Annotated in this window: 50 protein-coding genes and 2 tRNA genes (1 of these 52 running past the window's edge); 17 read left to right on the top strand and 35 right to left on the bottom strand. The window is 61.1% G+C overall.

The genetic code is table 11. The annotated features are described in order from the left end of the window. Positions 1-117, top strand: the 3' end of a protein-coding gene (gene recR / locus B5E60_RS10280; RefSeq protein ID WP_087311410.1) for a recombination mediator RecR. Its footprint begins 480 nt before the window's first position; only the last 117 of its 597 coding nucleotides appear in the window; its start codon lies off the left edge, out of view; its stop codon occupies positions 115-117. 202 nt (positions 118-319) lie between these two features. After that, the gene (locus B5E60_RS10275) at positions 320-1,318 is read left to right on the top strand and encodes a malate dehydrogenase (protein WP_087311409.1); all 999 of its coding nucleotides are present in this window, start codon (positions 320-322) and stop codon (positions 1,316-1,318) included. 312 nt (positions 1,319-1,630) lie between these two features. On the opposite strand, the gene B5E60_RS10270 is transcribed toward B5E60_RS10275, so the two are convergent. Both B5E60_RS10270 and B5E60_RS13955 read right to left on the bottom strand, forming a co-directional pair. Beyond that, complete coding sequence (locus B5E60_RS10270; RefSeq protein WP_087311408.1) at positions 1,631-1,993, bottom strand: energy transducer TonB; 363 nt, start codon at positions 1,991-1,993, stop codon at positions 1,631-1,633. A gap of 95 nt (positions 1,994-2,088) precedes the next feature. Next, positions 2,089-2,238 (bottom strand): hypothetical protein, encoded by a 150-nt coding sequence (locus B5E60_RS13955; RefSeq protein ID WP_162611629.1) that lies wholly within the window; start codon positions 2,236-2,238, stop codon positions 2,089-2,091. A 115-nt stretch (positions 2,239-2,353) separates the two neighbouring features. Between B5E60_RS13955 and B5E60_RS10265 the strand changes: the two genes are divergently transcribed. After that, the gene (locus tag B5E60_RS10265) at positions 2,354-3,175 is read left to right on the top strand and encodes a DUF5039 domain-containing protein (protein WP_087311407.1); all 822 of its coding nucleotides are present in this window, start codon (positions 2,354-2,356) and stop codon (positions 3,173-3,175) included. Between the two features lie 122 nt (positions 3,176-3,297). On the opposite strand, the gene B5E60_RS10260 is transcribed toward B5E60_RS10265, so the two are convergent. Further along, positions 3,298-3,756 carry an META domain-containing protein gene (locus B5E60_RS10260; RefSeq protein ID WP_087311425.1) on the bottom strand — a complete coding sequence of 153 codons (459 nt, stop codon included), beginning with the start codon at positions 3,754-3,756 and terminating at the stop codon, positions 3,298-3,300. Between the two features lie 227 nt (positions 3,757-3,983). Here B5E60_RS10260 and B5E60_RS10255 point away from each other — a divergent pair, with 227 nt between their 5' ends. From B5E60_RS10255 to B5E60_RS10245, 3 genes are all read left to right on the top strand, one after another. Continuing rightward, a complete protein-coding gene (locus tag B5E60_RS10255; RefSeq protein ID WP_087311406.1) occupies positions 3,984-4,358 on the top strand; it encodes a RidA family protein in 375 nt (124 codons plus the stop codon). A 237-nt stretch (positions 4,359-4,595) separates the two neighbouring features. Continuing rightward, positions 4,596-7,151: an adenosylcobalamin-dependent ribonucleoside-diphosphate reductase gene (locus tag B5E60_RS10250; protein WP_087311405.1), complete on the top strand. Its 2,556-nt coding sequence runs from the start codon at positions 4,596-4,598 to the stop codon at positions 7,149-7,151. Positions 7,152-7,319: 168 nt separating this feature from the next. Continuing rightward, positions 7,320-8,513, top strand: a complete 1,194-nt coding sequence (locus tag B5E60_RS10245; protein WP_087311424.1) for an OmpA family protein — start codon at positions 7,320-7,322, stop codon at positions 8,511-8,513. A gap of 394 nt (positions 8,514-8,907) precedes the next feature. Here the strand turns inward: B5E60_RS10245 and B5E60_RS10240 are convergent, their stop codons facing one another. Beyond that, positions 8,908-9,180, bottom strand: a complete 273-nt coding sequence (locus tag B5E60_RS10240; RefSeq protein WP_087311423.1) for a DUF721 domain-containing protein — start codon at positions 9,178-9,180, stop codon at positions 8,908-8,910. A gap of 14 nt (positions 9,181-9,194) precedes the next feature. Then, positions 9,195-10,535, bottom strand: coding sequence for a DNA replication/repair protein RecF (recF, locus tag B5E60_RS10235; protein WP_087311404.1), 1,341 nt, complete (start codon positions 10,533-10,535; stop codon positions 9,195-9,197). Positions 10,536-10,640: 105 nt separating this feature from the next. On the opposite strand from recF, the gene B5E60_RS10230 reads away from it, so the two are divergent. Then, positions 10,641-11,324: a tetratricopeptide repeat protein gene (locus B5E60_RS10230; RefSeq protein ID WP_087311403.1), complete on the top strand. Its 684-nt coding sequence runs from the start codon at positions 10,641-10,643 to the stop codon at positions 11,322-11,324. 9 nt (positions 11,325-11,333) lie between these two features. Further along, positions 11,334-11,864 (top strand): 6,7-dimethyl-8-ribityllumazine synthase, encoded by a 531-nt coding sequence (gene ribH / locus B5E60_RS10225; protein ID WP_087311402.1) that lies wholly within the window; start codon positions 11,334-11,336, stop codon positions 11,862-11,864. A gap of 303 nt (positions 11,865-12,167) precedes the next feature. Here ribH and B5E60_RS10220 read toward each other — a convergent pair whose 3' ends face one another. The 4 genes from B5E60_RS10220 to B5E60_RS10205 form a co-directional block, all read right to left on the bottom strand. Then, positions 12,168-13,520 (bottom strand): sodium-dependent transporter, encoded by a 1,353-nt coding sequence (locus B5E60_RS10220; RefSeq protein ID WP_087311401.1) that lies wholly within the window; start codon positions 13,518-13,520, stop codon positions 12,168-12,170. Between the two features lie 68 nt (positions 13,521-13,588). Beyond that, positions 13,589-13,942, bottom strand: a complete 354-nt coding sequence (gene folB, locus B5E60_RS10215) for a dihydroneopterin aldolase (protein ID WP_087311400.1) — start codon at positions 13,940-13,942, stop codon at positions 13,589-13,591. Position 13,943: 1 nt separating this feature from the next. After that, positions 13,944-15,248 carry a tyrosine--tRNA ligase gene (tyrS, locus tag B5E60_RS10210; RefSeq protein ID WP_087311399.1) on the bottom strand — a complete coding sequence of 435 codons (1,305 nt, stop codon included), beginning with the start codon at positions 15,246-15,248 and terminating at the stop codon, positions 13,944-13,946. 55 nt (positions 15,249-15,303) lie between these two features. Next, positions 15,304-17,115 carry a DNA polymerase III subunit gamma/tau gene (locus B5E60_RS10205; RefSeq protein WP_087311398.1) on the bottom strand — a complete coding sequence of 604 codons (1,812 nt, stop codon included), beginning with the start codon at positions 17,113-17,115 and terminating at the stop codon, positions 15,304-15,306. A gap of 269 nt (positions 17,116-17,384) precedes the next feature. Between B5E60_RS10205 and clpB the strand changes: the two genes are divergently transcribed. Continuing rightward, a complete protein-coding gene (clpB, locus tag B5E60_RS10200) occupies positions 17,385-19,982 on the top strand; it encodes an ATP-dependent chaperone ClpB (protein WP_087311397.1) in 2,598 nt (865 codons plus the stop codon). Between the two features lie 186 nt (positions 19,983-20,168). On the opposite strand, the gene B5E60_RS10195 is transcribed toward clpB, so the two are convergent. Continuing rightward, a complete protein-coding gene (locus B5E60_RS10195) occupies positions 20,169-21,098 on the bottom strand; it encodes a glycosyltransferase family 2 protein (RefSeq protein WP_087311396.1) in 930 nt (309 codons plus the stop codon). A 65-nt stretch (positions 21,099-21,163) separates the two neighbouring features. On the opposite strand from B5E60_RS10195, the gene B5E60_RS10190 reads away from it, so the two are divergent. Further along, on the top strand, positions 21,164-22,048 hold the full coding sequence (locus B5E60_RS10190) for a hypothetical protein (RefSeq protein WP_087311395.1): 885 nt from the start codon (positions 21,164-21,166) through the stop codon (positions 22,046-22,048). Positions 22,049-22,242: 194 nt separating this feature from the next. Here B5E60_RS10190 and B5E60_RS10185 read toward each other — a convergent pair whose 3' ends face one another. The 15 genes from B5E60_RS10185 to B5E60_RS10115 form a co-directional block, all read right to left on the bottom strand. After that, a complete protein-coding gene (locus B5E60_RS10185; RefSeq protein ID WP_087311394.1) occupies positions 22,243-22,896 on the bottom strand; it encodes an acylneuraminate cytidylyltransferase family protein in 654 nt (217 codons plus the stop codon). 57 nt (positions 22,897-22,953) lie between these two features. Continuing rightward, complete coding sequence (locus tag B5E60_RS10180) at positions 22,954-23,925, bottom strand: LuxE/PaaK family acyltransferase (RefSeq protein WP_087311393.1); 972 nt, start codon at positions 23,923-23,925, stop codon at positions 22,954-22,956. Positions 23,926-24,069: 144 nt separating this feature from the next. After that, entirely contained in the window at positions 24,070-24,606 is a 537-nt protein-coding gene (gene infC, locus B5E60_RS10175) for a translation initiation factor IF-3 (RefSeq protein ID WP_087311392.1), read from the bottom strand. 132 nt (positions 24,607-24,738) lie between these two features. Beyond that, positions 24,739-26,691, bottom strand: coding sequence for a threonine--tRNA ligase (thrS, locus tag B5E60_RS10170; RefSeq protein ID WP_087311391.1), 1,953 nt, complete (start codon positions 26,689-26,691; stop codon positions 24,739-24,741). Between the two features lie 92 nt (positions 26,692-26,783). Continuing rightward, a complete protein-coding gene (pdxA, locus tag B5E60_RS10165) occupies positions 26,784-27,881 on the bottom strand; it encodes a 4-hydroxythreonine-4-phosphate dehydrogenase PdxA (RefSeq protein ID WP_087311390.1) in 1,098 nt (365 codons plus the stop codon). Positions 27,882-28,042: 161 nt separating this feature from the next. Beyond that, positions 28,043-28,798 (bottom strand): RNA methyltransferase, encoded by a 756-nt coding sequence (locus B5E60_RS10160; RefSeq protein WP_087311389.1) that lies wholly within the window; start codon positions 28,796-28,798, stop codon positions 28,043-28,045. Beyond that, positions 28,795-29,721 carry a ribonuclease Z gene (locus B5E60_RS10155; RefSeq protein ID WP_087311388.1) on the bottom strand — a complete coding sequence of 309 codons (927 nt, stop codon included), beginning with the start codon at positions 29,719-29,721 and terminating at the stop codon, positions 28,795-28,797. The genes B5E60_RS10160 and B5E60_RS10155 overlap by 4 nt, the downstream gene beginning before the upstream one ends. Continuing rightward, the gene (gene trxB / locus B5E60_RS10150; RefSeq protein ID WP_087311387.1) at positions 29,718-30,653 is read right to left on the bottom strand and encodes a thioredoxin-disulfide reductase; all 936 of its coding nucleotides are present in this window, start codon (positions 30,651-30,653) and stop codon (positions 29,718-29,720) included. Before trxB ends, B5E60_RS10155 begins: the two co-directional genes overlap by 4 nt. A 105-nt stretch (positions 30,654-30,758) precedes the next feature. Then, positions 30,759-31,733, bottom strand: a complete 975-nt coding sequence (locus B5E60_RS10145) for a WG repeat-containing protein (RefSeq protein ID WP_087311386.1) — start codon at positions 31,731-31,733, stop codon at positions 30,759-30,761. Positions 31,734-31,737: 4 nt separating this feature from the next. Beyond that, positions 31,738-32,595, bottom strand: coding sequence for a vWA domain-containing protein (locus B5E60_RS10140; RefSeq protein WP_087311385.1), 858 nt, complete (start codon positions 32,593-32,595; stop codon positions 31,738-31,740). An 18-nt stretch (positions 32,596-32,613) separates the two neighbouring features. Continuing rightward, positions 32,614-34,344: a DUF4954 family protein gene (locus B5E60_RS10135; RefSeq protein WP_087311384.1), complete on the bottom strand. Its 1,731-nt coding sequence runs from the start codon at positions 34,342-34,344 to the stop codon at positions 32,614-32,616. A 102-nt stretch (positions 34,345-34,446) separates the two neighbouring features. After that, the gene (locus B5E60_RS10130) at positions 34,447-35,691 is read right to left on the bottom strand and encodes a WG repeat-containing protein (RefSeq protein ID WP_087311383.1); all 1,245 of its coding nucleotides are present in this window, start codon (positions 35,689-35,691) and stop codon (positions 34,447-34,449) included. A gap of 377 nt (positions 35,692-36,068) precedes the next feature. Further along, a complete protein-coding gene (locus tag B5E60_RS10125) occupies positions 36,069-36,617 on the bottom strand; it encodes an FKBP-type peptidyl-prolyl cis-trans isomerase (RefSeq protein WP_087311382.1) in 549 nt (182 codons plus the stop codon). A 288-nt stretch (positions 36,618-36,905) separates the two neighbouring features. Then, positions 36,906-39,737 (bottom strand): aminomethyl-transferring glycine dehydrogenase, encoded by a 2,832-nt coding sequence (gcvP, locus tag B5E60_RS10120; protein WP_087311381.1) that lies wholly within the window; start codon positions 39,735-39,737, stop codon positions 36,906-36,908. A gap of 226 nt (positions 39,738-39,963) precedes the next feature. After that, the gene (locus B5E60_RS10115; RefSeq protein ID WP_087311380.1) at positions 39,964-41,634 is read right to left on the bottom strand and encodes a nucleoside kinase; all 1,671 of its coding nucleotides are present in this window, start codon (positions 41,632-41,634) and stop codon (positions 39,964-39,966) included. A gap of 90 nt (positions 41,635-41,724) precedes the next feature. On the opposite strand from B5E60_RS10115, the gene B5E60_RS10110 reads away from it, so the two are divergent. The 3 genes from B5E60_RS10110 to B5E60_RS10100 all read left to right on the top strand — a co-directional run bounded on the left by B5E60_RS10110 (position 41,725) and on the right by B5E60_RS10100 (position 46,167). Next, positions 41,725-43,146 carry a bifunctional metallophosphatase/5'-nucleotidase gene (locus B5E60_RS10110; protein WP_087311422.1) on the top strand — a complete coding sequence of 474 codons (1,422 nt, stop codon included), beginning with the start codon at positions 41,725-41,727 and terminating at the stop codon, positions 43,144-43,146. A 182-nt stretch (positions 43,147-43,328) separates the two neighbouring features. Continuing rightward, on the top strand, positions 43,329-45,155 hold the full coding sequence (rpsA, locus tag B5E60_RS10105; protein WP_087311379.1) for a 30S ribosomal protein S1: 1,827 nt from the start codon (positions 43,329-43,331) through the stop codon (positions 45,153-45,155). A 400-nt stretch (positions 45,156-45,555) separates the two neighbouring features. Then, positions 45,556-46,167 (top strand): DKNYY domain-containing protein, encoded by a 612-nt coding sequence (locus B5E60_RS10100; protein WP_162611628.1) that lies wholly within the window; start codon positions 45,556-45,558, stop codon positions 46,165-46,167. 517 nt (positions 46,168-46,684) lie between these two features. Here B5E60_RS10100 and rplI read toward each other — a convergent pair. Genes rplI through rpsF form a run of 3 tightly spaced genes read right to left on the bottom strand, consistent with a single transcriptional unit; the run spans position 46,685 to position 47,769 of the window. Next, entirely contained in the window at positions 46,685-47,125 is a 441-nt protein-coding gene (rplI, locus tag B5E60_RS10095; protein WP_087311377.1) for a 50S ribosomal protein L9, read from the bottom strand. Positions 47,126-47,142: 17 nt separating this feature from the next. Continuing rightward, the gene (gene rpsR, locus B5E60_RS10090; RefSeq protein ID WP_018694586.1) at positions 47,143-47,421 is read right to left on the bottom strand and encodes a 30S ribosomal protein S18; all 279 of its coding nucleotides are present in this window, start codon (positions 47,419-47,421) and stop codon (positions 47,143-47,145) included. A 3-nt stretch (positions 47,422-47,424) separates the two neighbouring features. After that, positions 47,425-47,769, bottom strand: a complete 345-nt coding sequence (gene rpsF, locus B5E60_RS10085) for a 30S ribosomal protein S6 (protein WP_087311376.1) — start codon at positions 47,767-47,769, stop codon at positions 47,425-47,427. Positions 47,770-48,165: 396 nt separating this feature from the next. On the opposite strand from rpsF, the gene B5E60_RS13795 reads away from it, so the two are divergent. Then, positions 48,166-48,558, top strand: a complete 393-nt coding sequence (locus tag B5E60_RS13795) for a hypothetical protein (RefSeq protein ID WP_143260737.1) — start codon at positions 48,166-48,168, stop codon at positions 48,556-48,558. A 131-nt stretch (positions 48,559-48,689) separates the two neighbouring features. Here B5E60_RS13795 and thiL read toward each other — a convergent pair whose 3' ends face one another. Then, the gene (gene thiL / locus B5E60_RS10080; RefSeq protein ID WP_087311375.1) at positions 48,690-49,727 is read right to left on the bottom strand and encodes a thiamine-phosphate kinase; all 1,038 of its coding nucleotides are present in this window, start codon (positions 49,725-49,727) and stop codon (positions 48,690-48,692) included. Between the two features lie 95 nt (positions 49,728-49,822). Between thiL and B5E60_RS10075 the strand changes: the two genes are divergently transcribed. Beyond that, positions 49,823-50,401, top strand: a complete 579-nt coding sequence (locus tag B5E60_RS10075) for an adenylate kinase (RefSeq protein WP_087311374.1) — start codon at positions 49,823-49,825, stop codon at positions 50,399-50,401. Positions 50,402-50,612: 211 nt separating this feature from the next. On the opposite strand, the gene rpsT is transcribed toward B5E60_RS10075, so the two are convergent. From rpsT to B5E60_RS10050, 5 genes are all read right to left on the bottom strand, one after another. Next, positions 50,613-50,864, bottom strand: coding sequence for a 30S ribosomal protein S20 (rpsT, locus tag B5E60_RS10070; RefSeq protein WP_087311373.1), 252 nt, complete (start codon positions 50,862-50,864; stop codon positions 50,613-50,615). A gap of 199 nt (positions 50,865-51,063) precedes the next feature. After that, a tRNA-Glu gene (locus B5E60_RS10065) sits at positions 51,064-51,138 on the bottom strand. Between the two features lie 207 nt (positions 51,139-51,345). Further along, complete coding sequence (locus B5E60_RS10060) at positions 51,346-52,104, bottom strand: ABC transporter ATP-binding protein (RefSeq protein ID WP_087311372.1); 759 nt, start codon at positions 52,102-52,104, stop codon at positions 51,346-51,348. Between the two features lie 4 nt (positions 52,105-52,108). Further along, entirely contained in the window at positions 52,109-53,110 is a 1,002-nt protein-coding gene (locus B5E60_RS10055; RefSeq protein ID WP_087311371.1) for a FecCD family ABC transporter permease, read from the bottom strand. Positions 53,111-53,116: 6 nt separating this feature from the next. Continuing rightward, positions 53,117-54,256, bottom strand: a complete 1,140-nt coding sequence (locus B5E60_RS10050) for an ABC transporter substrate-binding protein (RefSeq protein ID WP_087311370.1) — start codon at positions 54,254-54,256, stop codon at positions 53,117-53,119. Positions 54,257-54,363: 107 nt separating this feature from the next. Between B5E60_RS10050 and B5E60_RS10045 the strand changes: the two genes are divergently transcribed. Beyond that, positions 54,364-54,438: transfer RNA gene (locus B5E60_RS10045), tRNA-Pro, on the top strand. A gap of 139 nt (positions 54,439-54,577) precedes the next feature. Then, positions 54,578-55,801: a site-specific integrase gene (locus B5E60_RS10040; RefSeq protein WP_087311369.1), complete on the top strand. Its 1,224-nt coding sequence runs from the start codon at positions 54,578-54,580 to the stop codon at positions 55,799-55,801. Positions 55,802-55,868: 67 nt separating this feature from the next. Here the strand turns inward: B5E60_RS10040 and B5E60_RS10035 are convergent. Then, the coding region (locus B5E60_RS10035) for a hypothetical protein (protein WP_087311368.1) at positions 55,869-56,675 on the bottom strand (807 nt) is incomplete at its 5' end.

Raw genomic sequence — 56,675 nt, 5'->3', positions numbered from 1 at the left:
TTCGCGGGGCTGAAGATCACCTCCATAGCGCGGGGAATCGGATTCGGCGACGAACTGGAGTATGTCGACGAACTGACCATCACCCACGCTCTGCGCAACCGCCGCGAAATCGAATAGCGGGCGAGCGGGGGGCCTAACTGGGGGCGAGCGAAGGGCCGGAAGAGGGACTGAGTGAAGTCGGGAGAGGACCGAGTGAGTCTGGGAGCGGGACCGGGCAGAGCCGGGCGAGGATAAAAAAGAAGGAAGAAAGAGACTGGAGACTGAAGTTAAGAGATATTAAGAACTATTTTTCTAATAAACGTTTATAAACAAACGAATTATGGAATTTCTGACAAACGAGAAACTCACCATCGTGGGTGCAGCCGGCATGATCGGCTCGAACATGGCGCAGACGGCATTGATGATGCATCTTACGCCGAACATTTGCCTCTATGATCCTTTTGGCCCGGCGCTGGAGGGTGTTGCCGAGGAACTTTATCACTGCGCTTTCGAGGGGGTGAACATCACCTGGACGACCGACGTGAAGGAGGCCCTGACGGGTGCCGCCTATGTGGTATCGTCGGGAGGTGCCGCCCGCAAGGCCGGCATGACGCGTGAGGACCTGCTTAAGGGCAACGCCCAGATCGCCGAGGACTTCGGCAAGAACCTCAAGGCCTACTGCTCCGATGTAAAGCACGTGGTCGTGATCTTCAACCCGGCCGACATTACGGGTCTGATCACGCTGATCTACAGCGGTCTGAAGCCTTCGCAGCTGACGACGCTGGCAGCGCTGGATTCGACGCGTCTGCGTTCGGAGCTGGCCAAGTACTTCAAGATTTCGCCCGACGAAGTGCGCAACTGCCGTACGTATGGTGGTCACGGCGAGCAGATGGCCGTCTTCGCTTCGACGACGATGGTGGCCGGCAAGCCCCTGTCGGAGCTCATCGGCAAGGAGATGCCCGAGGCTGACTGGGAGGCCCTGCAGCAGCGTGTGATCCAGGGTGGAAAGCACATCATCGACCTGCGCGGACGTTCGTCGTTCCAGAGCCCGGCCTATGTTTCGATCTGCATGATCGCCGCCGCCATGGGTGGCAAACCCTTCGAGTACCCGGCCGGAACCTACGTGCACAACGGCGAGTTCAACCACATCATGATGGCCATGGAGACCGAGATCACGAAGGAGGGTGTTCACTACAAGGATGTGAAGGGTACGCCCGAGGAGCACAAGAAGCTCCGCGAGAGCTACGAGCACCTTGTCAAGTTGCGCGACGAGGTGATCGAGATGGGTGTGCTGCCCGCCATCGACAAGTGGGGCGAGCTGAACCCGAATCTCAAGTAATCGGGACGCGCGTCCGACAACGAACGAGCCCTCTTCCCGTGCACGGGAAGAGGGCTTTTTCGTGAGCGGTCGGCAAGGAACGGTCGGCAAGGAACAGGGGCGGCCTCGAACCGGGACGCTTCAAACAAGAACAGCTTCGAGCGGAGAAGGGATTTCGGGGGACTGATCGCTCCGAAGGGCGCATTGGCCGGTTGGCTGTCCGGACCCGTTGTGATCGGGCGTTGTTCGCAGCAGGCGGTCGGTTGTCTGTTCCGGCTGCGATCGGGTGCCGGCCGTGGCCGGCGATTGGTGGCCGGTCACGGCGGTTTGTTGTCAGTCCCGGTTGCGGTCTTGCTTTGTCGGTTGCTGCCGCTGGCGGAAATCGACCGGAATGCAAAATTTGACCGGCACCTTCCGGTCGAACTGTCGTCCCGGCTCCCAGCGGGGCGACTGCTTCAGCACGCGGACGACCTCGTCGGAGAGCGAGCGGTCGGGGCTCTGAAGAATCCGGATCTGCGTGAGCCTTCCGGTCGTGTCGATCACGAACGAGACGACCACGCGCCCCGGAATTCCGCTCCCCGGGACGATCTTCGACGGAGCAATCCGCTCCTGCACCCACTTCCGGAAGCCGTTGAGGTCTTGCCCCTGGAAGCGGGGCAGCGTCTCTGCACTGACGAACGGGAGATCCTCCTTCATCTTCTCTTCCGGCCGTGGGGTCTGTTCCGCAAGGGTCGGGGCTTCGAACCGCTCCGCCCGGTGCAGGGCTATCAGCCCGGTTGTCAGCGCGGCAATCAGCAGAACGGCCGCTGCCGCGACGTATGAGACGCCGGTGTCGACGCCGTGTCTCGAGTGCCGCCCGTGCGGAGCTGCTGCCGGCGCTCCTCGTCGGCCAGCAGTTCGTCATCGTCCGGACGGAGCGGATTTTTCTCGGGGAGTTGCATGGTTGGCGGGTTCTGACGGGTAAAGTTACTTGTTTTTTCGTGCGGATTTATGTATTTTTAAGGGTTTCCGCATCCAATAGATGCAACCGTTGCACAAAATGCATAAATTGGAACGATGAAAATGAAAGCAATGACTCTTTTTTCGAAGCAGGTTCTGTTGGCCCTGCTGCTGATGACGGCCGCCGGTGCCGTGGCTCAACCGGCACAACCGGCACAACCGGCACAACCAACCGAATCCCGATCCAAAACCGGGGACCTGACGGGGGACGGCTTGAGGTCCCGGATCGTCAAACTCGATGAGGTGATCCGCCGCCTCGATCTGCAACTCAACCAACTGACCTGGAAGGTTTACCTCGACTATGCCGAACAGGCGCGGATCACCCCCAAGGTCTTCTCCCTGCCCGGGCTGAACTATGCGCGGCTGCGTGATACGGTGCCGGCCATCGATCGGCTTGGCGAGCGGTTGCGCGCCGCCTCGGAGGCCTACACGGCCATTCTGCGCACCGATCCGCAGTACGATACCATCCATCAGGAGTATGTGGCGCTCCGCGGGGTGAAGGATTCCGAGCGCGAGTCGGCCAACAAGATGCACTACAACCAGATGTATGCGCGTCTGCGGGCCGGGAATCCCGACTATGAACCGGCTCTGGAACGCAAGCGTGAGGCCGAGCGGCAGCGCAACATGGCTATTCTGCGCTATATGGTCGATTATTACGGGACGAAGGGGTGGATTCTGTCGACTGATCCGCTGTTGTCCCGTTTTACGTCGGCGTGGAAGGAGCTGGAGGGGCGTTGCCCGGAGATCGGTCTCCTGCAGGACGAACTCTCGCAGCTGCGCAGGCTTCGGCGCGAACTCAACGAACGGCTTCTGCGTGAGCAGTTCAATCCCGGTTGCGTGGCCGACACGGCCGCTTCGGCCGGGCCGCAGGAAGAGTGACTGTCGAACAAGCCGTTCCTGTGAGCGAGGCATCGCACGGATCGGACGGATACGGCGGCCGCAAAAGAAAACGGCGGAACCGAGGAGGATCGGTTTCGCCGTTTCGCGTCGTGGAAAGCTGCCTAGTTGGCCGGTTTGGCCTTCGGGTCGGTCGGTGCCGGGATGGCCTGGAAGACGGCCCGCAGTTCGCCGTTCGAGAGGATCAGCAGCATCGGACCGTCCATGTCGTAGTGGGTGGCCGATTCGAGGGCTTCGATAAAGGCCCGCTCGTGTTTCATGTCGGGGCATGCCATGCGGGTCGAGGCCAGGGGCCCGATCTTCAGCGAGCGGTCCTTGTCACTCTGGTAGGGACCGAAGATGCGGTTGCAGTCTCCGGCGCCCGAGAGTTTGCCCTGCTCCGTGAGGGTGATGGTGAAGCGTCCCTCGACGGGGCGGATCGTTTCGCCGCCGAGCTGGATCAGCTGCCATTCGGTGCCGACCAGCGGACGGCGGGTTTTCCGCTGATAGGAGCGGCAGTGGCAGCAACCGGCCATCAGAAGCACCAGAGCGGCGGCTACCGTCATGCGTAACAGATTTTTCATCATTTTCCGATTTGAGTTTTGCCGCAAAGATAGCGAAAGCCGGGGGCAGAGACAAATCGAAAATGGAATTTTCAGGATTTGGCTGTGCCGAGGCGCCTCCTGTCCAAGACGAAGTCAAGGATAGCGGAAGCCGATGCCGTTCGGGAAATTTTTTGCCGAAGCAGCCCCGATATCCTGCAAATATCGGAAATAAATCGTACCTTTGGTGTCCCAACGATCCAATACGTATGAAAAAGATCATCGCTTCACCGCAGGCCCCCAAAGCCGTGGGGCCTTATTCCCAGGCCGTTGAGACGGGTGGGACGCTTTATGTTTCGGGTCAGCTGCCCATCGACGGCGCCACGGGCCAGATGTCCGAGGGTGTCGAGGCGCAGACGCGCCAGTCGCTGACCAACATCGGCCATATCCTCCGCGAAGCCGGTTATGACTTCCGTGATGTGGTGAAGACGACCGTCCTGCTGCAGTCGATGGGAGACTTCGCGGCGATGAATGCCGTCTATGCGGAGTTCTTCACGGGTGACATGCCGGCACGGGTCTGCTACCAGGTGGCCGCTCTTCCGATGGGCGCGCTGGTCGAGATCGATGCCGTGGCCGTGAAGTGATCCTCCCGAATCCGAACGAATGCGCGCCCCGGGAGTCTGGGGCGCGCCTTTTCGCCTATTGTAGATAAATTGTCGATAAGTTTGGTCCTCGAATTTGGCTTTTTAGGGGGAAAAGTCTGAAATTTGTAGAACCGCGGCTTTGCGCCGACCGCCCGGAAGCGAGGAGACCCGGAAGGGCGCCGACCGAAGAGACAAGAATCCAAAAAAAACACAAATATAGATAAGAATCAAGCCATTATGTCAAAAACAACCAATACCGAAGCTCCGCAGAAGGTCGATTACAACGATGCGGTTGCCGAGTCGAAGAAGTACTTCGAGGGGGACGATCTTGCCGCCACGGTGTGGGTGAGCAAGTACGCCCTGAAGGACTCCTTTGGAAACATCTATGAGCGCTCGCCACGGGAGATGCACCAGCGCATCGCCGCCGAGATCGAGCGCATCGAGCGCAAATATCCGAATCCCCTCTCCCGGGAGGAGGTCTTCGAGCTGCTCGACCACTTCCGCTACGTCATCCCGCAGGGCGGCCCGATGACCGGCATCGGCAACAATTTCCAGGTCGCTTCGCTGTCGAACTGCTTCGTCATCGGCCACAAGCATCCGGCCGACTCCTACGGCGGCATCTTCCGCATGGACGAGGAGCAGGTGCAGCTGATGAAACGCCGCGGCGGCGTGGGGCATGACCTCTCGCACATCCGCCCGACGGGCAGCCCGGTGCTCAATTCGGCCCTGACGTCGACGGGTATCGTCCCCTTCATGGAGCGCTACTCGAACTCGACGCGCGAGGTGGCCCAGGACGGCCGTCGCGGCGCCCTGATGCTGACCCTCTCGATCAAGCACCCCGATGCCGAGCGCTTCATCGACGCCAAGGTCGATACGGGCAAGGTCACGGGCGCCAACGTCTCGATCAAGATCGACGACGAGTTCATGCGGGCGGCGCTGGCCGGCAAGAAGTATCACCAGCAGTTCCCGATCGACTCGGATCATCCGAAATACGAGCAGGATATCGACGCCAAAAAGCTCTGGGACAAGATTATCCACAATGCGTGGAAGTCGGCCGAACCGGGCGTGCTGTTCTGGGATACGGTTCTGCGCGAAAGCATCCCGGACTGCTATGCCGACGAGGGCTTCGTGACGGTCTCGACCAACCCCTGCGGCGAGATTCCGCTCTGCCCCTACGACTCGTGCCGTCTGTTGGCGATGAACCTCTTCAGCTACGTGGACAATCCGTTCAAGCCCGATGCGAAGTTCAATTTCGAGAAGTTCCGCGACCATGTGGGCAAGGCCATGCACATGATGGACGACATCATCGATCTGGAGCTGGAGAAGGTCGAGCTGATCATCGACAAGATCGAGCATGATCCCGAGGATATGGATGTGCGCCGCGTGGAGCTGGAGCTCTGGAAGAAGATCCGCACGATGGCTCAGAAGGGCCGCCGCACGGGCCTCGGCATCACGGCCGAGGGCGACATGCTGGCCGCCCTGGGGCTGCGTTACGGTTCACAGGAGGCGATCGACTTTGCCGTCGAGGTGCAGAAGACCCTGGCGCTGGCCGCTTATCGGGCCTCGGTGCAGATGGCCGCCGAACGCGGCCCGTTCCCGATCTACGGCGCCGCCAAGGAGGTCAACAACCCGATGATCGCCCGCATCCGCGAGGCCGATCCCGAACTCTACGAGGAGATGATCAAGCACGGCCGCCGCAACATCGCCATGCTGACCATCGCCCCGACGGGCACCACGTCGCTCATGTCGCAGACTACGTCGGGCATTGAGCCGGTCTTCCGGACGGTCTACAAGCGCCGCCGCAAGATCAACCCCTCGGACCACGACACGCACGTCGACTACGAGGACGAAACGGGCGAAAAGTTCCAGGAGTACAACGTCTACCACCACAACTTTGTCAAGTGGCTCGAGGCGAACGGATACGATACGAAGAAACTGGCCACGATCTCCGACGAGGAGCTTGACGAGTGGGTGAAGGCTTCGCCCTATCACGGCGCTACAGCCAACGACATCGACTGGGTGGCCAAGGTCAAGATGCAGGGGGCCATCCAGAAGTGGGTCGACCACTCGATCTCGGTGACGGTCAACCTCCCGAACAACGTCTCGGAGGCGCTGGTGGCCGACGTCTACCGTACGGCTTGGGAGTGCGGCTGCAAGGGCGTCACGGTCTACCGCGACGGCTGCCGCTCGGGCGTGCTGCTCGACAAGAACTCGAAGAATAAGAAGCAGACCTGCGAGGAGCATCCGGGCGTGGCTCCGAAGCGACCGAAGTCGATTCCCGCGGACATCGTCCGTTTCAAGAACGGTACGGAGGACTGGATTGCCTTCGTCGGACTGCAGAACGGCCGTCCGTACGAGATCTTTACCGGTAAGATCGAGGAGGACGCCATGTACATCCCGCCCAAGATCAAGAAGGGCTATATCATTAAGGTGCGCGAGGAGGACGGCACGAAACGCTACGACTTCCAGTATACGGACCGTTACGGATATACGAACACGATCGGCGGCATCTCGCGTCTGTTCAACGAGGAGTTCTGGAATTACGCCAAGCTGATCTCGGGCGTGCTGCGCCATGGCATGCCGATCGAAAAGACGGTCTCGCTCATCGAATCGCTGCATTTGGACAGCGTCTCGATCAATACGTGGAAGACGGGTGTCTGCCGCGCCCTGAAGCAGTATATCGTCGACGGCACGAAGTCCAAGGGCAAATGCCCGAGCTGCGGTCAGGAGAACATGGCCTATCAGAACGGCTGTCTGACCTGCATGTCGTGCGGCTATTCGAAGTGCGGTTGATCGCTTGAAAGGGCACTTTTTGATGCAAAAACGGTCTGAAGCGGCAGCTTCGGACCTTTTTGCGTGGATAGCAGCCCGTTTTTGTACTTTTTTTGCAGAGAAGATCATCTGAATTGTGAAAAAATATGTACTTTTACACCGAAGATTGCAAATCAAATTTGTATGGATATGAAAAAAATTTTCCTGACATTCATGATTGCGGCATTCGCGGCTTCGGCCCAAGCCGAAGATACGCCCAAGAAGCCGAGTTTTGCGGGATTTGTCTCCAACGGATTTTGGGATAATTGGGAAATATCGGCCGGCCTGGGCGGCGGTACGGCTTTCTCGAACAGAGGCAACCTCGGTTCGTGGGGCGATCGTTTCGGATTCGAGGGTAATCTGTCGCTGACCAAGTGGCTGCACCCGGTTGTGGGAGTGCGCGGTCAGTTGCAGGGTGGCTGGTTCAATAATTTCGATGCCGATCTGGGCAAGCTGAAGTGGCCCTACCTCTTCGTGCATGCGGATGTGATGGTGAACGCCTCGAACTGGATCGGCGGTTATCGTGAGGATCGTGTATGGTATGCCGTGCCGTTCGCCGGCTTTGGTTACTTGGCTTCGAACTTCACGGACAAGAGCCAGCGGACGAGTCTTTCGGGTACCAATCAGGAGTTTGCCTTCACGGCCGGTCTGCTCAACAAGTTCCGTCTTTCGCCGGCTTTCGATTTCAACATTGAGCTCAAGGGGTTGATGGCCAAATCGGAGATTTGCCCGGCATCGGTGAGCGGGGCTTACATGTTTGGCTTCACGGCTACGGCCGGTATCACCTATCGTTTCAACCAGCGCAACTGGCAGCGTGGCGTGCCGGGATATACGGCCGAGGATATCCGCGCCTTCCAGGATGCCGTAGCGGCCGGCAATGCGGCGCTGGAGGCCTCGAAGGCTGAGAATGCCCGTCTGAACGAGGAGCTCGCTGCAGCACAGGCCGCCGCGAAGGAGGCCGAGACGGCTGCCGCCGAGGCTGAGGCCAAGGCTGCTGCCGAGGCCAAGAAGGTGAATACGTCGTCGAGCCCGACCTCGATCATCTTCTATGACTACAGCATGTCGAAACTCACGGCCAAGGACAAGACGCGTCTGGAGCTGACGGCCGATCTGATCAAGAACGGTCCGAAGGATCGGGTCTACACCATCCAGGGACACGCCGACCAGCAGACGGGTACGCCTGCCGGCAACAAGCGGGTGGCTGAAAACCGTGCCAAGAATGTCTACAACTACCTGATCAAGTGTGGCGTGAACCCCAAGCAGCTGACCTACGAGGGGCTGGGCAACGAACCCGACGTCTACAAGAACATCCAGAAGGCCAACCGTTCGGTGATCATCAAGTAACGACGCCGGATCGATTGGAGAGATCCATCAAAAGAGGGCATCCCGTCTTTGGACAGGGTGCTCTCTTTTTTGTGTCCGGGGGGCATTGTGTGCGACAGGAATGGTGCTGGCGGGAGCGGCCGGGATCGGTCCGCGGGGTATGGGATTGGATTGCAGGGGAACCGGTGTGGACCAATCGGGAGATGCCGTTCCGTCGTGGGGCCTCTCTGTTGCACGTTGGATGGGATTGTGGCTGGTGCAGACCGGTTGGGGAAGCTCTGTTGTGAGCCTTTTAGCGGCGGTTCGGATGGGGCTGCTGAATGTCCGGACCGATCTCTTCCGGAGAAGCGCCCGCCGCCTCGAGCGAAGTGTCTGCCGCCTCTGTCCGGGGTGCCGCCCGGTACGTTCGGGGGCGTTAGCGGATGATGACGGCGTTGACCAGCCGCACGCCCGAACGACGGTTGATCTCCTCCTTGAGGGCCTCGCGCTGGTAGAAGAGTTCGGAACGGACGACACTCGACCGGATTCGGGCGTAGAGAATGTGCTTTTCGAGACGCAACTCGGTCGTCTGGTCGGCAACGCGGTCCCCGACAATCTCCCGCCACGTATCGGGCAGTTTCCCTTCGGCCACCTTGGCGGCCACGTACGGGCGCTTGAAGAACTCGTCCAGCAATTCGCCCATCAGCATGGTTTTCGTGCGTCTCATGGTTCGTCTGTTTCGGTTGACTGCATTCCGGCTGCGGTCTCTTCCCGTGCCGGCTGATTGCCGCTCTCGTTTGCGATTCCGGCGGTTGCGGTTCCGGTCGTTTTGTCTGCTGCTCCGGTCTTCATGTCCGTGGTCTTGCTCTCTTTCTCCGCGGCCTGGGGCTTTTCATTTGCAGCCCCGGCGGTCTCTTTGGCTGTTTCGGTTTCTCCCGTTTGGGCCTCCTCTTCCAGTTGGCGGGCCGTCTTCCGCTCCTGCGTGATGGCACCGTCGGCTACCGAGAAGAGCGCGTAATCGCCTCCCGAACGGTCGAGGATCGCCTTCAGCCGCGTGGGGTTGCAGTCCGAAATGAGAATCTGCCCGAAGGTCTCCGACGAAACCAGCCGGATCAGCTGTTCGACCCGCCCGGCATCGAGCTTGTCGAAGAGGTCGTCCAGCAGCAGGACCGGGCGCTCGTGCTTCTCTTCGGCCACGATGGCATACTGGGCCAGCTTCAGGGCGATGAGGAACGACTTCTGCTGCCCCTGCGAACCGTATTTGCGCAGCGGATAGCCGCCGATCTTCAGCACCAGGTCGTCGCGGTGAATGCCGGCCGTCGTGAATTCGTTGACCAGATCCTTCTGCCGGGCCGCCCGCAGGATCTCCTCGAAAGGCCGCTCGTTCAACTCCGACTTGTAGAGCAGTTCGACCTGCTCGCGGTCCTCGGAGAGTGTCCGGTAGTAGCGGGCCACGATGGGCTGCAGCCGCTCGATCAGTTCCCGGCGGCGGGCATGGATCACGCGGCCGTGGTCGCAGAGCTGGCGGTCGTAGATCTCGAGCATCGTCTCGTCGGGCTGCATCTTGAGCAGACGGTTGCGCTCGGCCAGGACGGCGTTGTAACGCATGACGGCCTGCAGGTAGGGGCGGTCCAGCTGCGAAAGGACGGCGTTGAGGTAGCGGCGGCGTTCGTCTGCGGCTTCGGAGATCAGCGCACTGTCGGCCGGCGAGACGATGACCACGGGAATCAGCCCCACGTGGTCCGACAGCCGGTCATACTCCTTTCCGTTTCGTTTGAGGACCTTGCCGCCCTTGCGCGAGAAGGAGCAGACGATCACCTCGCGTTTGCCCGCATCGGTCGCGTAGGTCCCCTCGATGAGGAAGAAATCCGCGCCGTGGCGGATGCTTTGGCCGTCGGTCATCGGCAGCGACGACTTGCACATCGACAGGTAGTAGACCGCATCGATGACATTGGTCTTTCCGGCGCCGTTGTCGCCCACCAGCGCATTGATTCCGGGGCAGAGCAGGAGCTCCTCCTGGCGGATGTTTTTGAAATTCAGCAGCGCGATTTTCTTCAGATGCATAGGACAAAAATACAAAATTTCCGGACACGACATTGCACATTGTGAATAGTTTTGTATCTTTGCAAACTATCGTACGGATTATAAACTAAAAACAACAATAGCACTATGGCAAAACAGAACGTCGCCGAACCGGAAACTCTCGGCACGGCAATGAACAAAACGGAGCTCTTTTTCGAGGAGAACGGTCGTTTGATGTCCTACATTTTCCTGGGTCTGCTGATTCTCGCGGCCCTGATTTTCGGTTATCGCTCGCTGATTGTCCTGCCGCGGGCCGAGAAGGCTGCCGAGATGATCGCCGAGGCTCAGAACCGTTTCGATGCCGAGACTCCCGATTTTGAACTGGCCCTGCACGGTGACGCCAACGGCGCCGGCTTCCTCGACGTGATCGACAAGTACGGTTCGACCCCCTCGGGCAACCTGGCCAAGCACTACGCCGGCATCTGCTACCTGCGTACGGGTGATCTGGAGAATGCCGCCAGGTATCTGGCCAAGTTCTCGCCCGTGAAGGGAATCCCCGGAGCGCTGATCAACGCCCAGAACTACGGTCTGCAGGGGGACGTGGCTGTCGAGCAGCAGAACTACGCCCAGGCCGTGAAGTTCTACGAGAAGGCCGTGAAGGCTGCCGACAACAACATGACCGCACCGATGTATCTGCGCAAGGCCGGTCTGGCCGAGCAGGCACAGGGCAATAACGAAAAGGCCGCCGCCTTCTACGAGCAGATCCTGACCTCGTATCCCGCCTCGATGGAGGCCCGTGAGGCAGAGAAACTGTTGGGCAGCGTGAAATAATCGACCGACATGGCAACCCGGAATCACAATCTTTCGAAATTCGACGCTCCGCTGCCGTCGGCTGCGGACATGCGATTCGGTATTGTCGTGGCCGAGTGGAACCGTGAGGTGACCGAGGCGCTGCTGGAGGGAGCCGTGCGCACGCTGCGGGCTGCGGGCTGCCCGGACATGAACATTCAGGTGAAATATGTCCCCGGGACCTTTGAACTCTCGCTCGGGGCGCAGTTTTTCGCCGAGTATACGGATGTCGATGCGGTGATTGCCCTCGGATGCGTCATTCAGGGCGATACGCGCCACTTCGACTTTATCTGCCAGGGGGTCACGCAGGGTATCACGCAGCTGCAGATCCAGTGGAACATGCCGATCTCCTTCGGAGTGCTGACCGTCAACGACATGCAGCAGGCTTTGGACCGTTGCGGAGGGCGTCTCGGCAACAAGGGGGATGAGGCGGCTGCGGCGGCCATTCAAATGGTCAAGCTGCAGATCGACATGGAGGCTGCTTCGCCCGAGAAGGAGCCCGATCGCCGCAACATCAACTGACCCGGGGTCTGTCTCGGGGGGCTGCAGCGAGGCGAAGGCGTCTTGGAGCAGGAAACCGTCGAGGAGCCGGAAGAAACAGGCTGAATAAAAACCGAAAGGTTCTGAGATATACGGCCGCGAAGATGAAACTGCGAACAACGAAAAGCTCTCCCGAAACTGATTAAAAAAACGGACATTGCATCATGCAGTGTCCGTTTTTTGATTGTCATATCCGGGTTCATGTCTCTGCCCGTGATATGCCTTGGTTCCCGTTTCGTCGCGAATCCGAATCTGCCCCTCCCTTCCAGTCCTCTTCCTGCGGGGTCAGAAGACCCCGAGATTGTCCAGGAAGAGCATCAGCATGACCAGCGGACAGAAGTAGCGCAACAGCAGAATGAAGAGCCGGTAGATGCGGAATTTCAACGTGCCGTTGTTGGTAATCTGATCCTTGAGCACCTGCTGGTCGAGCTTCCATCCGACGAAGATGCAGGTGAAGAAGCCGCCTACGGGCAGCAGAATGTTGGCCGTTACGTAATCCAGCAGGTCGAACAGTGTCAGTCCGAAGGGTTTCCAACCGCTCCAGACACCGACCGACAGGGAGGCGACGGCTCCCAGCAGGGTGGTGGCAGCCGTGGTGGTCCAGGCAGCGGCACGGCGGCTCATGTGCCACTCCTCGTGGAGGTAGGCTGTGATCACCTCATGCAGCGAGATGGTCGACGTGAGGGCCGCTACGACGAGCAGCAGGAAGAAGACCGTCGACCAAACCATGCTCAGCGGCATGCCGTTGAAGATGCTCGGCAGGGTGATGAAGACCAGCGAGGGGCCCGACGAGGGTTCGATGCCGACACTGAAGACCGCCGGGAAGATCACCACGCCGGCCAATACGGCCACCAGCGTGTCGAGAATCGTGACGTTCAGGGCCGTGTGGCGCAGGTTGGTCTCCGGCTTGAAGTAGGAGGCGTAGGTCACCATTGTCCCGATGCCGATCGAGAGCGAGAAGAAGGCCTGCCCCAGGGCTACAAGTACCGTCGAAGGGGTGACCTTCGAGAAGTCGGGCTGGAAGAAGAAGCGCAGCCCTTCGCCGCCTCCGGGCATCAGCAGCGAGTGGATCGACAGGGCGATCAGCACCACGAAGAGCAGCGGCATCAGCATCTTGGCTGAGCGTTCGATGCCCTTCTGAACCCCCAGTGCGATGACGAAGTGGGTAGCCAGCGCAAAGAGCACCGTGTAGAGGATCGGGCGCCACGGATTGCTGATGAAGTTTGTGAAGACCGATTCATATTCGGCTGCCGTCGTATATTGCGCCAGACTGCCCGTAACGGAGTGGACCATGTATTCGGCCGTCCAGCCCGAGACCACGAAGTAGAAGCCCAGGATGAGGAAGGCGGCCAGCACGCCGTTGTAACCCAGAAAACTCCACCGCCGGTCGAGGGCGCGATAGGCTCCTACGGCATTGAGGTGCGAGGCGCGGCCCACGGAGAACTCCGCGATCATGAGCGGCAGCCCCATCAGAATGACACAGAGGATGTAGATGACCAGAAAGGCCCCGCCGCCGTTGTCTCCGGCAACGTAGGGAAAACGCCAGATGTTACCCAGCCCCACGGAGCTGCCCGTGGCTACCAGAACGGCGCTCAGTTTCCCGCCCAGCGTGGCGCGGGTGTGTGAATGATGTTGCATAAGCGGACTTTTTTGCAAAATGCCCTGCGGTGGGAGGTCCACCCACTCCCGCCGCAGGGCGTCTCGGGTTATTTCTCCAGTATGACGCTCACCCGTTCGAGTTTGCCGCCCAGCGGGGGCGCCAGTTTCGATACGGTGCATTTCACGTGCCGGATCTGCGGAAATTCGGCGTGAAGGGCGTCGATGATGTTCATGGCGACCCGTTCGATGGTGCGTTGTGTGACAGCCATCTGGCGGTGGATCATCTCGTAGACCGTCAGATAGTTCACGGCCTTTTCAATGCTGTCCTCCGCGGCTACGTCGCCCAGTTCGGTCGTGATCTCCACGTCGACCGTAAAGCGGTTGCCGACCTTGCGTTCGAGTTCGTAACACCCGTGCAGGGCCCGGAACTCCATGCGTTGCAGTACGATGCGGTACTCCATGTTACTCGGCGATGACGAGGTAGTAGTTCTTCTTGCCGCGCTGGACCAGCAGGTACTTGCCGGCGATCAGGTCGTCGGCCGTCACCTGACGCATGGCATCGGCGATCTTCTCGCGGTTCATCGAGACGCCGCCGCCCTGAATCAGCTTGCGGCATTCGCCCTTCGAGGGGAAGATCTGCGCACGCTCGGTGCAGAGTTCGACGAACGGCAGGCCGGCCTCCAGTTCGGTGCGGGCCACGCGGAACTGCGGAACCCCTTCGAAGACCTGCAGCAGCGTCGTTTCGTCCAGCCGGCGCAGCGCCTCGGAGGTGGCGCCGCCAAAGAGGATCTGCGACGCCTCGACAGCCTTTTTGTACTCCTCGCGCGAGTGGATCATCGTGGTGACCTCTTCGGCCAGCCGCTTCTGCAGCACGCGCAGGTGCGGGGCGGACTCGTGCTCGGCGATCAGCGACTCGATCGTCTCGCGGTCGAGCAGCGTGAAGATCTTGATGTAGCGTTTGGCGTCCTCGTCGCTGACGTTGAGCCAGAACTGGTAGAACTTGTAGGGCGACGTATAGCGCGGATCCAGCCAGACGTTGCCGCTCTCGGTCTTGCCGAACTTCGTGCCGTCGGCCTTGGTGATCAGCGGGCAGGTGATGGCATAGGCTTCGGCTTCGGGGCCCAGTTTGCGGCGGATGAGTTCGGTGCCGGTGGTGATGTTGCCCCACTGGTCGGCGCCGCCGAGCTGGATCTTGCAGTTCATCGTTTCGTAGAGGTGCAGGAAGTCGTAACCCTGAACCAGCTGGTAGGTGAACTCGGTGAATGACATGCCGTCGCCCTCGCCGTTGAAGCGCTTCTTGACCGAATCCTTGGCCATCATGTAGTTGACCGTAATGCACTTGCCGATGTCGCGGATGAAGTCCAGGAACGTGAAGTCCTTCATCCAGTCGTAGTTGTTGACCATGCGGGCGGCATTCGGGGCGTCGGAGTCGAAGTCGAGGAGTTTCGACAGCTGGGCCTTGATGGCCTCCTGGTTGTGACGCAGGGTTGCCTCGTCGAGCAGGTTGCGCTCCTGCGACTTGCCCGAGGGGTCGCCGATCATGCCCGTGGCACCGCCCACGAGGGCCAGCGGACGGTGGCCGCAGAGCTGGAAGTGCTTGAGGATCATCACTCCCACCAGGTGGCCGATATGCAGCGAGTCGGCCGTGGGGTCGATGCCCAGGTAGGCCGTCGTCATCTCTTTCTCCAGTTGTTCCTTGGCTCCGGGCATGATCGTGTGGATCATGCCGCGCCATTCGAGTTCTTCGATAAAGTTCTTGGTTGCCATATTCTTTTGTTCTCTTCTTGTTCGTTTTCCGGAGCGGTATGCCCGCTCGCTTTTGTTATTCGACTTCGAGATCCAGTGCCTTGCGGAACTCCGTGAGCAGCGGGTTCTTGTCGGTCATGTATTTGACCCGGTCTTCGAGTTTGATCGGGCGTGCGGCCCGAATCTCCTCGTTGACCTTTACCTCGAGTTCCAGGGCTCCGTTGATTCCGGCCAGTTCGGCGATACGCATCAGCATGGCCGTCTTCGAGCGGAGAATCTCCTCGCGCAGTTCGCTGGTCGGAACGCTGACGGCAATCGTATTGCCCTGGAAGCGCATCTCCTCGAAGACCTGTACGAAGCGCGGCCGACGTTCCCGGATAAGCTTCAGAATCTCGTCCCGGGCCTTTGTCAGTTTGCTTTCGCTCGCCGGGTCGATCACGATGTCGGTGGTCCGGGCCGCCTTCTCCGACTCAGGATCCACGCTCTGCGAGGCTCCTCCCGTGGAGAGCAGTTCCGAGAGAGACGTTCCCGAAATCAGCGGTTTGCGATGGGGGTGTACCGTTGAGGCCGGGGAATTCCCTGTTGCTTGCGCTGCCGCCGGTCGCGGAGCCGGTCCCGTTTGCGGGGTTGCCGCAGGGCCTGCTGCCGATGCGGAACCTTGCGCCGTTGCGTTGATCGCCGCCCCTCTGCCTGCGGTTTGCGTGCCGGGTTGCGGAGCTACCGTCGGGCCTGTCGCCGGGCGGGGGGTCAGTTCGGGAAGCGGATACTCCCCGGGAGATATCAGGTCGTTATTTTTTTTTTGGCCGAGCCCTGCGATCTTCATCAGGCCCAGCTCCACGAGCAATCGTTGGTTCGACGATTGTCGGATCTTTCCGTCGAGATCCGTCAGCAGGGCAATGGCCCCGAAGAGAAACTCGACACTGCAGGCCTCCGCCTGCGCGCGGTATCGTTCGAGCAGGGTTCCGGTCATTTCGATCAGCCGCAGCGTCTCGGGGCGTTTGGCCATCAGCAGGTCGCGCATGTGGCGGTTCAGACCGGCCATGAAGGTCTGGCCCGAGAAGCCCTTCGAGAGCACCTCGTCGAACTGAACCAGCGCCTCGACATAGTTGCCCGCGAGGAGCATTTTCGTGACGTTGAAATAGGTGTCGTAGTCCAGGACGTTGAGCGTCTGGGCCACGTGGCGGTAGTCGAGCGTCGTGCCGCAGAACGAGACCGCCTTGTCGAACATCGACAGGGCGTCGCGCATGCCGCCGTCGGCCTTCTGCGAGATGAGGTTCAGCGACTCTTCGTCGGCGGTGATCCCCTCCTGCGAGGCGATGTATTTGAGGTATTCGACCGAATCCTCGACACGGATGCGGTTGAAGTCGTAGATCTGGCAGCGCGAGAGGATCGTCGGCAGGATCTTGTGTTTTTCGGTGGTGGCCAGGATGAAGATGGCGTGGGCGGGGGGCTCCTCGAGGGTCTTCAGAAAGGCGTTGAAGGCCGCGGCCGAGAGCATGTGGACCTCGTCGATGATGAAGACCGAGTAGCGTCCCACCTGCGGGATGATGCGCACCTGCTCGATGAGCGAGCGGATATCCTCGACCGAATTGTTCGAGGCGGCGTCCAGCTCATGGATGTTGAGCGAGCGCCCCTCGTTGAACGAGCGGCACGATTCACACTCGTTGCAGGCCTCGGCGCCGTGGGGGTTCAGACAGTTGATGGCCTTGGCGAAGATGCGTGCGCAGGTGGTCTTGCCGACGCCCCGCGGTCCGCAGAAGAGGTAGGCGTGGGCCAGCTGTCCGCGCTCGATGGCATTCTGCAGCGTGGAGGTGATATGCTTTTGCCCGACGACCGAACGGAAGGTCGCGGGGCGATATTTGCGTGCACTGACGATGAAATCACTCATGGTGTTGCAAAGATATACAATATTCTTCTTATTTTGGAGCCGGAAACCGATTTTCTGCGGAGTCGGCGCTGCTCCTCCCGGATGTTTTCCGGCGGTGTTCGGCCCGGCGGCAGCCCGCGGTCTGTCGGATTGTCGCAGCGTGTCAGTCGGCGGGTGACAATTCATGACATTTCTTGCGAAAAGTATGTCGAAATGTCCGGAAGCCGACTGTGGCAAGCCTTTTGATCGGTTACCGATCGAAACTTGAAAACTAACAGAACAACACGGATATGAACATCAACACTTTAACCATCAAGGCGCAAGAGGCGTTGCAGGCGGCGCTTACTCTTGCCCGGGAGCGCGGACAGCAGGCTGTCGAACCGCTCCACGTGCTCGCGGTGTTGATCCGCGAGGATGATTCGCTTGCTACCTTTCTGCTGGGGCGTGTCGGCGTGAACGTCCGCGGGCTGCGCGGTGAGGTCGACCGGGCCGTGGGGCAGTTGCCCCGCGTCGAGGGCGGCAACGGCGAGCAGTACTTTTCGCAGGATGCGTCGCGCATGATCCAGCGTGCCGTCGACTTCACGAAGAATTTCGGCGACAAGTACGCTTCGGTCGAGCACCTGCTGCTGGGCCTTGTGGCCGAGCGCGGACAGGCTGCCGATCTGCTGAAGCGCAGCGGTGCTTCGGAGAAGGAGCTCATCGAGGCGATCCGCACCTTCCGCAAGGGGGCGACGGTCGATTCGCAGACCTCTTCGCAGGAGTTCGACGCGCTGGGCAAGTATGCCATCAACCTGAACGAACAGGCCCGTAACGGCAAACTCGACCCGGTGATCGGACGTGACGAGGAGATCCGTCGGGTGCTGCAGATCCTTTCGCGGCGTACGAAGAACAACCCGATCCTGGTCGGTGAACCCGGTGTGGGCAAGACTGCCATTGCCGAGGGTATTGCCCGACGGATTATCGACGGCGATGTCCCCGAGAACCTGAAATCGAAGGTGATCTATTCGCTCGACATGGGTGCGCTGATTGCCGGAGCCAAGTATCAGGGTGAATTCGAGGAGCGTCTGAAGGCTGTCGTCAAGGAGGTCGTTGCCAGCGAAGGCGAGATCCTGCTCTTCATCGATGAGATCCACACGCTGGTCGGTGCGGGCAAGTCCTCGGGTGCGATGGATGCGGCCAACATCCTCAAACCGGCGCTGGCCCGTGGCGAACTGCGGACGATCGGTGCTACGACCCTCGACGAGTACCAGAAATACTTCGAACAGGACAAGGCTCTCGAGCGTCGTTTCCAGAAGGTGATGGTCGACGAGCCTTCGCAGGAGGATGCCATCTCGATCTTGCGTGGTCTGAAGGAGCGTTACGAGAACCATCACCAAGTGCGGATCAAGGACGAGGCCATCATTGCAGCCGTCGAACTCTCGACGCGTTACATCACGTCGCGGTTCCTGCCCGACAAGGCCATCGACCTGATCGATGAAGCCGCCTCGCGGCTGCGTCTGGAGATGAACTCCGTGCCGGATGAGATCGATAGCCTCGATCGGAAGATCCGCCAGCTGGAGATCGAACGTGAGGCGATCCGCCGCGAGAAGGACGAGGAGCGTATCGAGTCGCTGACCAGGGAGATCGACGACCTGAAGGCCAAGGACTCCGAGATGCGGGCCAAATGGCAGGGGCAGCGTGATCTGCTGAAGAAGATCCAGGCCAACAAGGACCGGATCGAGCAGTTGAAGATCGAGGCCCAGCAGGCCGAGCGTCAGGGCGATTACGGCAAGGTGGCCGAGATCCGTTACGGCAAGATCCAGGAGGCCGAGAAGCAGATTGCAGCCTTCCAGGAGGAGTTCAAGCTGGCATCGACCAACGGTTCGATGATCAAGGAGGAGGTCGACGCCCAGGATGTCGCCGAGGTGGTATCGCGCTGGACGGGCATTCCCGTCACGCGGATGCTGGCCTCGGAGCGCGAGAAGCTGCTCCATATGGAGGAGGAGCTTCACAAGCGGGTCGTGGGTCAGGATCAGGCCATTGCCGCCATTTCGGATGCCGTTCGCCGGTCGCGTGCCGGACTGAACGACCCGCGCAAGCCGATCGGATCGTTCATCTTCCTCGGTACGACGGGTGTCGGTAAGACCGAGTTGGCCAAGGCGCTGGCCGAGTTCCTCTTCAACGACGATCAGATGATGACGCGTATCGATATGAGTGAATACCAGGAGCGTCACAGCGTTTCGCGACTCGTCGGAGCGCCTCCCGGATACGTCGGTTACGACGAGGGCGGCCAGTTGACCGAAGCCGTGCGGCGCAAGCCCTACTCGGTGGTTCTGTTGGACGAGATCGAGAAGGCACACCCGGATGTCTTCAACATCCTGCTACAGGTGCTCGACGACGGTCGTCTGACCGACAACAAGGGTCGTACGGTGGACTTCCGCAACACGATCATCATCATGACCTCGAACATGGGGTCGCAGGTGATCCAGGAGAACTTCGCCAACTTCGACGGCAACAAGGTTCCGGCCGAGGTGCTGGAGCGGACGCGCCGCGAGGTGATCGACCTGATGAAGCAGCAGCTCAAGCCCGAGTTCCTGAATCGTATCGACGAGATTGTGATGTTCGAACCGCTGACGCGCGAAGATATCGAACGTATCGTCGATCTGCAGTTGAACTCTGTACGCAAACTGCTGGCCGAGAACAATATCCGGCTCGAGTATACGGCTAAGGCGCGCGAATGGATCGCCAAGGCGGGTTACGATCCGCTCTATGGTGCACGACCCGTCAAGCGTACCATCCAGCGTTACGTGGTCAATGATCTGTCGAAGCGGATTCTGGCCGGCGAGGTCGATCGTTCGAAACCCATTTCGATCGATGCCGACGCCAACGGTCTGACCTTTGCGAACTGATCGTCGTACGGACCGCAGCAGCGGCTGCGGCAGCCAATAACGAAGGGTTCCACCCCGAAGGGGGGAACCCTTTTTTTGTGCCCGTATCCGGACGGCGGTTCCCGCAATTCCGTTGCGGAAATCTGGCCGGGTCTCTCTGGCGGTTTCTCTGTCGTGATTCTCTGCCGGGGCTGGGTGGCTCCCCTCTTAAAGCCCCTTGCGGGCCAGGCGCCAGGCCAGGGCGTTGTAGGCGTTGAGCAGCGGCCCGCGCCAGGCGACGGGCAGCCGGTTCAGCAGCCGTACCTTGCGCAGCGTACGGCGGTAGACGCGACTCCAGGCGAAGAAACGCGCCGCGCGGGCCGCTGCTTTGGTGTCCCCCTTGACACTCAATACCAGCGCCTTGCCCAGCGCCGCCCGGGCAATGAATTCGCGCTCCTCCTCGGGAGCATCGGGGTTATAGAGCTTTTCGAACGAGAAGTCGGTCCGTTCGGGGGTGTAGCCCGAAGCCGATCGGTTTTGTGCGATGCGTGAATAGCGGACCAGCCGTTCGGGGGTGTAGCAGACCCGATAGCGGCGGGCGATTTCGATCCAGAGATAGAGGTCCTCGGCGATCTTCATCCCTACGGGGAATCCCCCTATGGTGTCGAAAACCCGGCGGGGAATGCAGCTGGCTGAGGGGATGGCGATGTAGCGGTGGGCCGAGTCGCGGAAGAAGTTGTCGACCACCCCCCGGCGGTCGAGCCCCGGGGCGGGGAAGGTACCGTCGTGGCTCTCGATCGTAAACCCCGCGCAGTAGAGTCCGCAGTCGGGGTAGTCGTCGATCAGACGCTCCATGGCGGCCAGATAGCCGGGCTCCCAGCCGTCGTCGCCGTCCAGCAGGGCGATGTGCGAGCTGCGGGCTTCGGCGATGCCGCGGTTGCGGGCGGCGCTGACGCCGGCGTTGGGCTGTTGGATAAGCCGCACGAGCGGCGATCCGATACGGCGCACCACCTCGGCGCTGCGGTCGGTTGAGCCGTCGTCGACGACCACGATCTCCTCGGGCTGACGATTCTGTGCCAACACCGAGCGGAGTGTGGCTTCGATCTCGCGCTCCTTGTTGTAGAGGGGAATGACGACCGTGAAGGTGGTTTTCGGCATGGCTGCGGGGTGAATTTTTGCGAAGATACCGATCTTTTGCTACTTTTGCAAGAAAATCAGGGGGTATGACCGCATTCGAAAAAGTCGACCGTTTCGTGCGCAATCTCTACGAAACGGTCTTCTATCTGGCCGTCATGGCCTGGAAGGAGAATTTCCGCAACTACGTCGGGCGGGCCGGTACGGTCGGCCGTCCGCGCCCCGTTGCGGCCATCCTCGGCAACGGCCCCTCGCTGGGGCGCGAACTGCCCCGGCTGCTCGAAAGCGGGGCGGCCCGGGAGCGCGACTTTATGGCGGTCAACTTCTTCGCCCTCGATGAGCGGTTTGACCAACTGCGCCCGGCCTACTATGTGCTGTCGGACCCGATGTTCTTCCGCCGGAGCGCCCAGCGCGAACGGGTCGACGAACTCTACCGCACGCTCAACGCCCGGGTCACGTGGCCCATGCACCTCTACGTGCAGTACTACAACCCCGAACATTTCGATTATCGGGCCGTGCTGCCCAATCCCCGGATCCGCATCATCCCCTTCCACACGCAGCTCTACAACGGCTTCCCGTCGCTGCGCCGCCGGCTCTTCCGCCGCGGGCTGGGGAGTGCCAACTTCGGCACGGTGGTCCAGGTGTGCGAATACATTGCCCTGCTGTTGGGCTACCGCACGGTGGAGCTTTACGGTGTGGACCATACGCTGCTCGACGGCCTCATGGTCGACGATGAGAACCGCCTCTGCCGCGTCGACAGCCACTACTACGACACGACGCCCGTCGCCCCGAAGCCGATTTTCCAGAAGGTTCCTCCGCGCCCCTATACGATGGCGCTCTACCTCTCGGAGGTGGCCGAACTCTTCCGCGGGCACGAGATCCTGCGCGACTATGCCGCGTGGCTCGGGGCGCGGATTGTCAATCGCACGCGCGGCTCGCTGATCGACGCCTACGAGCGCGATCCGCTCGACTGACCGCCCCGACTGTTCTGACCGCCCCGACCGCCCCGACCGTTCCGACCGCCCGGTTTCATCCGGACTGTCCGGTTCGCCGATCGGTTGCTCCATGTGGTCGGTTCCGGCAAGGCGCCCTGTTATGCAAACGATCCGAAGCGGGATCTCCGCTCCGGATCGTTCATTTACGCAGTCGGGTGCCCCTCTTTCCGCACCTACTGCGGCAGGTTGCGGCTGGCGGCAATGATCTCCGCCATGGCGAAATCCTCGGGATAGTCGATGTCGAGCCCTTCGATGCGGTCGACGACGGCCATCCAGGGGCGGTCGCCGATGCGCTGTCCGCGGCCGCACCACAACTCCCGCGAGAAGATGAAGAAGGCGCTCGTCTCGATGTAGACGGGTTCGATGGTCTGCGTGCGGGGGATGTTGTCGAGGCGGTAGTTGAGCGGCCGCCCCTCGTACCAGGCGAAGGTCTGGATCCGCTCGGCGCTGAACGATGAATCGTACTCGCCCGACTTTACCTTTGCGAGCGCTTCGGCGATCGTTGCCGGCCGGATGAAGGGCGACGTGGCGTGGGCCAGGACGTAGAGATCTGCCTTGACCTCGGCGGTGAAGGCGTCGTAGATCTCGCGTCCGAGCGTTGTGTCGCGGTCCAGCGAGGTGTCGCGGCGCAGGAACCGCACCCCGTCGGGCAACAGCGGGCGGATGCTTTCGTCGCTGCAGTAGACGTAGACTTCGTCGATTCCTTCGACCTGCGTCAGGGTTCGCAGAATGTGGCACATCAGCGGCGAACCGCTCAACGGGCGGAGGTTTTTTCCCGCCACGCGCTGGCTGTTGAGCCGGATGGGTACGAATGCAACGGTTTTCATGCGTATGAATCTTTTTGTCGATGCGGTGTTTGACGGCGCGATCCCGACGGCTCCCTCTTATTGGACCAGCAGGTTGCAGCCGCGGATCTCGGCGTGGTCGACCCGTCCCTCGACGACGAACGAACCGTCGGTGTCGACGTGTCCGACATCCTGCGTCTGGATGAAGGCGCACGACCAGCGGTTGGACAGGTCGATGATGTTCAGCCCGCCGCGCTGGCCCGCGGGCAACCCCTCGAAGGGATCGTTTACGTCGCGGCACACGACCCGCATCCACGCCGGGCAGCGGAACCGGTTCCCGCCCTGTGAGTAGGCCTGCGAGGTGAGCTCCGCCATGCCGTACTCCGAGTGGATGGCCTCCACGCCGAAGGCGTCGCACAGAATGCGGTGGAACTCCTCCTTGGGAATCTCCTCGCGATAGCCCTTCATGCCGCCGGTCTCCATGACGATGGTGTTGTTCAGCTTCGGGGCGTAGCGTTCGGCCAGATCCCACAGCGCGTAACTCACGCCGAGCAGGATCTTCGGCTTTGGATCCCGGGCCATGTCGCGCAGCAGCGCGTCGTAATCATCCAGGTAGAAGCCTCCCGACCCGCAGTCGGCGATCAGCCGGTCGGCCATGTAGACCAGCGACGACCCTTTGCGGCGCAGGTAGTTCGGCAGCAGGGCGTAGAGACTCCATCGCGACGGATCGCCGTAGAACGCGCGGAATGTCCCGCGGAATGCCTGCTCGTAGAGGGTCAGCGAGCGCATCGGATGGCGCGACGGGATCATGCCCGTGGTGGCCGACGAGGTGAAGACCGCCTCGGGCGGTTCCGCACAGCAGTAGACCTTGTGGCTCTTGAAGAGCTCGATGGGCAGGAACGGAATCTGCCGCAGCGAGGCGACCGCTTCCCGTCGGACGCCGATGCGGTCGAGGTATTCGCGATAGGGCGGGCATGCTTCGGCCTGGAAGCGGAACAGCTCCAGTGCCGCGGTTTCGAAGGCGGCCTTGTCGCCCTTCGCGAGGAGGAATATGTCGTCGGTGGAGATCATCAATGCAAAGGTACACAAAAATCGACAAACGACAACCCCCGGAGGAGTCTTCCTCCGGGGGTTGTCCCTTCTTCATACAATCCGGGTCGATCCGTCCCGAACCCGCTTTTCGTCGGGCATGGAGGCGTCATCCGGTGCAGCGCACTACTTTTTCGACTTGGGTGCAAGCATCATGTTCATCTTCTTGCCGTCGAGCTTGGGCATCATCTCCACCTTGGCGATATCCTCCAGATCGGTGGCGAAGCGCAGCAGCAGGATTTCGCCCTGCTCCTTGAAGACGATCGAACGTCCGCGGAAGAAGACGTAAGCCTTCACCTTGCAGCCCTCCTTGAGGAAGTTCTGGGCATGCTTGAGCTTGAAATTGTAGTCGTGGTCGTCGGTCTGGGGGCCGAAACGGATCTCCTTGACGACGACTTTCGCCTGGTTTGCCTTCAGCTCCTTGGCCTTCTTTTTCTGCTGGTAGAGGAACTTTTGGTAATCGGCTATGCGGCAGACGGGAGGATCGGCCTTCGGAGAGATCTCGATCAGATCGAGCTCCAGCTCGTCGGCCAGACGCAGTGCGTCGCGGATCGGCATGACCTGTGCCTGAGGCACGTTGTCGCCCACCACGCGCACTTCGGGAGCCGTAATCTGGTCGTTGATACGGTGCGGATTCTCCTTTTCGGGCGCTCTGCGTCCCAGGCGGGGATTGTTGCCTGTAGCCGGTTTCGGTCTGTTATTCCCGGGGTTGAACGGCCGCGGCGGGAATGGTTTCGGTGCTGCGATAGTTGTACGTATTTAAGTTAATAATGTGTTGTCTTGGTTGCCTTCGGATCAGTTCTTCACGATCTTGTTGGCTTCGACCTCGGCCTTGACCAGGCCGGTCAGGAAGTCGCGGAACTCCTCGAGCTTCATCTGGCCCTTGTCGCCTTCGCCCTGGGCGCGGACCGAAACCAGCCCTTCGGCCTCCTCCTTTTCGCCGACGATCAGCAGGTAGGGGATGCGCTTGAGCTCGTTGTCGCGGATCTTGCGGCCGATCTTCTCGTTGCGGTCGTCGACCTCCGTGCGGACGTCGTAGCGGTTCAGGTATTCGCAGACGGTCTGGGCGTAGTCGTTGAACTTCTCCGAGATCGGGAGTACGACCACCTGCTGGGGCGAGAGCCACAGCGGGAATTTACCGCCCGTATGCTCCAACAATACTGCCACAAATCGCTCCATCGAGCCGAACGGCGCACGGTGGATCATGATCGGGCGGTGGAGTTTGTCATCGGCGCCCTTGTACGTCAGGTCGAAACGCTCCGGGAGGTTGTAGTCCACCTGGATCGTACCCAGCTGCCACTTGCGGCCGATGGCGTCCTTGACCATGAAGTCGAGTTTCGGGCCGTAGAAGGCGGCCTCGCCGTACTCGACCACCGTTGTGAGGCCCTTCTCCTTGGCGGCCTGCATGATGGCCGACTCGGCCTTCTCCCAGTTTTCGTCCGAACCGATGTACTTCTCCCGGTTGTTGGGGTCGCGCAGCGAGATCTGGGCGGTGTAGCTGTCGAACTTCAGCGTCTTGAAGATGTAGAGTACGATGTCGATCACGCGTTCGAACTCGCCGAGCAGCTGATCGGGGCGTACGAAGATGTGTGCATCGTCCTGCGTGAATCCGCGCACACGGGTCAGTCCGTGGAGTTCACCCGACTGCTCGTAGCGGTAGACCGTACCGAACTCGGCCAGACGCACCGGCAGCTCCTTGTACGAACGGGGTTTCGAGCGGTAGATTTCGCAGTGGTGGGGGCAGTTCATCGGTTTGAGCAGATACTCCTCGCCCTCGATCGGGGTGTGAATGGGCTGGAAGGAGTCCTTGCCGTACTTGGCGTAGTGGCCCGAGGTGACGTAGAGCTCCTTGTTGCCGATGTGCGGGGTGATGACCTGCTGGTAGCCGTACTGCTTCTGGACGTTGCGCAGGAACTGCTCCAGACGGTCGCGCAGGGCGGCGCCTTTGGGCAGCCACAGAGGGAGTCCCGGGCCGACGCGCTGCGAGAAGGTGAAGAGTTCGAGCTCCTTGCCCAGCTTGCGGTGGTCGCGCTTTTTGGCCTCCTCCATCATCTTGAGGTAGTCGTCGAGCATCGACTTCTTGGGGAACGAGATGCCGTAGATACGCGTCAGCATCTTGTTCTTCTCGTTGCCGCGCCAGTAGGCTCCGGCCACGGAGGTCAGCTTGATGGCCTTGATGTATCCCGTATTGGGAATGTGGGGACCGCGGCAGAGGTCCGTGAAGGCGCCGTTGGTATAGAAGGAGATGGTACCGTCCTGCAGATCCGAGATGAGTTCGACCTTGTACTGGTCGCCCTTCCGGGTGAAGGTCTCGAGGGCTTCGGCCTTGGGAACCTCGCGGCGAACGAGCGGCTCCTTGTTGCGGGCCAGTTCCACCATTTTGTTTTCGATGGCCGGCAGATCGGCTTCGGTGATGGGCGTCGGCGAATCGACGTCGTAGTAGAAGCCGTTGTCGATGGCTGGGCCGATACCGAACTTGATGCCCGGATAGAGGGCTTCGAGGGCTTCGGCCAGCAGGTGTGACGAGGTGTGCCAGAAGGCGTGCTTGCCTTCGTCGTCGTCCCACTTGTAGAATTTGATCGAGGCATCGGCGTCGATCGGGCGCATCATGTCAACCGTTGCGCCGTTTACCGAGGCCGCCAGCGAGTCCGCAGCTAAACGAGGGCTGATGTTCTCGGCGATCTGGTAAGCAGTTGTCCCTTCGGCGTACTCGCGTACGGAACCGTCGGGGAAAGTGATTTTGATCATAAAGGTTTTTATTAAAATTTTCGGGGCCTTCGGTGCTTCCACAATTACGAGACGGAATACACTTCGGGTTTGTCCGTTATTTTGTTTTTCTGTTACTCTTTGGGCTCCCTGGCACTCTGTGGGGTCTCCTTTGCGCCGTCGCGGGCCGATTTTTCGCGTTCGGCACGGGGCAGGGGGTTGGCGCTCCACTCGGCCCACTGGGCGCGGTGGCGGAGGATGTCGATGGCCGTGTAGATGGCGTTGCGCATCGACTGCGGGTTTGCCTTGTCCTTGCCGGCGATGTCGAATGCCGTGCCGTGGTCGGGCGAGGTGCGTACGGCCTGCAGGCCGGCGGTGAAGTTCACTCCGTCGGGCGAGAGGCTCTTGAAGGGTGCCAGCCCCTGGTCGTGATACATGGCCAGGATGCCGTCGTATTTGGCATAGCCTCCGCCGGCGAAGAGCCCGTCGGCGGCAAAGGGCCCGAAGGCGAGAATCCCCTCATGGAAGGCGTCGACGATGGCCGGGTGGATGATCTCCTGCTCCTCGCGGCCCAGCAGTCCGCCGTCACCGGCGTGGGGGTTGAGGGCCATCACGGCGATACGGGGCCGGACGATGCCGAAGTCCTCGATGAGCGAGCGGTTGAAGATCCGCAGATCGGCGAGGATCTCTTCGCGGGTGATGCGGGCGGCGATCTCCGAGACGGGAATGTGCTTGGTGACCAGCCCCACGCGCAGCACGTCGCTGCACATGATCATCATCGACTCGCCTCCGAGTTCCGCGGCGAGGTATTCGGTGTGTCCCGTGAAGCGGAAGTCGTCGCTCTGGACGGTCTCCTTGTCGAAGGGGGCGGTGACCAGCGCATCGAGTTCGCCGGCCTTCAGGTCGCGCATGGCCGTGCGCAGCGCCTCGACGGCGGCGCGGCCGGCTTCAGGGGTCGGTTTTCCGGGTTCGACCCGGGCGATCTGGCCGCAGGCGACGAGGTTGATCCGTCCGCGGCGGGCCTCGGCGGCCGAGGCGACGGTCGTCGGGGCGAACTGCTCGACCTCCGTCAGGGTATTTCGGTATGCGGCAACCGCCTGGGGCGATCCGTAGAGAACGGGGGTGAAGAACTCCGTGATACGGGGGTCGGACAGTGTCTTGATGATCACCTCCCAGCCGATTCCGTTGGGGTCACCCTGCGTGATGCCTATCTTGTATTTGGGTTCGGTCATAACTCTTTTTCGGGTTGCCGGTTCCGAAGGTATCCTCCGATCGGAGGGCCCGGAGCCAAATGCAACTGTTTCAACTCACAAAAGTATAAATTTTCGGAATATGGCGTGCTCCGGCGGGGGATAAAAAATGCGATTTTCGCCGTATTCGCTCCGTGCGGGGGTCATTTCGCCCCGTGCATGGCGGTCCGGCGCCGGAATTCGGCGCAGACGATTCCCGTTGCCATGGCGACGTTGAGCGACTCCGAGCCGCGTCGGTCGGCGGGCCAGGGCGGGATGAAGAGTTTGCGCGAGATACATTGCGCCACGGAGGGAGTTACGCCGCGGCCTTCGTTGCCCATCACGACGATGCCCGCGGGCGAGAGTCGGCTCTCGTAGAGGTTCTCCCCCTCGAGGAAGGTGCCGTAGACGGGTATCCCGTCGCGTGCGGCCGCAGTGAGCGCGGCGGCCAGATCCGTGTAGTGGACCCGCACGCGCAGAATGGCCCCCATCGTAGCCTGCACGACCTTCGGATTGAAGCAGTCGGCGGTCCCCTCCGAGCAGAGGATGTCGCGGATGCCGAACCAGTCGGCCAGCCGGATGATGGTCCCCAGATTGCCGGGGTTCTGCACCTCGTCGAGGGCCAGCGTCAGCCGTTCGCGCAGCTCTTCGGGGTGCAGCCGGTAGCGGGGGATCTCGACCAGGGCCACCGAGTTCGACGGCGTCTTCAGTTGCGAGAGACGCTCCATCTCGCGCGGCGTGACCACCTCGACCTCGTCGCCCGCGAAGATCCCCTCGAGGGCGTAGATCCGCCGCACGCGCAGGTGCGACGTGCGCAGTTCGCCGATGAGCTTTTCGCCCTCGGCCAGAAAGAGTCCCTGCTCCGTGCGGCCGCGCTTGTCGGCCAGCGAGCGGACGAGTTGGATTTCGGCTTTTGTCATGCTTCTTTTTTGTCTATGCGGAAGGTAACCCCTTCGGTGGCGGGCCAGGTGTCGGGGAAGAGCGTCCGGGCCTCGTCGACCAGCACCCCTTCGTCCTTGTAGCGCGACGAGTAGTGCCCGATGACAAGCCGTTGGGCCCCGGCCTTCAGCGCCGCCTTCGCCGCATCGAGCGTCGTCGAGTGGCCGCGGTCGCGGGCCGAACGCTGCTCGGCGGCGGCGTAGGTCGCCTCGTGATACATCAGATCCACCCCGCGGCACAGCTCCGCGGCCCGGGCCGAGAAGTTCGTGTCCGAGAGGTAGGCGTACGACCGGGCCCGGTAGGGGCGGTAGGTCAACTCGCCGTTGGGGATCACCTCGCCCGACTCCAGCGTGACATCCTCCCCTCTCTTGGCGGCGGTGATCTGGGCGATCGAGAGGCCGTATTTCACGATCTTGAACTTGTCGACGTTCAGCGGCGGCTCCTTCTCGCGGAAGAGCACCCCGGCACACGGCACCCGGTGGCGCAGCGGGATGCTCCACACCTCCACCGTGCGGTTCTCCATCAGCAGGGCGTGCTTCGTGGTGTCGACCCGGTGCCAGATCACTTCGTAGGGCAGGTCGGCGTCGAACAGCCGCAGGTCGGCCTCCAGCATCTCGCCGAACGGCGCCGGGGCATAGACCTCGAGCGGCGTGCGCCGCCCGTAGAGCCCCAGGGTCGAGATCAGCGGGAAGATGCCGTAGACGTGGTCGCCGTGCAGATGCGAGATGAATACCGCGCGGAGCTTCAGCGGATTGATCCCGTAACGGATCAGCTGCTGCTGCGTCCCCTCGCCGGCATCCACCAGGTAGTATTGCTCGTGGATGTTCACCGCCTGTCCCGAGGGGTGGCGGTTCGGAGTCGGCTTGGCCGACGAGCAACCCAGTATGGTTACCGCGAAACTCACCGCAGCAGGAATCGTTCGCAGTCCAGGGCGGCGATGCAGCCCGAACCGGCGGCGGTGATGGCCTGACGGTAGTGGGGATCCTTCACGTCGCCGGCGGCGAAGACACCCTCGACCGAGGTCTTCGACGTGTTGCCCTCGACGCGGATGTAGCCCTCCTCGTCCAGTTCGAGCTGTCCGGCGAAGAGCTCCGTATTGGGGTGGTGGCCGATGGCCAGGAAGAAGCCCGCGATGTCGATCGTGCGCTCCGAACCGTCCGTCTTCACCAGACGGGCCCCCGTCACGCCCTGCTCGTCGCCCAGCACCTCGGCGGTGTTGTACTCGAAGAGCACCTCGATGTTCTCGGTGCGGAAGACGCGCTCCTGCATCGCCTTCGAGGCCCGCAGGAAGGGTTTGCGGACGATCATGTAGACCTTGCGGCAGAGCGAGGCGAGGTAGGTGGCCTCCTCGCAGGCCGTGTCACCGCCGCCGACAACGGCCACATCCTTCTTGCGGTAGAAGAATCCGTCGCACGTGGCGCAGGCGCTGACGCCCTGTCCGCGGAATTTCGTCTCGGAGGGCAGGCCGAGGTATTTGGCCGTGGCGCCCGTCGAGACGATGAGGCTCTGGGCCAGGATCTCCTTTTCGCCGTCGATCTCGACGCGGAACGGACGTTCCGAGAGGTCGACCTTCGTGATGCTGCCCGACCGCAGGTCGGCGCCCAGCCGTTCGGCCTGCTGGCGCATGTTTGCCATCAGCTGCGGGCCGTCTACCCCTTCGGGAAATCCCGGGAAGTTCTCGACTTCGGTGGTGGTGGTCAGCTGGCCGCCGGGTTCGATGCCCTCGTAGAGGACCGGTGCCAGGTTGGCGCGTGACAGATAGATGGCGGCCGTGTAGCCGGCCGGGCCGCTTCCGATGATCAGGACCTTTACCTCTTCAGTTTGGTTGTTTTCCATGGTGTCTTGTTTTTATTGTTCGTCTTCTTTTGTCTGTGTTGTGTGTTCGGGAGTTTCGGGATCCGGCGCTTCCGGCTGCATTCCCCCCCCCCTCCCTCCCCGGGGTTACGGGCGGGCCGAGCGTTCGCCCAACTCCGACTGCCGGCGTCCCAGATAGTCGAATTCGGCCCAGAGTCCCTCCTTGCGGACAAAGACGTTGCTTTCGACCGGGTCGTAGTCGATGATTTCGTAGATGGGCGGGATGATCCATTGTCCCTGCCGGTCGATGAGTCCCATGCCCGTATCGGTTTCGGCCTCGGCGCGGCCTTCGTGGAAGTCGCCGGCCCAGCGGAGCGTTGCGGGGATCACCACGCGGTTTTCGGCATCCACGAAGCCGTAGCCGCTCTCGTCCTCGACGCAGACCAGCCCTTCGGACAACTGGCCGGTCCAGAGGTGGCCGGTGAGCCTGCGCAGCGGGTTGTAGTGCATCTCGACATCCGAGACCTGCATCGGGTCTGAACGGCGGAGCACCTCCGCGCGCAGATCCTCGAACGAGGGTTCGTCGTTCTCCGGGTGTCCGAACCGGGCGTCGTGGTAGCGCAGCGGTATGAAGCGGTCGCCGACCCAGCGCAGATTCCGCGGCCGGAGGTTGTTGTGGGCGAACTCCAGCGTGCGGAGCGCCTGCTGCAGGGTATCGAGGGCCGTGAGAAGCCGATCGGTCGATTCGCGGCGCAGGGCCTCTTCGAAGGAGATCCCCTCCGGGAGGTACTCCAGCACCAGATCGCAGCGGAGCTCCTCGCCCGTGGGGCCTGTCCAGCGCATCTCGCCCGGAAGGACCCGGTACGGCGAGAGCCACTCCGAATTGAGGCGGCCGATGCGCGAGGCGGTGCGCTCGACCGAGTGGATGGCCGACGACGAGAGGGGCATCGACACCAGCCAGCGGTGTCCCTGCCAGTCGATCTGCGCCTCGGCGAAGCGCGTCGTGCGCATCAACAGCGGCAGCCCTTCGGGGCCGGGCACGGCCCGGGCGTCGGTCAGGTGCGAAAAGCAGAGGTCGGGGGTCAGCAGCGCCCGGGTGAAAGTTTGGATCGTAGGTGTCATGGTGTTATTCGATCTTGACGCTGATGGAACCGATGTTGAGCATGGCGATCAGCTGTTCGGCCGAGGCGTTGTAGCTCATGCCCCGGAACGGAGGCAGGGCGCCGGGCCCCTTGGCATCGCGGATCGCCTCGTTGAAGATCTCGGGCATCGGGCTCGAGCAGTCGTAGAGCAGCCGCGCGTAGCGGTTCGGGTAGCCGGCCTCCTCCTCCGAGGGGAAGAAGACCGCCCGCTGCGAGTCGCCCGGAGCGATGTGGATGTTGACGAGCAGGACGTTGCCGTCGCACGTGCGCAGTCCGCGCAGCCGTTCGGCCACGCTGCGCAGCTCTTCGTCGTCGCAGTCCGTGGCCTCACCGTCGGTGATGTTGAAGACCGTGGGCGGGAAGCTCTCGGCATGCTCCGGACGGCGGCACCAGGCGTCGAGCAGCTCCGCAGCCTGGTCCAGCGCCTGATACATCGGCGTCTGCCCGGCAGCCTCGGGTGCAACCCACGCCGGAGCCGGAATCTCGCGCAGGGCCGTCGAACCGTCGGGCATCCGGCACTCGATGACCTCGCGCCGCATGGGGACCTGCAGGGCGGCGAGCTTCGCCACGGAGATCATCTCGACGCCGTCGGGCAGCAGCGAGTAGACCTCGTCGTTGCCCGAATAGCTCCATACGGCGATATCGTAGTAATCCCTCACGCCGTCGTTGCGGCGGGCCCGTTCGATCAGTTCGAACAGCAGTCCGTTGGTGATCGAGGCCACGGCTTCGGCCTTGGTCATGCGCCGGCCGTGGACGTCGATCTCCTCGGCCATGGATCCCGAACCGTCGATCAGCAGCACGAAGGCCGTGCGGTGGGAGCGTGTGATGCTTTGTGTGTACATGGGTTTTACGTGCTATCTCTATTTCAAACCTCTCACGGCGAAGTAATCCCTGCGCCGGTCCTCCTCGTTGTCGCAGTCCAGGCCGTAGCCGACGGCCATGTCGAGCGAACAGTCGCGCCGGTGGTCGGCGTCGGTCATCTCGCGCAGGGCGGCGTGGGCGTTGCGCCCGGCCTGGATGGCGTCGTTGAGCTCCCCGACGGTCGGTGTGTGGCCCAGCAGCGAGGTATAGACCTGCAGAGCCCAGCTGTGGGCATAGTCGTCGTAGTGGACGTCGAAGACCCGGAAGCGGTTGTCGACGGCCGTCGGATCGGTGAGTTCGCCGCGATCCACGGCGTCGAGAATCTCCCGCATGGCCTGCCGCGTGATGTATTGTCCGGCGGCGTCGATCCAGCGTCCCGCGCCGTTGTGACGGGGATTCGACTCTCCGCGGTCGAGCATCGACCCGAGAGCCGCCACGATGGCCTTGTTGTAGAGTTTCAGCCCCCGCTGGAGCGAGGCGGCGCGGATCAGCGTCTTGTTGTAGGTGTAGACTTCGGCGTCGGGGTCCTGCTCCTGCAGCGTGTGGAGGATGTTCACCGCATCGAGCATCGCCTGCGTGACGTAGGGGTTGTATTCGTCGAAGTCGATCACGTCGCGTTTGAGTTTGCGGCGGTCGCGTGCCGGCCACTTCTCGATGTCGCGCACGGCGCCGTAGCTGGCCAGGTTGGCCCCCGGCATCAGATGGCTGCGTCCCTCCTTTTCGATCAGGTAGGAGTAGGGAAGGGCCGACGTGTCGTGGTGGTAGGAGTGGTGGCCCATGACCATCGTGAAGGCCCCTTCGAGGGCCGGTGACATGATGTAGGCCCCCGAGGCGAACTTGCAGCCCCGCAGGTGGACCGACTGATGGACGGCCCCGCTCTTGAAGAGGTGGTTGCTCTGGTTCGAGCCGCTGCCGGCATTGAAGAACGAGAACATGCCGGCGATGAGCAGCGACGACTTGTGGTGCGAGACGGTGTAGGGACCGGCGAAGATCGAGGCGGCCTCGCCGTTTTCGCAGTGCGAATTGGCGAAGAAGAGCGATTCGGCGGCCGTGAAGCCCTTGTCGAGGATGCAGCTCTCGCCCACGAAGCAGCGTTCGACGGTCGAGCCGTTTCCGATGCGGGCCCCTTCGGCGGCGATCAGGTCGCAGGCCTTGACATCGACGCCGATCTCGACACCGTCGCAGAGCGTGGCGTTTTCGAGCAGCGAGGCGCCGTCGATGCGGACCTCGTCGCCGATGCATACCTCGCGCAGGAAGCGGGCTCCGACGATGCGGCAGTTGCGTCCCACGCGGCCGATCTCCGACTGCCGCTCCTCGACCCGGCGGTCGATCATGCGCTCCAGGGCGGCCAGGGTCTGCGGACGGTGGCGGTAGAGGGCCATGACGTAGGCCATCTGGGCCGACATCGTATCGAAGATCCGCACCGTGCGGCCGCCGCATTCGTTCATCGTGGCCACGCCGACGCCGTTTCCGAACGACGAGCGGTGGCGGCACTCCAGCGCCGTGACATCCTCGATCAGGGATCCCTCGCCGATCTGGCAGTTGCGCACCCGGGAGTGGATGATGCGGGCCTCGGAGCCGATGCGGACCTCGCCTTCGAGGCGGCTCTGCTGCAACTGGAAAGGCTGGAAATCCTCCGAAACCCGGACTTGCGACCAATCTTCGGCCGTATTACCCAGTGCTTCGAGCGACGCGATCTGCTCGGCGGTCAACGTTCTGAATGGAGTCATAACTTTTCGGTTCTCAATCATCATGCCGCCGGCGGTCTCGGGGATGGCGATCTTCCGGCAGGCAATCCGTATCCTACAACCTACAAATATAACGATTTGCCGTCAAATGTCAAATTCCTGCCCTGCGCGGTTGATTCTCCGCCAGCGGCCGTCGCGCAGAATCCGGGCCCAGCCTTCGCGGAAGGGCTTGACGGCCTGACACCCCCGGCAGCTCAGACGGGTGCGCCCCTGCGGGTCGATGAAGTGCCACGTGCGGCCCAGCAGTACGGCGGCCAGCCCCTCGGTGAAGTCGAATCCGTTGTCGTAGAGCGGCGGAATGATCACCCTCTCCCGTGTGCGGAAGCCCCAGCGGCCGCCCTCGGCATACAACTCCGGCAGTGAATCCTCCTCTTCCGACGGTGGATTTCCCGACTCCGGAACCTCTCCTACGGTTTCTGGATTTTGTTCTGCGGCTCGCATCCGTTCGTTTCTCACCCCTTCGGACCGCTCCCGGTCGGCTCTCCGGACCGCCTCGGCCAGCAGCGCCGAAAGGTCGGGGAGCTCCGGCCGCGGAGCCCGCAGCAGTTGGGCGATGCGGTAGGCAAGGGCCATGCCCCGCGTCTCGAACAGCCCGAGCGTCTCGCACAAAGCCGGATCCGTGGCAGCCCGTCGTGGATCGTAGAGCAGTGCATCCGCCTTCCCGTAACGCTTCCACATCGTCGGATCGAGGGTCAGTGCATGGAGTGCCGTGGAGATCAGCGCCGCCGGATAGTCGTCCAGTCGAGCGTTGAAGTCCGCGGCCGTGCGGGCCGGATGCTGATAGGCGGCCGTTCCCAGTTCGGGGCTTGTCTCCCCTTTCATGCCGGGCAGAAAGGAGGCGTCCAGGTCGATCACGTGCAGCCGTCCCGCCGCATCGACCAGGATGTTTTCGGGTTTGAGATCGCCGTGGGCCCGGTCGTCGGCCACCATCGGGGCGGCCAGCCGGTCGAATGCCTCGGCCAACTCTCCGAGACGCCGGGTGTCACCCTCCGTAGCGGCGCGGGCGATGGCCGTGTGCAGGTCCTCGCCTTCGATCCAGTCGCCGATCACCACGTCGACCCATACGCCGCTGTCGGGCGACGTATAGAGGTAGAGTTCCCGTTCGAGCAGCCGCCCGCCGTAGATCTCCCTCAGGTGGCGCTGCGGCCGCAGGTAACAACGCAGTGAGCGGATCCGCCCCTGGTGGCGGATGCGAAAGACGGCCGCCGAGTTCCCGACGCTGAAGCACATTCTCCCCGACGGGTCGCGGCATACCTCCACCGCTCCCAGCGTGCGGGTCAGTCCGTCGGGATCGGACAACGTCATCAGGTATTGGCTTAGGATATGCATTTTCTATAAAAGTCTGCCTGTCGGCGGTTTCCCGGGGCAGTCGAGTCTCCTTCCCCCCCCCACCCGACAAAAAAAACCGGATTGAAAACCCGGTTTTTCGTATCGGACTGTCGGCATCAACGGATGTCGACCGGCTCTTTCCCGTTGAGGGTGTTTTCGTTGAGGCGGTATTTGCCCGGTTCGTCCGGTTTGGCGTCGTTCTGTCGCCTTGGCGTTGCTCCGCCCGGTTGGACATCGCCTTGTTGCCTGGGTGTTGTACCGTCCGTTTGACGTCGCTCCGCCTGCTGGGCATCGCGCTGTCCGTTTGGGCGTCACGCAGGAACTGGTCTCCGGGCGTACCCCCCCCCTCCCTTCGACTGCCCCCCCCCTGCGAGGAATTAGTGGCAGTGGCAGTGACCGTCGTGGTCGTCGCAGCAGCCGTCGCCGCATTCGTGGTCGCCGCCGCACGATCCGCACGAGCAGTGGCCCTGCAGATCTTCGGGCGTCACGTCGCGCACCGAGACCACTTCCACGTCGAAGTTCAGCGTCTTGCCGGCCATCGGGTGGTTGAAGTCCATCTTCACGTGCTCGTCGCCGACCTCCTTGACCGTACCCATCATGCGGTTGCCTTGGGCATCGCTCATCGGCACCTGGCTTCCCTCGAAGAGGATCTCCTCGGCGAGTTTGCCGTCGACCATGAAGATATTTTTGGGAAGTTTGACGATCGCCTCCTCGATCACCTCACCGTAGCCGTCCTTGGGCTCGAGCGTGAACGAAACCTTGTCGCCGGGCTCCTTGCCGAGGATGGCCTCCTCGAATTTGGGGAGCAGCATGCCCGTACCGAAGATGAACTCCAGGGGCTGTCCGGGGCGCGACTGGTCTGCGATTTTGCCGTCGACGGTGAGTTTGTAGTCTACGGCGACCATTTTGTTCTGTTCTACTTTCATTTTTCTATGTCTTTAGAATGTTTGCGTGCTGATGTTGCTTGCAGCGCCCAAAGGTACGCACTTCGGGGCGAGTTGCCAAATTATCAGGCAAAATTTTCAGGAAACGGTTCCCTGAAAACATCGTGCCGAATTCCGTGAAAAAGGACGGCAAATCGCTTCGCCGCCCTTTTTTCGGATGAGGCATTTCGGATGGGGTGCGCAGTTTCGAAGCCGTACTTCTCTCAGCGTCTCCCTTGTGCTCTCAGCGTCTCCCTCAGGCTGCCCCCCCCCTCCGACTTCGGCTCCGGATCAGTCGCAGTTGCGGCAGCAGAGGTTGCGGTCGCCGTAACCGTTGTCGATCTTCGACACGTAGGGGAAGAACTTGGCCGTGCGGACCCATTCGAGCGGGAAGGCTGCCTCCATGCGCGAGTAGGGGTGGGGCCACTCGCCGGCCAGTTCGACGGCCGTATGCGGGGCGTTGGTCACCACGTTGTTCTTCTCTCCGGCGGCCGCTGCGGCTTCGCATTCGCGCTTGATCTGCACCAGCGCCTCCATGAAGCGGTCCATCTCCTCCTTGGGTTCCGACTCCGTGGGCTCGACCATCAGCGTCTCGTGAACCGGGAACGAGAGGGTCGGGGCGTGGAAGCCGTAGTCCATCAGACGGTGGGCGATGTCGCCGCAGTCGATGTCGTAATCCTTCTTGAAGTGGGTCAGGTCGAGGATCATCTCGTGACCCACACGCCCCGTCTCCCCCGAGTAGTAGGTGCGGAACTCCTTCTTGAGGGCTGCCGACATGTAGTTGGCGTTGACGATGGCCATTTCGGTGACCCGCTTCAGCCCCTCGGCGCCGAGCGTCTTGATGTATCCGTAGGTGATGGGCAGCAGCATGGCCGAGCCCCACGGTGCCGAAGCGACGGCCGTGATGCCCTCTTCGCCGCCCGTGGCGACGATCGGGTGGGTGGGGAGGAAGGCCTTCAGCGGTTCGGCCACGCAGATCGGGCCCACTCCCGGGCCGCCGCCTCCGTGCGGCATGGCGAAGGTCTTGTGGAGGTTCAGGTGGCAGACGTCGGCTCCGATGTAGCCCGGGTTGGTCAGCCCCACCTGGGCGTTCATGTTGGCGCCGTCCATGTAGACCAGACCGCCGGCGTCGTGCACCGCGTCGACGATCTCGCGGATGCGGCTCTCGAAGACGCCGTGCGTCGAGGGGTAGGTCACCATCAGCGCGCACAGCTCCGAGCTGCACTCGCGGGCCTTGGCCTTCAGGTCGTCGACGTCGATGTTGCCGCGCTCGTCGCAGGCCACCGTGACGATCTTCATGCCGGCCATGGCGGCCGACGCGGGATTCGTGCCGTGGGCCGAGGCGGGGATCAGCACGACGTTGCGGTAGCCCTGGCCGCGGCTCTGGTGGTAGGCGCGGATCACCATCAGTCCCGAGTACTCGCCGGCGGCACCCGAATTGGGCTGCAGCGAGCAGGCGGCCAGTCCGGTGATCGTGGCCAGATCGTGCTCCAGTTCGGCGATCATCGTCAGATAGCCCTCGGCTTGGTCGGCCGGAGCGTAGGGGTGCATGTTCTGGAAGCCGGCCAGCGAGAGCGGCTGCATGAGCACCGCGGCATTGAGCTTCATGGTGCACGAACCGAGCGAGATCATCGAGTTGGCCAGCGAGATGTCTCTCAGTTCGAGGCGTTTGATGTAGCGCATCAGGGCGCTTTCGGAGCGGTACCGGTTGAAGACCGGCTCTTGGAGGAAAGCCGACTGACGGCGCAGCGCCACCGGAATGCAACTTTCGGTGACAGCCTTCACGGCCTTGGTCTTCTTGCCCTTGGCGGCGGCGAAGATCCCGATGACGGTCTCGACCTCCTCGGGGGTGGTCACCTCGTCGAACGACATGCGCACGCGCTCCTCCGAAGGGTAGAAGAAGTTGATCCCCTTGTCGAGGGCCAGCGACTGTACGACGGCGGCTTCGGCCTCGACCTCCAGCGTATCGAAGAACTCCTTCGAAGAGAGCTTGTAGTCCAGCGCTTCGAGGGCGCGGGCCACGGTGGCGGCCGCGAGATGGGCCGTCATGGCGGCGCGCAGCAGCCCCTCGGGGCCGTTGTAGACGCAGTAGAAGCCCACCATCGAGGCCATCAGCGCCGAGGCGGTGCAGATGTTCGACGTGGCGCGTTCGCGCTTGATGTGCTGTTCGCGCATCTGCAGGGCCATGCGCAGGGCCTTGTTGCCCAGCCTGTCGACCGAGACGCCGATGATGCGGCCCGGCATGTTGCGCTTGAAGGCCTCGCGCGTGGTCATGTAGCCGGCACTCGGGCCTCCGAAGCCCATCGGCGTACCCAGACGCTGGGTCGAACCCACGGCGATGTCGGCGCCCCATTCGCCCGGCGCCTTGAGCAGCGCCAGCGCCAGCGGATCGGCCACGGCCGTAACGAGTGCCCCCTTGGCGTGGGCGGCGGCGGTGAAGTCGGCGTAGTCGCGCACCGTGCCGTCGGCGGCCGGATACTGGACGATGGCGCCGAACTCGCGGCCCGTGAATTCGTATTCGTCATACTCGTCGATGATCAGCTCGATGCCGAAGGGTTCGCTGCGTGTGAGCAGCACGTCGAGTGTCTGCGGGAAGAGGTTGCGGTCGACGAAGAGCTGGTTGCGTCCCTCCTTGACGGCCTCGCGCGAACGCAGGGCGTACATCATCAGCATGGCTTCGGCCGTGGCCGTGCCCTCGTCCAGGAGCGAGCAGTTGCCGATCTCCATGCCGGTCAGCGAGATCAGGGCGGTCTGGAAGTTCAGCAGCGCCTCGAGGCGGCCCTGCGAGATCTCGGCCTGATAGGGGGTATAGGAGGTGTACCACGCGGGGTTCTCGAAGACGTTGCGCGAGACGGCGGCCGGCACGGCGCACGGATACCATCCCATGCCGATGAACGACCGCAGCGTGCGGTTGCGGTCGGCCAGCTCGCGGATGTGGGCGGCGAATTCGTACTCGCTCATCCCTTCGGCGGGCAGCGCCAGGGGCTTCTTGAGCCGGATGGATTGCGGAATGACCTGTGCGATCAGTTCGTCGACCGACCCCACGCCGATCACGTCGAGCATCGCCTTGAGGTCCTTTTCGTTGTTGACGCCGATGTGGCGTCCGGAGAATTTGTCGAACATAAAAGGTTTACGGGTTATGTTGGTTTTTTGCGTTGTCTGCGTATTCGGTTCCGGGGGGCGGCGGTTGCGGTCTCTTCAGGCCTCCCGTCCCGGGATCATACAAAGGTAAGACAAATGCAACGGACGCCCAAATTTTCCGCCGCTATTTTTCGGGCGGGGCGAAAAACGCCGAATCCCCGTTTTTGCGGGGATTCGGAAGGGGCGGAGGAGGTTGTCCGGCCTGCGGTCAGTAGGTGAACGAGCTGCCGCCGATGAATTCGCGCAGGATCGACGTCGGCGGGACCTCGTCCGAGGGGATCGGAATGAAGTTGTCCAGGAACTTGAGCATGCGCCGCGCCTCGTCGAACTCCGGCACCGTGTCGGGCACCTCGCGCAGGATCTTCTCCGCATAGGGGCGCAGCACCGAGATCTCGTAGAACAACGACGAGTTGAGCATCACGTCGGCATTCTCCTGATAGGGGAAGATGTGCCGCTCCTCGCCGCGGCGCACCGAGGCCCAGCGCGAAAGCGTGTGCAGGGCATCGGCTCCGCGCTGCTTGTAGTCGCGCGTCAGACGCCGCAGCAGGCGGTTGTCCGTCGTGGCGATGCGCGAGAGGTTGTCCATGGCCACCGACGTGAAGCACGAGATGTAGATGCGGAACTTCTTCGAGTCGGGGATCGAGGGGGTCAGCCGCGGATTCAGGCCGTGGATCCCCTCGATGATGAGGATCGACCGCTCGTCGAGCGTCAGCGGCGTGCCGTGCTGCGTACGGCGCCCGGTGATGAAGTCGTAGCGCGGGATGTCGACGCTCTGGCCGGCCATCAGCCGCCGCAGGTGGTCGTTGAACAGCTCGAGGTCGATCGCCTCGAGGGCTTCGTAATCGTACTCGCCGTTCTCGTCGAGGGGGGTCTTCTCGCGGTCGACGAAGTAGTCGTCGAGCGAGATCATCACGGGCCGCAGCCCCAGCACGCCCAGCTGGATGCCGAGCCGCTTGGCCGAGGTGGTCTTGCCGCTCGACGAGGGGCCTGAGATCAGCACCATGCGGATGCCGCGCTCGGCGTTGGCGCGCTGGATGGCGTCGGCCACGTCGGCGAACTTCCGCTCGTGGAACGCCTCGGCCATCTTGATCATGCCGCCGGCATCGCCGGCCAGCGTGCGGGCGTTGACCGCTCCGATGGTCGGGACGCCCATCAGCGTCACCCAAGACTGGTACTCCTGGAAGATCGAGAACATCTTCTCCTGCTGGACGTTCTTGTTCAGCCGGTCGGGATCCGTGCGCAGCGGGAGCGCCAGGTAGAAGCCGTTGTAGCAGGGTTCGAGGTCGAACAGGTCAAGATAGCCCGTCGAGGGGGCCAGCGAGCCGTAGAAATAGCCCGCCGTGTCGTCCAATGTATAGAGGTCGCTGTAGAGGCGCGGACGGGTGTCGAGCAGTTCGATCTTGTCCGCGAAGCCCTCCTCGGCGTAGCGGGCCCGGACCTCGGAGGTGAGCATCCGGCGGCGTTCGATCGGAAGGTCCTGCTCGACCAGCGTGCGCATGCGGTCGCACAGACGGTCGGTTTCGGACTGGGAGAAGCGGTCGATCCCTTCGATTTCGCAGTAGAAGCCGCTCTGACCCATCGAATGGCGGATGTGGAGCCGCCGGCCCGGGTAGAGATCCTTGACGGCCTTCTGCAGCAGGAACCACGCCGTGCGCTGGTAGACGCGGATGCCGGCAAACGAGGTGATGTCGACGAAGCGGACCGTCACGGGGGTATAGACCCGGTAGCTGAGCTCCTTGATGCGGTTGTTGACGAAGGCGGCCAGGAAGGGGTGAGGCCCCGGCGTGATCCGCCCGGCGATCTGCCGCAGCGGGGTCCCCATCTCCACGGAGAGCTTCCCGCCGAGGTTTTCGCAGATGATCTGAATGGTATCGTTCATCGGAAAAATTTGGCTGTATCGAAGCCAAAGATAGGAATAATTCGTACATTTGGCAACCGATTTTCCGAAATGAAAAACAATGTCGTGAATATGAAAAAGTTGCTCCAGGGGGTGCTGGCCCTGTCCGTGGTCGTTGCGGCCGCCTGCACGCCCCGCGAAACGACCCTCGTGGTGCTGTCGACCAACGACATGCACGCCCGCATTCAGAACTTCCCGCGCCTGGCCGCCGCCGTCGAGGCCTGCCGCGATACGGCCCGGCTGGTGGTGCTGGCCGACGCCGGTGACCGCTGGACCGGCAACGCCTACGTCGACAAGTCCCCGACTCCCGGCATGCCGGTCATTGCGCTGATGAACCGCCTGGGTTACGACGTGGCCACGTTCGGCAACCACGAATTCGACTTCGGGCAGGCCCATCTGGCCCGGATGATCGACAGCATGGACTTCAAGGTGGTCTGTGCCAATCTGGAGAGTGATACGTGCATCTTCCCGCAGCCGGCCTCCTGGACGATCATCGAGCGGGGCGGAATCCGCATCGGCGTGGTCGGCGTGGTGACCAACTACGAGGGCCCGGGCCATCCGGCCGGCAACGACGCCAATTTCGAGGGATTGCGCTTCCCCGATCCGCAACAGGCGGCCCGCCGCTGTGCCGATTCGCTGCGCTCGAAGGTCGACGTGCTGGTGCTCCTCTCGCACATGGGCGACGACCGCGATGCCGAGCTGCTTGCCACGGAACACCGCTACGATCTGGTGATCGGCGGCCACACCCACAAGCTGCGTGATACGCTCATCGGCGGCACGCTGCTCACCCAGACGGGCAAGAATCTGACCAACGTCGGCGCCACGACCATCCGCCTGCGCGGGAAGAAGATCGCGGCGATCGACTATCGCATCGTCCCGCTGGCGGACTACGCCCCCGATTCGCTCGTTCGGGCCGAGGTCGACCGTTATTATGCCGATCCGGAGCTGAACCGTCCGGTGGGTGAATTCGCCCGTGCGGCCAGCGGCTGGGGCGTGGCCAACTGGATGGCCCGGGGCGTGGCCGACAAGACGGCGGCCGAGGTGGGATTCTACCACGTCGGCGGCGTACGGCTGGATTCGATCCCGGCCGGCGGCATGAGTACGGCGCGCGTCTACGACCTCGAACCCTTCGACTCGCGGATTGCCGTGATGCGTATGACGCCGGCCCAGATGCGGCGGATGATCCTCACGAAGTACAACGATACGGAGAACCGCAAGGAGTCGCACCGCATCGATCTCATCTCGACAACCCCCTATGAGATCGTCACCAATGCCGCCGACAGCGCGCTGGATGTGCGTTTCCCGCAGCTGCGCGAGGGGCGCATGTACCGTGTGGCCATCAGCGACTACGTCTTCAAGAACTACCACGATCTGGACTATGTCGACGGTGCGATCACCGACATCAAGGTGGCTGACGTGCTGCTCGAAGAGCTGGAGGAGGATTCGCCGCTCGAGCCCGACAACCGGCCGCATCAGCGCATCGTCCGCCCGTAGAAGCGGCCGCTCTGAACCGCCGGCCGCGAAAAACGACTGAAAAACGGCTGAAAAAATTTGATTTTCAGCCAAAAAGCCGTACCTTTGCACTCCGCAAGCCCGGGAGATTGCTCCCGCGCGCGGGCAAAAACTTTATTATTAACCATTTAACGAGCGATTGTATCGCAAAAACAATTTCCAACATGGAAGAAGCAAAGAAAGTCGCAAACGAGAATTTCGACTGGAACGCCTTTGAAAACGACCTGGCCGTATCGGATCAGGACAAGGCCCAGATCACCGAAGCCTACGACAAGACGCTGTCGAATGTCAACGTCGGCGAAGTGGTCGAGGGTACCGTAACCGCCATCACCAAGCGTGAGGTCATGGTCAACATCGGCTACAAGAGCGAGGGCGTGATTCCCGTCTCGGAGTTCCGCTACAACCCCGATCTGAAGGTGGGCGACAAGGTGGAGGTCTACGTGGAGTCGGCCGAGGACAAGAACGGTCAGCTCTCCCTCTCGCACAAGAAGGCCCGTCAGCTCAAATCGTGGGATCGCGTCAACGAGGCCCTCGAGAAGGACGAGGTTATCAAGGGTTACATCAAGTGCCGTACGAAGGGCGGTATGATCGTCGACGTATTCGGCATCGAGGCCTTCCTCCCCGGCTCGCAGATCGACGTGAAACCCATCCGCGACTACGACGTATATGTCGACAAGACCATGGAATTCAAGGTTGTCAAGATCAACCAGGAGTTCCGCAACGTGGTCGTTTCGCACAAGGCCCTCATCGAGGCCGAACTCGAGGCTCAGAAGCAGATCATCATGTCGAAGCTCGAGAAGGGTCAGATTCTCGAGGGTACCGTCAAGAACATCACCTCCTACGGCGTATTCGTCGACCTGGGCGGCGTAGACGGTCTGATCCACATCACCGACCTCTCGTGGGGTCGCGTAAACCACCCCGAAGAGATCGTTTCGCTCGACCAGAAGATCAACGTCGTAATCCTCGACTTCGACGAGGCCAAGAAGCGTATCGCCCTGGGTCTGAAGCAGCTCACCCCGCATCCGTGGGAGGCGCTCGATCCCAACCTCAAGGTGGGCGACAAGGTCAAGGGCCGCGTGGTCGTTATGGCCGACTACGGCGCCTTCGTCGAGATCGCTCCCGGTGTGGAGGGTCTGATCCACGTTTCGGAGATGTCCTGGAGCCAGCACCTGCGTTCGGCTCAGGAGTTCCTGAAGGTCGGCGACGAGGTTGAGGCCGTCATCCTGACCCTCGACCGCGAGGAGCGCAAGATGTCGCTCGGCATCAAGCAGCTTACGCCCGATCCCTGGGAGAATATCGAAACCAAATACCCCGTCGGAACCCGTACGATGGCCAAGGTGCGTAACTTCACGAACTTCGGCGTATTCGTTGAGATCGAGGAGGGCATCGACGGTCTGATCCACATCTCGGACCTCAGCTGGACCAAGAAGATCAAGCACCCGGCCGAGTTCACCCAGGTAGGTGCCGACATCGAGGTTGTCGTCCTGGAGATCGACAAGGAGAACCGTCGCCTCTCGCTGGGTCACAAGCAGCTCGAGGAGAATCCCTGGAACACCTTCGAAAACCAGTTCCCCGTAGAGAGCATCCACGAGGGTACGATCACTGAACTTACGGACAAGGGTGCCGTCGTATCGCTGGGTGAGAATGTCGAGGGCTTCTGCCCGTCGCGCCAGCTCGTCAAGGAGGACGGCACGACCCCGAAGGTGGGCGACAAGCTCAACTTCAAGGTCATCGAATTCTCGAAGGCTACGCGCCGTATCACCCTCTCGCACCTGCGCACCTATGACGATGCCCGTAAGGAGGCCGTTGCCGCCGAGAAGGCCGAGAAGCGTGCTGCTGCCGACGCTACGAAGTCGACCGTGAAGAAGATCAACGCTTCGGTTGAGAAGACCACCCTGGGCGACATCGCCGGCCTGGCCGCTCTGAAGAGCGCCATGGAGGCTGCCGAGGCTGCCGAGGCCAAGGAGGCTGCCGCCAAGAAGGAGGAGTAATCTTCCCGAGGGGGGGGGAAGTGAGTCCGGGAGAGGTGCTCCTGAAGGGGGCGCGAAATCCCGGGGCTGCATGATCCCGAGACACTCCGACCCCAGAAAATCCCCCGAACCGATCAGTAACGCCCGCACTCAGAAAAGAGTGCGGGCGTTTTTTTGCTCCGATCTTTGGCCGTCCGCCCGAAAACCGCTATCTTGTAACCCTTGAAACACGGAGCTTATGATGACCCGATTGCACCGATTGACCCGATTTGCCGCTATGAAACGAACCGCCCGAACAGGATGGTTGCCGATCTTGCTGACTCTGCCGATTTTTCTTGTCTGCCTGCCCTCACAGCCGGTTGCAGCCATAACCCCGTCACGGGTGATCGCCCCATATCCTGCCGGATTCGGAACCCCGCCGATGAATTATTCAAAGGATGCGTGGCGGGTTTGGTTCCGTGGCCGCGAGGTTGTCGATGCCGTTCCCTCGTCGTTCGTGGATCTGGGCGACGGTTACGGCAAGGATGTCTGGAGGGCCTTTTTCGAGGGGCGCCCCGTAATAGATGCCGCGGCTCAATCGTTCACGGTGCTTTGCGACGGGTATGCCCGCGATGCATGGCGCATCTATTGGTGCGGCCGTCCGGTGGCTGATGCCGCCCCGTCGTCGTTTGAGACACTCGGCTGGGGGTATGCACGCGATGCGTGGCGGGTCTTCTGGAACGGCCAGCCCCTGTCGGAGGTTGCCCCGTCGTCGTTCGAGGTGCTGGGCGACGGTTATGCACACGATGCGTGGCGGGTCTTTTGGAGCGGCCAACCCTTGTCGGAGGTCGCTCCGTCGTCGTTCGAGGTGCTGGGCGACGGCTATGCACGCGATGCGTGGCGGGCCTTCTGGAACGGCCGGCCTCTGTCGGATGCCGCTCCGTTATCGTTCGAGGTGCTGGGCCGGGGCTATGCCCGTGATGCCAGGCGGGTCTGGTTCCGCGGCCGCGAACTCCCCGGAGCCTCACCATCCGATTTTCTGCCGCAATATTGATGACCGGCCGACCGGAAATCATAGACAGTAGGATAGTCCTGCGTGGCTCTTGTATGACTCTGTGAGGTTCTGCGTGACTCTGCGGGGTATCGAGGGCCTGCACGGCTCTGGATGGTTTGGATGTGACCCTGTACGGTTCTGGATGGTTTGTGGCTCTGCGAGACTCTGCGCGGCTCTGGATGGTTTTAGCGGGGCTGCGCGGTTCTGCGAGACTCTGCGAGACTCTGTGCGGCTCTGTGCAGCGCCGGCCTCGATAACGGCTATCTCTCCAGCACCGCATGGGGGGGGAGAACTCTCCGCTTAAACGCCCTCACGCTCCCCCTCCTTTACTGGTCTCTTCCCCGCGTCTCCTCCCGCCTCCTCCCATTTCCTTCTCCCGTCTCCACAGATCTTCCCGCCTTCACTGGTCTTCTCTCCGCGTCTCCTCATGCACCCCCCCCACAACCTCTCGCCAGTCAACACAAAAAAGGCTCTCCGCTGAGCGGAAAGCCTTTTTTCGTGATCGGAAGTCGACGCCTTATTCGGCAGCCACCACCGAGAATTTGATCGTAGCCTTGACCTCCTTGTGCAGACGGGCCGAAGCCTCGTACTCGCCGACGGTCTTGATGGGCTCGACGGTGATCTGCTTGCGGTCGATGGTGATACCCTTGCCGGCCAGGGCCTCGGCGAGGTCCGTAGCGGTTACCGTACCGAAGAGCTTGCCCTCCTCGGCCTTCATCGAAAGCGTCAGCGGCAGGTTTGCAATCGTCTCGGCCAGCGCCTGGGCATCAGCCAGGATCTTGGCGTCCTTGTGAGCGCGCTGTTTGAGATTCTCGGCCAGGACTTTCTTGGCGGAAGCCGTAGCGGCCTTGGCCAGACCCTGGGGAATCAGATAGTTGTTGGCGTATCCGGGTTTTACGTTGACGATGTCATTGGCGTAACCCAGCTTCTCGATATCTTTGATCAGAATTACCTCCATGGTTGTCCTCCTTTAAATTATTTCATGCAATCGGTTACGAAGGGCAGGATAGCCAGGTGACGTGCACGTTTGACGGCCTGTGCGACCTTCTTCTGGAACTTCTGCGAGGTTCCGGTCAGGCGGCGGGGCAGAATCTTGCCCTGTTCGTTGAGGAACTTCTTGAGGAACTCACCGTCCTTGTAGTCTACATACTTGATGCCGAGCTTCTTGAAGCGGCAGTATTTCTTCTTTTTAACGTCGACCGATACGGGGTTGAGGTAACGGATTTCCGACTGAGCCTTGTTTTCCTGTGCCATGGTTTACTCCTCCTGTTTGTTAGCAAGTTTAGCACGACGCTTCTCCGAGTACTCGACGGCGAATTTGTCCTGCTTGAAAGTCAAGAAACGGATCACGCGCTCGTCGCGGCGATACTGCGTTTCGAGGGTGTTGATCAGCGAGCCTTCGCCCGTGAACTCCATCAGGAAGTAGAAACCGGTGGTCTTCTTCTGAATCGGGTAGGCGAGCTTGCGAAGGCCCCACGACTCCCGGTTCACGATCTGACCGCCGTTTTCGGTGATGACACCCTGGAATTTGTCAGCGACCTCCTGCACCTGAGCATCGGACAGAACCGGCGTGACAATGAAAACGGTTTCGTAATTGTTCATAATGCGTTTAATTAGTTGTTAGTCCCATTTCGGGACCGCAAAGATACGCATTAAAATTGAAAATGAAAAATTGAGAATTAAAAATTTCTCAGTATTTGGATTTTCTCCGCTTTTGCCTATCTTTGTGGAACATACTGACAAACACGGAAAGTGTAAGTTTATTCCTGTTAAGCGAACGTAGGAAATTCTCTTTGGCGAGGAATAGGCAGACATCTTACCGCGTCGTATCCATTTTTCCATGGGTATGGGCGTGGGAGCTGTCGCTTATTTTATGCCAAATGGTAATCCTACGACCAGCTTAACTGAAATAAGTTTTCAGCACCACGCTTTCTTTTTTCTATTAATCAAAGAAGTCAGCCGTGTAGGTGCAAGAGCGGTAATACTAAACTTAACGTTATGAAAAGGCTATTGTTTGTTGTGATGGCGACAATTTTGTCAATGACATTATTGTCATGCGAAAAAGAAAAAGATTCAACCACAACTCCCATTGAGGGAAATGAAGATTATTATTATGTGAAGTATCAAATATCAGGGAAAGTTTATTTTTATATTGACGGGGTAAGTTATAATACCGAAAAGGGAACTCGTACGGAAAGTTTTGCAGCAGCTCGTTCTTTTGAGACTATATGTGGACCGGTTAGTAAAAATTTTGCCGCACGGATAACGTTAACGAAATATCGGGGTGCTCCGACAAATGATGCCACTAAAATATCGGTTAGTAAAAATAATGGTCCATTTGCAGTAAAGGCATCGGGACAATATTCCGCATCTTATGTTATAGATTTTTGATCACTAAATTTTGGGGTTGAATTGTTTAATATGATTGATAAAACACCGCTCTTTAGGGCGGTGTTTTTGTATAATATGACGCCAACGGCCGTCCGCAGCGGGACAACGATCGGACGCATAAAACAGGCTTCTTAAGCCTCCTGGGGGAAGCCCTGGGCCTTCAGCCGGATCTCGCCGCCGTCGGGCGTCACGAGGTAGGCGCCGGTCGATTCGGCCGTGATGTGGCCGATGACGTCCACCAGTCCCAGTCGCATCACCTGCTCCTGCATGGACAGCGGTACGGTGAAGAGCAGTTCGTAGTCCTCACCGCCGTTCAATGCCGCCACGACCGGGTCCGTGTGCATCTCCTCGGCCAGCGAGGTGGTCTGCTGCGCGATGGGAATCCGCTCGAGGTAGATCCGCGCACCGCACTTCGACGACTTGCAGATCTGCATCAGATCGCTGGCCAGACCGTCCGAGAGGTCGATCATCGAGGTCGGGAGGATCTTCTCCTCGCGGAGCGTTTCGATGATGTCCGTACGCGGGCGCGGCTTCAGGTACTTCTCCAGCAGGTATTCATATCCCTTGAACTGCGGCTCGGGGTTTGCGACGTCGGCCAGGACCCGCTTCTCGCGCTCCAGCAGCTGAAGCCCCATGAAGGCGGCGCCGAGATTGCCCGTGATGCAGATCAGGTCGTGGAGCTGTGCTCCGCTGCGGCGGACGAGCTCCTGTTTCGGGGCGTGCCCCAGCACGGTGACGGTGATTACGAGCCCGGTCATCGAGGCGCGTGTGTCGCCTCCCACCAGGTCGATCTCCTGCTCGCGGCAGGCAAATGCGATCCCCTCGTAGAGATCCTGCAGCGCTTCGACCGGTATTTTGGCCGAGACGCCCAGCGAGACGGTGATCTGCGACGGCCGCGCGTTCATGGCCAGAATGTCGCTCACGCCGGCCGTCACGACCTTGTATCCGAGGTGCTTGAGCGGGAAGTAGGTGAGGTCGAAATCCACCCCTTCGTAGAAGGAGTCGGTGGTGCAGAGCAGCGTCTCGCCGTCGGGCGGAGCGATCACCGCGGCATCGTCGCCGACACCCGTGAGCGAAGAGGGTTGGCGCAGGGGGAAATCCTTCGTCAGGAGATCGATCAATCCGAATTGTCCGAGCGTGGCGATCTCGGTGCGTTTTTTGGGCTCCATATTTCTGAGATTTTTTACAAAATTAGCCAAACATTCTTGATTTGGGCAAAAATAACGTATTTTTGTCCGGTTTAAATCCTAAAAACGGGTTAGTTATGATCAATATCGTCTTATTCGGTGCACCGGGTTGCGGCAAGGGAACCCAGGCGCAGCGTCTGAAAGAACACTACGGAATCGACCATGTTTCGACCGGCGAGGTGATCCGCGACGAGATCCGTCGCGGTACGGAACTCGGCCGCAGCATGGAGTCCTACATCAAGGAGGGCAAACTGGCTCCCGATTCGATCGTCATCGGCATGATCGCCAACTACGTGGCCGATCACCTCGATGCCAAAGGCTGCATCTTCGACGGTTTCCCCCGTACGACGGTTCAGGCCGAGGAGTTCGACAAGATTCTTGCCAAGCACGGCCTGAAGGTCGACATCATGGTCGACATCCACGTTCCGGAGGAGGAGCTGGTACACCGCCTGCTGCTGCGCGGCAAGGATTCGGGGCGTGCCGACGATGCCTCGGAGGAGGTGATCCGCGAGCGTCTGGCCGTTTACCACAAGCAGACGGCCGTCGTGGCCGACTACTATGCCGCTCAGGGCAAGTATGCTTCGGTCAACGGCGTCGGAACGATGGAGGAGGTCTTCGACCGGATTGCCACCGTGATTGACGGTCTCGAGAAATAGGGCTCCGCAATTCGGAGTCTGCCGCTGCCGGTTCGCCCCGTTCGGGCGGACCGGTTTTTTGTGGGTGCTGCAAAATCGAATTGCCCCATCCTTTCGCTCGATATTCCGGCGGGTGTAAGGTTGCCCCGGGCATTCCCTTCCGGTTGGAAGGGGGCGGAAATGACAAGGCCCGGACTTTGAGGTCCGGGCCTTGCAGATGGTTGCTCAAGAATTAGAGGGCGTTCACGTGGAGCTGAATGGCGCTCTTGAGGTTTGCAGCCTTGTTCTTGTGCATGATGTTGTGCTTGGCCAGCTTGTCGAGCATTGCCGTTACCTTGGGCAGCAGAGCCTCGGCAGCGCTCTTCTCGGTCGTGGCGCGCAGGGCCTTCACGGCGTTACGCGTCGTCTTGTGATAGAGCCGGTTATGAGCGCGCTTCGTCAGCGTCTGACGAATGCGTTTTTTCGATGACTTATGGTTTGCCATAATCCGTTGTTTTTATTTTTTTACTTTTTCAGTTTCTGCACTCGAACGGCCGTGGCCGCTTTCGGATAGACCCCGAAGGTCCGCTCCTTGTTGGATTGTCACCCGTCAAGGCTGTCGGAAAGTTGCGAAATTACGGGGTAGGTAAACGCCTTCTCCCTCCCCCCCCCTCTCGGATCTCGCGGCCTCTCTTTTGGCCCCTTGGTAGCCCATAGCAGAATCGAACTGCTCTTTCAAGAATGAAAATCTTGCGTCCTAACCGATAGACGAATGGGCCTCTACCACTATCGCGCTGCCCGTAATGGGGCGCTTTAGCGGTGCAAAGGTAAACAAAAAAGTTTCTTGTACAAAAAAAGTGGTGAAAAAATTGAATTTTTATTGAGAATGCCTTGGTGAGAGATACGGCAACGACCCCTCGCGTCCCTTTGTCCGGGGCCCTCGGGCGGCCGTTCAGGCGTTTTTTCCGTTTCCCGGGATTTGCCGCTCAACGCAGCCGGACGCTGCGCGTTGCGGGGTCGAATTGCGCGCTGCGCCCCGAGAAGAGCCGTTCGAGGTAGCCGCTCGAGACCATCTCGTCGGCCGGCAGCAGGTGCAGATGCGGCGTGTCGATCAGCGCCACGGCGTCGCACAGCGAGAGGGCGATGTCCAGATCGTGCGTCGAGAAGAGGACGCATTTGCGCTCGTCGCGGGACAGACGCCGCAGCAGCGTGGCCAGTTCGTAGCGGTTCGGCAGGTCGAGGAAGGCCGTCGGTTCGTCGAGCAGGATGATCGGCGTATCCTGGGCCAGCGCCCGGGCAATCATCACCCGCTGGCACTCGCCGTCCGACATGCGGTCCATTGTCTTGCGGGCGAATGCCGACATGCCGACCAGTTGGAGCGAACGTTCGACCACGGCGCGGTCCTCTTCCTGCATGCGTCCGATCCAGTTGGTGTAGGGGGCGCGGCCCAGCGCGACGACATCCTCGCACGCAAGGTTGGCAATGCGCACCTTGTCCGTGGTGACGAACGAGACGGTCTCGGCCCGCTGGCGGGGCGTCATCCCGGCGAGCGTATGCCCGCAGAGTTCGATCCGTCCCGCCGTGACGGGGCCCAGTCCGGCGACGGCCCGCAGCAGGGTGCTCTTGCCCGTTCCGTTGCGGCCGATGAGGGCCGTCAGCGATCCCGGAGCGATCTCGGCGCAGATGTCGGCGAGCAGCGTGCGGCTGCCGTAGGCGAGGGTGATATGGTCGAGTCGGATGCTCATGGCGTCAGAAGAGGTTGCGGTTTCGGATGACGACGAAGATGACGACCGGAATGCCCATCAGGGCCGTGATGGTGTTGATGGGCAGGGTCAGCGTCTTGGCCAGCAGGTCGCAGATCAGCAGCAGGGCGGCCCCCGAGAGCATCGAGGCGGGCATCAGCACGCGGTGGTCGGCCGACGAGAAGATCATGCGGGCCAGGTGCGGCACGGCCAGTCCGATGAAGCCCACCGGGCCGCAGAAGGCGGTGACCGTGCCGGCCAGCAGCACCGTCGAGAGGAAGATCAGCGAGCGGGTGCGCTGGATGTTGAGCCCCATCGTGCGGGCGTAGTTCTCGCCCAGCAGGAGCAGGTTCAGCGGCTTGATGACGGCCACGGCCAGCAGGAGCCCCGCCACGACGGCCGGAAGCATCAGCGCCAGACGGCTGCCCGTCACGTCGCCCAGCGATCCCATGGTCCAGATGACGAACGATTTGAGGGCCGATTCGTTCGAGAGGTATTGCAGGATCTCGACCACGGAGCTCACGCCCGAACTGAACATCATGCCGAGGATGAGGATGACCATGATGTCCTTGATGCGGCGGCTGACGGCCATGACGATGGCCAGCACGAGGGCCGAACCGATCCAGGCGGCCCCGGCGATGCCGAGCGACTGGACGAACGAGTGGCCGGCGACGCCCAGCAGCGGGGCTCCGAGCAGGAACATGGCCACGCCGAGCGAGGCTCCCGAACTGATGCCCAGGACGTAGGGGCCGGCCAGGGGGTTGCGGAACAGCGTCTGCATCTGGAGTCCGCTGGCGGCCAGCGCGCTGCCGGCCAGCAGGGCCGTGAGGGCCTTCAGCAGCCGGATCTTCTGGATGATGGTGGCGTAGGTCGGGTCGCAGTTGCCGCCCGTGAGCGCGGCCCAGACCTCGCGGAGCGGGATATCGACCGATCCGACGGCCAGATCGCCGATGAAAAGTGCGGCGGTGAGCAGCGTGAGCAGCGTGAAGAGCAGGGCGGTACGCGACATCGGCGGTTATTCGAGGCGTTTATAATAATAGGTCGAATCGCTGCCGCCGGCCAGGATGGTCTTCAGGTCGCGCAGTACGACGTCGGGCCGTACGACGCCCGATTCCCAGAAGTCGCTGCCTCCGGAGGGGGTCTGACGGCGGTTGTTGTTCCAGACGCAGCGGTCGACGACGGCCGGCACCTCGGCGAATTTCGGATTCTGTGCCGTGAGCTCTTCGATCGAGTTGCAGGCCCCGACGTTGATCCAGAAGTCGGCGCTGTTGGCCAGCAGGTAGGCCTCCTCGAGGTCGACGGCGACCGAGGCGTTCGTGTGGTTTTTCGTGTAGATGTAGCTTCCGCCGGCATCCTCGATCAGCCGCACCATGTAACTTTGCGTCGAGGGCATGAACCAGGTGTCGCGGTAGGGGGTGTTGAGCATCACCTTCGGGCGGGCGTCGGCCGGGTCGAGCCGTGCCCGGAGGTCGTTGTAGCGCGCGGCGATGCGGCGCAGCGTGTCGGCTCCGGCCGCCCGCAGGTCGCACATTTCCGCTGCAGCGACGAGCCATTCGGCCTTGCCCAGGGGCGACTCCTCGACGTAATCGCCCACGTAGAGGTAGGGAATTCCCAGTTCGCGGAGTTTGTCGGTGATGGTGGTGTTCTCGCCCGAGATGCCGTAGAGCAGGATCACGTCGGGATGCAGGGCGGTGAGCAGCTCGAAGTTGAGATTCGTGTCATAGCCCACGTCACGGAGTTCTCCGCTGCGGCTGCGCTGCTGGATCCGGGGGTTGGAGATGTAGTCGAGGCCGGAGACCCCGACGATGCGGTCGGCGAGCCCCAGGGCGTCGAACAGCGCCACGTGGCTCGACGACATGCAGACCACGCGTTGTACGGGGGCCCGGACGGCCTGAACGGATCCGTCGGCGGGGGCTTTGGCCTTGCCGCGCAGCAGGATGAGGTGTTGTTCGGAGCGGGCGTCTCCCTGCCAGGGATTGTGGACCGAGATGAGGGTCGAGGCATCACGTTCGGTGCCGCGGATGTCGAATCCGGAGGCATAGGTCGGGGCGTAAACCGTTGAGGTGAAGTCGCTCAGGTGGCGTTCAGCGGATCCCGAGCAGCCCGTCATGAGGGCGGCTGCGAGGGACAGGATAAGAAGGGCGAAAGGTTTCATTTCTGCAAAAGTAGGAAAAAATATTGCAGAAAAGTGTTGTTTTATCAAAAAAGTGCGTATATTTGCAGTCCCAAAGCGAAGGGTTTTGGACTTCGCGAGGGCGGAATCGGGGCGTAGCTCAGTCCGGTTAGAGTACACGTCTGGGGGGCGTGTGGTCGCTGGTTCGAATCCAGTCACCCCGACTGAAGAAAAGGCTTGACAATCACATGATTGCCGAGCCTTTTTCGTTTCTGGCAGGCCGTTCGGGCAGGGGTTTCAGACCCCGTTTCTGCGGCATTCTGCGCGGGGCGTGTAAACCGTGGTGTAAACCGCCAAAAGGCTATGGACGCCACAATTTCAGTCATTTGCTTCAAAAGCAAGACCCTCGCCAACGGGGAGCATCCGCTCATGTTGCGTATTACGAAGGACCGCAAACGGACGATGAAAAGTCTCGGCGTGTCGGTCCATCCGTCAAATTGGGATTTCGACCGCAACGAACCCAAGCCCAAGTGTCCCGACCGCAAGTATATCCAGCAGATTATCCTGAAGGTCAAGACCGAGTATCAAACCAAGCTGTTGGAGAAGAGCGCCAACAATGAGGATTATACCGCTCAAACGCTTGTCAAGGAGCAGTCCCGAGCGCAAATCCAGTCGGAAACGGTCGAACATTTCTATTTGAGAACCATTGAGCAACTCAAACGGGAGGGGGCGGTAGGCAATGCCTATGCCTATCAGAACTCCTATCAGGTCTTGCGATCCTTCCACGCGGACAAACCGCTGGCTTATCCGTTTGGACAGATTGATGAAGCCTTTCTGAACGCTTTCGAGAGTTGGATGCGGTCAAAAGGGAACAAGGAGACAACCTTGAGTTTCCAGATGCGGACCTTGCGGGCGATATTCAATCGTGCAGTCAGAGCCAGGATTGTCGGCAGGGAGAAGAATCCGTTCAACGAGTACAAGATCAGTAAATTCAATACCCGAACACCGAAACGCGCCTTGAGCAAGACGGACGTGATGAAGATCATGGCCGCTGATTGTTCACAGGGTAAGGCAATCGAGCAGTTTGCCCACGATGTATTTGTCTTCTCCTATTTGTGCGGTGGTATCTCGTTTGTGGATATGGCCAACCTGACGCCTGCCAATATCGTGGAAGGGCGGTTGATCTATTGCCGTCAGAAAACGCATGGAGCTGTCAATGTCCCGTTGTCGGCACAAGCAAGGGAGATTCTTGCCAAATACGACGGACATTGCAGGCTGGCGGGTTATCTGTTCCCGATATTGGATGAGCGGGTACACATTACGCCCATGCAAAAGAAGAATCGGGTGCATAAAATGTGCGGCAGGGTGAATTTTGCCTTGCGGGGTATCGGCAAGCGTTTGAAGATCAAGTCTACCGTTACGACCTATGTCGCAAGGCACAGCTTTGCCACCGTACTGAAGAAGTCGGGCGTGAATATCGGTATCATATCCGAGGCCTTGGGACATCACAGCCTGAAGACCACTCAAATCTACCTCGATTCATTCGAGAACTCGCAGATCGACGAAGCCATGCGGCATCTGCTGTAAGAATCGGGAGGTCGGCGGCCCTGTTGGGAACCGACCTCCTTTCTTCTGATGACATGTGGCGTCTTCATTACCCAAGGTGTTTTTCCAGCATATCATAGGTCGCCTGTTCCCGCGAAACATCCTCTTCCGTCTTGGGGTTCATGATCTCTTTCACCTGCTCATCCGTCAAACTTCTCAGCCTTATCTCCACCTGGCTGCTGAACTGTGTAGGGTTCTCCGCATGGTTGAATTTCTTAATCAGGAAGGTAATCAGATATTTTTTCGCCAGGAACGCATTTGGAATCCGTTCCGAGGCGGCCTCATACCACTTGACGCTTCGATAGAACCAGCCAGCATCTTCAAATGCCCGCGGCAGTACTTTGCTCTTGACACTGGCTACAAGGTCTTTCGGTTTGAGGGAGTTGGCACCAGTACACCAGAGTGAGATGGTCGCCAGCGGGAAGCCCTTCGTTTGCAGCTCCACGGCAAAGTCAAAGACCTCATTCTTTTCTCCGAGAGCCATTGCTGGAGCTGCCATATAATCGGTCCCCTTCCACGAGGTCGTGCAGATATTCATCTCGGCGATCAGGGCCGCAATCTCCATCTCGGCATTCAGCGCCTCACAAATCACAAGTTCATCCAAGTTCTTGCCCAAGTTCATCCATGCGACCACTCGGTGCTGTCCATCCACCACGGCATAGTACTGTTCTGTCTGCTTGTCGGGGATGTCGTTTCCCTGCAGGTCTACCAGATGGCCGTTCATCAGGTAGACATCCTCACCCTTCACGACGGTGATGGGCGACAGCTGTCCATGCTCCTGCATCGATTTCTCCTTGGCCTTCACGGTCTTGGCATTGGTCGGGCGGTTACCCTTTACAAATGCGAACTGACGGTT

Origin of the sequence: Alistipes sp. An116, from assembly GCF_002161005.1 — a bacterium.
GTDB lineage: Bacteria > Bacteroidota > Bacteroidia > Bacteroidales > Rikenellaceae > Alistipes > Alistipes megaguti.
Note: the sequence above shows the minus strand (reverse complement) of the source record. Positions and strands in the feature narration are given on the sequence as shown.

Excerpts from the sequence above, each read along its gene's own strand:
- B5E60_RS10185 (WP_087311394.1), bottom strand. The coding sequence starts at position 22,896 with ATGAAAACCGTTGCATTCGTACCCATCCGGCTCAACAGCCAGCGCGTG.
- B5E60_RS10140 (WP_087311385.1), bottom strand. The coding sequence starts at position 32,595 with ATGTACACACAAAGCATCACACGCTCCCACCGCACGGCCTTCGTGCTG.
- B5E60_RS10160 (WP_087311389.1), bottom strand. The coding sequence starts at position 28,798 with ATGACAAAAGCCGAAATCCAACTCGTCCGCTCGCTGGCCGACAAGCGC.
- B5E60_RS10130 (WP_087311383.1), bottom strand. The coding sequence starts at position 35,691 with ATGCATATCCTAAGCCAATACCTGATGACGTTGTCCGATCCCGACGGA.
- B5E60_RS10060 (WP_087311372.1), bottom strand. The coding sequence starts at position 52,104 with ATGAGCATCCGACTCGACCATATCACCCTCGCCTACGGCAGCCGCACG.
- B5E60_RS10145 (WP_087311386.1), bottom strand. The coding sequence starts at position 31,733 with ATGACACCTACGATCCAAACTTTCACCCGGGCGCTGCTGACCCCCGAC.
- B5E60_RS10190 (WP_087311395.1), top strand. The coding sequence starts at position 21,164 with ATGACCGCATTCGAAAAAGTCGACCGTTTCGTGCGCAATCTCTACGAA.
- B5E60_RS10240 (WP_087311423.1), bottom strand. The coding sequence starts at position 9,180 with ATGCTGATGGGCGAATTGCTGGACGAGTTCTTCAAGCGCCCGTACGTG.
- B5E60_RS13955 (WP_162611629.1), bottom strand. The coding sequence starts at position 2,238 with ATGCAACTCCCCGAGAAAAATCCGCTCCGTCCGGACGATGACGAACTG.
- trxB (WP_087311387.1), bottom strand. The coding sequence starts at position 30,653 with ATGGAAAACAACCAAACTGAAGAGGTAAAGGTCCTGATCATCGGAAGC.
- B5E60_RS10205 (WP_087311398.1), bottom strand. The coding sequence starts at position 17,115 with ATGAGTGATTTCATCGTCAGTGCACGCAAATATCGCCCCGCGACCTTC.
- rpsF (WP_087311376.1), bottom strand. The coding sequence starts at position 47,769 with ATGAACAATTACGAAACCGTTTTCATTGTCACGCCGGTTCTGTCCGAT.
- B5E60_RS10050 (WP_087311370.1), bottom strand. The coding sequence starts at position 54,256 with ATGAAACCTTTCGCCCTTCTTATCCTGTCCCTCGCAGCCGCCCTCATG.
- B5E60_RS10135 (WP_087311384.1), bottom strand. The coding sequence starts at position 34,344 with ATGACTCCATTCAGAACGTTGACCGCCGAGCAGATCGCGTCGCTCGAA.
- thiL (WP_087311375.1), bottom strand. The coding sequence starts at position 49,727 with ATGGAGCCCAAAAAACGCACCGAGATCGCCACGCTCGGACAATTCGGA.
- rpsA (WP_087311379.1), top strand. The coding sequence starts at position 43,329 with ATGGAAGAAGCAAAGAAAGTCGCAAACGAGAATTTCGACTGGAACGCC.
- B5E60_RS10255 (WP_087311406.1), top strand. The coding sequence starts at position 3,984 with ATGAAAAAGATCATCGCTTCACCGCAGGCCCCCAAAGCCGTGGGGCCT.
- rpsT (WP_087311373.1), bottom strand. The coding sequence starts at position 50,864 with ATGGCAAACCATAAGTCATCGAAAAAACGCATTCGTCAGACGCTGACG.
- tyrS (WP_087311399.1), bottom strand. The coding sequence starts at position 15,248 with ATGGCAACCAAGAACTTTATCGAAGAACTCGAATGGCGCGGCATGATC.
- B5E60_RS10245 (WP_087311424.1), top strand. The coding sequence starts at position 7,320 with ATGAAAAAAATTTTCCTGACATTCATGATTGCGGCATTCGCGGCTTCG.
- B5E60_RS10180 (WP_087311393.1), bottom strand. The coding sequence starts at position 23,925 with ATGATCTCCACCGACGACATATTCCTCCTCGCGAAGGGCGACAAGGCC.
- thrS (WP_087311391.1), bottom strand. The coding sequence starts at position 26,691 with ATGATCAAAATCACTTTCCCCGACGGTTCCGTACGCGAGTACGCCGAA.
- rpsR (WP_018694586.1), bottom strand. The coding sequence starts at position 47,421 with ATGGCACAGGAAAACAAGGCTCAGTCGGAAATCCGTTACCTCAACCCC.
- B5E60_RS10265 (WP_087311407.1), top strand. The coding sequence starts at position 2,354 with ATGAAAATGAAAGCAATGACTCTTTTTTCGAAGCAGGTTCTGTTGGCC.
- B5E60_RS10275 (WP_087311409.1), top strand. The coding sequence starts at position 320 with ATGGAATTTCTGACAAACGAGAAACTCACCATCGTGGGTGCAGCCGGC.
- B5E60_RS10230 (WP_087311403.1), top strand. The coding sequence starts at position 10,641 with ATGGCAAAACAGAACGTCGCCGAACCGGAAACTCTCGGCACGGCAATG.
- B5E60_RS10040 (WP_087311369.1), top strand. The coding sequence starts at position 54,578 with ATGGACGCCACAATTTCAGTCATTTGCTTCAAAAGCAAGACCCTCGCC.
- B5E60_RS10220 (WP_087311401.1), bottom strand. The coding sequence starts at position 13,520 with ATGCAACATCATTCACACACCCGCGCCACGCTGGGCGGGAAACTGAGC.
- B5E60_RS10075 (WP_087311374.1), top strand. The coding sequence starts at position 49,823 with ATGATCAATATCGTCTTATTCGGTGCACCGGGTTGCGGCAAGGGAACC.
- B5E60_RS10125 (WP_087311382.1), bottom strand. The coding sequence starts at position 36,617 with ATGAAAGTAGAACAGAACAAAATGGTCGCCGTAGACTACAAACTCACC.
- B5E60_RS13795 (WP_143260737.1), top strand. The coding sequence starts at position 48,166 with ATGAAAAGGCTATTGTTTGTTGTGATGGCGACAATTTTGTCAATGACA.
- ribH (WP_087311402.1), top strand. The coding sequence starts at position 11,334 with ATGGCAACCCGGAATCACAATCTTTCGAAATTCGACGCTCCGCTGCCG.
- recF (WP_087311404.1), bottom strand. The coding sequence starts at position 10,535 with ATGCATCTGAAGAAAATCGCGCTGCTGAATTTCAAAAACATCCGCCAG.
- folB (WP_087311400.1), bottom strand. The coding sequence starts at position 13,942 with ATGGAGTACCGCATCGTACTGCAACGCATGGAGTTCCGGGCCCTGCAC.
- pdxA (WP_087311390.1), bottom strand. The coding sequence starts at position 27,881 with ATGACCGAACCCAAATACAAGATAGGCATCACGCAGGGTGACCCCAAC.
- gcvP (WP_087311381.1), bottom strand. The coding sequence starts at position 39,737 with ATGTTCGACAAATTCTCCGGACGCCACATCGGCGTCAACAACGAAAAG.
- B5E60_RS10110 (WP_087311422.1), top strand. The coding sequence starts at position 41,725 with ATGAAAAAGTTGCTCCAGGGGGTGCTGGCCCTGTCCGTGGTCGTTGCG.
- B5E60_RS10100 (WP_162611628.1), top strand. The coding sequence starts at position 45,556 with ATGAATTATTCAAAGGATGCGTGGCGGGTTTGGTTCCGTGGCCGCGAG.
- B5E60_RS10055 (WP_087311371.1), bottom strand. The coding sequence starts at position 53,110 with ATGTCGCGTACCGCCCTGCTCTTCACGCTGCTCACGCTGCTCACCGCC.
- B5E60_RS10270 (WP_087311408.1), bottom strand. The coding sequence starts at position 1,993 with ATGAAGGAGGATCTCCCGTTCGTCAGTGCAGAGACGCTGCCCCGCTTC.
- B5E60_RS10250 (WP_087311405.1), top strand. The coding sequence starts at position 4,596 with ATGTCAAAAACAACCAATACCGAAGCTCCGCAGAAGGTCGATTACAAC.
- rplI (WP_087311377.1), bottom strand. The coding sequence starts at position 47,125 with ATGGAGGTAATTCTGATCAAAGATATCGAGAAGCTGGGTTACGCCAAT.
- clpB (WP_087311397.1), top strand. The coding sequence starts at position 17,385 with ATGAACATCAACACTTTAACCATCAAGGCGCAAGAGGCGTTGCAGGCG.
- B5E60_RS10115 (WP_087311380.1), bottom strand. The coding sequence starts at position 41,634 with ATGAACGATACCATTCAGATCATCTGCGAAAACCTCGGCGGGAAGCTC.
- B5E60_RS10195 (WP_087311396.1), bottom strand. The coding sequence starts at position 21,098 with ATGCCGAAAACCACCTTCACGGTCGTCATTCCCCTCTACAACAAGGAG.
- B5E60_RS10260 (WP_087311425.1), bottom strand. The coding sequence starts at position 3,756 with ATGAAAAATCTGTTACGCATGACGGTAGCCGCCGCTCTGGTGCTTCTG.